63 protein-coding genes (2 of these 63 cut by a window edge) are annotated in these 57,671 nt (G+C 27.2%); 35 read left to right on the forward strand and 28 right to left on the reverse strand.

Annotated features, from left to right (window positions below):
• From ASUIS_RS01355 to pyrC, 4 genes are all read left to right on the forward strand, one after another.
• A protein-coding gene (locus ASUIS_RS01355; RefSeq protein WP_118885355.1) for an ammonium transporter family protein crosses the window boundary here: on the forward strand, positions 1-719 show its 3' portion. It extends 496 nt beyond the left edge of the window; only the last 719 of its 1,215 coding nucleotides appear in the window; its start codon lies beyond the left edge, outside the window; it ends in the stop codon at positions 717-719.
• A 145-nt stretch (positions 720-864) separates the two neighbouring features.
• On the forward strand, positions 865-2,052 hold the full coding sequence (locus ASUIS_RS01360) for an ammonium transporter (protein ID WP_118885356.1): 1,188 nt from the start codon (positions 865-867) through the stop codon (positions 2,050-2,052).
• Between the two features lie 53 nt (positions 2,053-2,105).
• Positions 2,106-2,444 carry a P-II family nitrogen regulator gene (locus tag ASUIS_RS01365; RefSeq protein WP_118885357.1) on the forward strand — a complete coding sequence of 113 codons (339 nt, stop codon included), beginning with the start codon at positions 2,106-2,108 and terminating at the stop codon, positions 2,442-2,444.
• Positions 2,444-3,475 carry a dihydroorotase gene (gene pyrC, locus ASUIS_RS01370; RefSeq protein WP_118885358.1) on the forward strand — a complete coding sequence of 344 codons (1,032 nt, stop codon included), beginning with the start codon at positions 2,444-2,446 and terminating at the stop codon, positions 3,473-3,475. The genes ASUIS_RS01365 and pyrC overlap by 1 nt, the downstream gene beginning before the upstream one ends.
• Positions 3,476-3,487: 12 nt before the next feature.
• Here pyrC and fliM read toward each other — a convergent pair whose 3' ends face one another.
• Both fliM and ASUIS_RS01380 read right to left on the reverse strand, forming a co-directional pair.
• Complete coding sequence (gene fliM / locus ASUIS_RS01375) at positions 3,488-4,579, reverse strand: flagellar motor switch protein FliM (protein WP_118885359.1); 1,092 nt, start codon at positions 4,577-4,579, stop codon at positions 3,488-3,490.
• 1 nt (position 4,580) lies between these two features.
• Positions 4,581-5,639, reverse strand: a complete 1,059-nt coding sequence (locus ASUIS_RS01380) for a flagellar basal body P-ring protein FlgI (protein ID WP_226799952.1) — start codon at positions 5,637-5,639, stop codon at positions 4,581-4,583.
• 89 nt (positions 5,640-5,728) lie between these two features.
• Between ASUIS_RS01380 and ASUIS_RS01385 the strand changes: the two genes are divergently transcribed.
• The 11 genes from ASUIS_RS01385 to ASUIS_RS01435 all read left to right on the forward strand — a co-directional run bounded on the left by ASUIS_RS01385 (position 5,729) and on the right by ASUIS_RS01435 (position 13,780).
• The gene (locus ASUIS_RS01385) at positions 5,729-6,946 is read left to right on the forward strand and encodes a hypothetical protein (RefSeq protein ID WP_118885361.1); all 1,218 of its coding nucleotides are present in this window, start codon (positions 5,729-5,731) and stop codon (positions 6,944-6,946) included.
• A gap of 2 nt (positions 6,947-6,948) precedes the next feature.
• Positions 6,949-7,215, forward strand: a complete 267-nt coding sequence (locus ASUIS_RS01390) for a flagellar biosynthetic protein FliQ (protein WP_118885362.1) — start codon at positions 6,949-6,951, stop codon at positions 7,213-7,215.
• The gene (locus tag ASUIS_RS01395; protein ID WP_118885363.1) at positions 7,212-7,631 is read left to right on the forward strand and encodes a hypothetical protein; all 420 of its coding nucleotides are present in this window, start codon (positions 7,212-7,214) and stop codon (positions 7,629-7,631) included. Before ASUIS_RS01390 ends, ASUIS_RS01395 begins: the two co-directional genes overlap by 4 nt.
• Positions 7,628-8,119, forward strand: coding sequence for a MotE family protein (locus ASUIS_RS01400; RefSeq protein ID WP_226799954.1), 492 nt, complete (start codon positions 7,628-7,630; stop codon positions 8,117-8,119). Before ASUIS_RS01395 ends, ASUIS_RS01400 begins: the two co-directional genes overlap by 4 nt.
• A 2-nt stretch (positions 8,120-8,121) precedes the next feature.
• Positions 8,122-8,655, forward strand: a complete 534-nt coding sequence (locus ASUIS_RS01405) for a flagellar basal body-associated FliL family protein (RefSeq protein ID WP_118885364.1) — start codon at positions 8,122-8,124, stop codon at positions 8,653-8,655.
• Entirely contained in the window at positions 8,655-9,083 is a 429-nt protein-coding gene (locus ASUIS_RS01410; protein ID WP_118885365.1) for a hypothetical protein, read from the forward strand. Before ASUIS_RS01405 ends, ASUIS_RS01410 begins: the two co-directional genes overlap by 1 nt.
• A complete protein-coding gene (locus ASUIS_RS01415; RefSeq protein ID WP_118885366.1) occupies positions 9,073-9,777 on the forward strand; it encodes a flagellar basal body L-ring protein FlgH in 705 nt (234 codons plus the stop codon). Before ASUIS_RS01410 ends, ASUIS_RS01415 begins: the two co-directional genes overlap by 11 nt.
• Before the next feature lie 57 nt (positions 9,778-9,834).
• Positions 9,835-11,715 (forward strand): flagellar hook-associated protein FlgK, encoded by a 1,881-nt coding sequence (locus ASUIS_RS01420; protein WP_118885367.1) that lies wholly within the window; start codon positions 9,835-9,837, stop codon positions 11,713-11,715.
• A gap of 11 nt (positions 11,716-11,726) precedes the next feature.
• Positions 11,727-13,073: a flagellar filament capping protein FliD gene (gene fliD, locus ASUIS_RS01425; RefSeq protein WP_118885368.1), complete on the forward strand. Its 1,347-nt coding sequence runs from the start codon at positions 11,727-11,729 to the stop codon at positions 13,071-13,073.
• A 105-nt stretch (positions 13,074-13,178) separates the two neighbouring features.
• Positions 13,179-13,535: a flagellar export chaperone FliS gene (gene fliS / locus ASUIS_RS01430; protein ID WP_118885369.1), complete on the forward strand. Its 357-nt coding sequence runs from the start codon at positions 13,179-13,181 to the stop codon at positions 13,533-13,535.
• The gene (locus ASUIS_RS01435; RefSeq protein WP_118885370.1) at positions 13,511-13,780 is read left to right on the forward strand and encodes a hypothetical protein; all 270 of its coding nucleotides are present in this window, start codon (positions 13,511-13,513) and stop codon (positions 13,778-13,780) included. The genes fliS and ASUIS_RS01435 overlap by 25 nt, the downstream gene beginning before the upstream one ends.
• Here ASUIS_RS01435 and tilS read toward each other — a convergent pair.
• From tilS to ASUIS_RS01455, 4 genes are read right to left on the reverse strand one after another with little or no spacing between them, the layout of a single operon-like run.
• On the reverse strand, positions 13,769-14,749 hold the full coding sequence (tilS, locus tag ASUIS_RS01440) for a tRNA lysidine(34) synthetase TilS (protein ID WP_118885371.1): 981 nt from the start codon (positions 14,747-14,749) through the stop codon (positions 13,769-13,771). The two genes, ASUIS_RS01435 and tilS, sit on opposite strands and share 12 nt — an antisense overlap.
• Before the next feature lies 1 nt (position 14,750).
• Positions 14,751-16,091, reverse strand: coding sequence for a 30S ribosomal protein S12 methylthiotransferase RimO (gene rimO / locus ASUIS_RS01445; RefSeq protein ID WP_118885372.1), 1,341 nt, complete (start codon positions 16,089-16,091; stop codon positions 14,751-14,753).
• Positions 16,092-16,142: 51 nt separating this feature from the next.
• Positions 16,143-16,961, reverse strand: a complete 819-nt coding sequence (gene panC / locus ASUIS_RS01450) for a pantoate--beta-alanine ligase (RefSeq protein ID WP_118885373.1) — start codon at positions 16,959-16,961, stop codon at positions 16,143-16,145.
• Between the two features lie 36 nt (positions 16,962-16,997).
• Positions 16,998-17,957 (reverse strand): ABC transporter permease, encoded by a 960-nt coding sequence (locus ASUIS_RS01455; protein ID WP_118885374.1) that lies wholly within the window; start codon positions 17,955-17,957, stop codon positions 16,998-17,000.
• Positions 17,958-17,985: 28 nt separating this feature from the next.
• On the opposite strand from ASUIS_RS01455, the gene acpS reads away from it, so the two are divergent.
• Positions 17,986-18,342 carry a holo-ACP synthase gene (gene acpS / locus ASUIS_RS01460; RefSeq protein WP_118885375.1) on the forward strand — a complete coding sequence of 119 codons (357 nt, stop codon included), beginning with the start codon at positions 17,986-17,988 and terminating at the stop codon, positions 18,340-18,342.
• Positions 18,343-18,374: 32 nt separating this feature from the next.
• Here acpS and gltS read toward each other — a convergent pair whose 3' ends face one another.
• Genes gltS through ASUIS_RS01475 form a run of 3 tightly spaced genes read right to left on the reverse strand, consistent with a single transcriptional unit; the run spans position 18,375 to position 20,912 of the window.
• On the reverse strand, positions 18,375-19,601 hold the full coding sequence (gene gltS, locus ASUIS_RS01465; RefSeq protein WP_118885376.1) for a sodium/glutamate symporter: 1,227 nt from the start codon (positions 19,599-19,601) through the stop codon (positions 18,375-18,377).
• A gap of 13 nt (positions 19,602-19,614) precedes the next feature.
• On the reverse strand, positions 19,615-20,004 hold the full coding sequence (gene ruvX / locus ASUIS_RS01470; protein ID WP_118885377.1) for a Holliday junction resolvase RuvX: 390 nt from the start codon (positions 20,002-20,004) through the stop codon (positions 19,615-19,617).
• Positions 20,001-20,912, reverse strand: a complete 912-nt coding sequence (locus tag ASUIS_RS01475; RefSeq protein WP_118885378.1) for a methylenetetrahydrofolate reductase — start codon at positions 20,910-20,912, stop codon at positions 20,001-20,003. The genes ruvX and ASUIS_RS01475 overlap by 4 nt, the downstream gene beginning before the upstream one ends.
• Before the next feature lie 79 nt (positions 20,913-20,991).
• Between ASUIS_RS01475 and serB the strand changes: the two genes are divergently transcribed.
• From serB to ASUIS_RS01495, 4 genes are all read left to right on the forward strand, one after another.
• Complete coding sequence (gene serB / locus ASUIS_RS01480) at positions 20,992-21,618, forward strand: phosphoserine phosphatase SerB (RefSeq protein WP_118885379.1); 627 nt, start codon at positions 20,992-20,994, stop codon at positions 21,616-21,618.
• A 2-nt stretch (positions 21,619-21,620) separates the two neighbouring features.
• Positions 21,621-22,613 (forward strand): transaldolase, encoded by a 993-nt coding sequence (locus ASUIS_RS01485; RefSeq protein WP_118885380.1) that lies wholly within the window; start codon positions 21,621-21,623, stop codon positions 22,611-22,613.
• Between the two features lie 156 nt (positions 22,614-22,769).
• Positions 22,770-24,131 carry a class II 3-deoxy-7-phosphoheptulonate synthase gene (locus tag ASUIS_RS01490; RefSeq protein ID WP_118885381.1) on the forward strand — a complete coding sequence of 454 codons (1,362 nt, stop codon included), beginning with the start codon at positions 22,770-22,772 and terminating at the stop codon, positions 24,129-24,131.
• A complete protein-coding gene (locus ASUIS_RS01495; RefSeq protein ID WP_118885382.1) occupies positions 24,132-24,974 on the forward strand; it encodes a nucleoside-specific channel-forming Tsx family protein in 843 nt (280 codons plus the stop codon).
• 21 nt (positions 24,975-24,995) lie between these two features.
• Here the strand turns inward: ASUIS_RS01495 and ASUIS_RS01500 are convergent, their stop codons facing one another.
• The 3 genes from ASUIS_RS01500 to tgt are packed head-to-tail and all read right to left on the reverse strand — an operon-like array spanning position 24,996 to position 26,801.
• Positions 24,996-25,337 (reverse strand): arsenate reductase family protein, encoded by a 342-nt coding sequence (locus ASUIS_RS01500; RefSeq protein ID WP_118885383.1) that lies wholly within the window; start codon positions 25,335-25,337, stop codon positions 24,996-24,998.
• 3 nt (positions 25,338-25,340) lie between these two features.
• Positions 25,341-25,631 carry an Asp-tRNA(Asn)/Glu-tRNA(Gln) amidotransferase subunit GatC gene (gene gatC / locus ASUIS_RS01505; protein WP_118885384.1) on the reverse strand — a complete coding sequence of 97 codons (291 nt, stop codon included), beginning with the start codon at positions 25,629-25,631 and terminating at the stop codon, positions 25,341-25,343.
• Between the two features lie 48 nt (positions 25,632-25,679).
• Entirely contained in the window at positions 25,680-26,801 is a 1,122-nt protein-coding gene (gene tgt / locus ASUIS_RS01510) for a tRNA guanosine(34) transglycosylase Tgt (RefSeq protein WP_118885385.1), read from the reverse strand.
• A 115-nt stretch (positions 26,802-26,916) separates the two neighbouring features.
• On the opposite strand from tgt, the gene ASUIS_RS01515 reads away from it, so the two are divergent.
• From ASUIS_RS01515 to murC, 4 genes are read left to right on the forward strand one after another with little or no spacing between them, the layout of a single operon-like run.
• Positions 26,917-28,344 (forward strand): COG3400 family protein, encoded by a 1,428-nt coding sequence (locus ASUIS_RS01515; protein ID WP_118885386.1) that lies wholly within the window; start codon positions 26,917-26,919, stop codon positions 28,342-28,344.
• 15 nt (positions 28,345-28,359) lie between these two features.
• Complete coding sequence (locus tag ASUIS_RS01520) at positions 28,360-29,490, forward strand: succinyldiaminopimelate transaminase (protein WP_118885387.1); 1,131 nt, start codon at positions 28,360-28,362, stop codon at positions 29,488-29,490.
• Entirely contained in the window at positions 29,483-30,064 is a 582-nt protein-coding gene (locus ASUIS_RS01525; RefSeq protein WP_118885388.1) for a hypothetical protein, read from the forward strand. Before ASUIS_RS01520 ends, ASUIS_RS01525 begins: the two co-directional genes overlap by 8 nt.
• On the forward strand, positions 30,065-31,372 hold the full coding sequence (murC, locus tag ASUIS_RS01530) for a UDP-N-acetylmuramate--L-alanine ligase (protein ID WP_118885389.1): 1,308 nt from the start codon (positions 30,065-30,067) through the stop codon (positions 31,370-31,372).
• 3 nt (positions 31,373-31,375) lie between these two features.
• Here murC and ASUIS_RS01535 read toward each other — a convergent pair whose 3' ends face one another.
• The 3 genes from ASUIS_RS01535 to ilvC are packed head-to-tail and all read right to left on the reverse strand — an operon-like array spanning position 31,376 to position 34,432.
• Positions 31,376-32,149 carry a DNA-processing protein DprA gene (locus ASUIS_RS01535; RefSeq protein WP_118885390.1) on the reverse strand — a complete coding sequence of 258 codons (774 nt, stop codon included), beginning with the start codon at positions 32,147-32,149 and terminating at the stop codon, positions 31,376-31,378.
• Between the two features lie 42 nt (positions 32,150-32,191).
• Entirely contained in the window at positions 32,192-33,367 is a 1,176-nt protein-coding gene (locus ASUIS_RS01540) for a divergent polysaccharide deacetylase family protein (protein WP_192894413.1), read from the reverse strand.
• Positions 33,368-33,409: 42 nt separating this feature from the next.
• Positions 33,410-34,432: a ketol-acid reductoisomerase gene (gene ilvC / locus ASUIS_RS01545; RefSeq protein ID WP_118885391.1), complete on the reverse strand. Its 1,023-nt coding sequence runs from the start codon at positions 34,430-34,432 to the stop codon at positions 33,410-33,412.
• Positions 34,433-34,564: 132 nt separating this feature from the next.
• On the opposite strand from ilvC, the gene ASUIS_RS01550 reads away from it, so the two are divergent.
• The 6 genes from ASUIS_RS01550 (at position 34,565) to ASUIS_RS01575 (ending at position 38,948) form a co-directional block, all read left to right on the forward strand.
• Complete coding sequence (locus ASUIS_RS01550) at positions 34,565-36,418, forward strand: RNB domain-containing ribonuclease (protein WP_118885392.1); 1,854 nt, start codon at positions 34,565-34,567, stop codon at positions 36,416-36,418.
• A 34-nt stretch (positions 36,419-36,452) separates the two neighbouring features.
• Positions 36,453-37,433 (forward strand): DNA polymerase III subunit delta, encoded by a 981-nt coding sequence (gene holA, locus ASUIS_RS01555; RefSeq protein ID WP_118885393.1) that lies wholly within the window; start codon positions 36,453-36,455, stop codon positions 37,431-37,433.
• An 82-nt stretch (positions 37,434-37,515) separates the two neighbouring features.
• A complete protein-coding gene (gene rpsF / locus ASUIS_RS01560; protein ID WP_118885394.1) occupies positions 37,516-37,872 on the forward strand; it encodes a 30S ribosomal protein S6 in 357 nt (118 codons plus the stop codon).
• 19 nt (positions 37,873-37,891) lie between these two features.
• Positions 37,892-38,398 carry a single-stranded DNA-binding protein gene (locus ASUIS_RS01565; protein ID WP_118885395.1) on the forward strand — a complete coding sequence of 169 codons (507 nt, stop codon included), beginning with the start codon at positions 37,892-37,894 and terminating at the stop codon, positions 38,396-38,398.
• 13 nt (positions 38,399-38,411) lie between these two features.
• Positions 38,412-38,678: a 30S ribosomal protein S18 gene (gene rpsR, locus ASUIS_RS01570; protein ID WP_118885396.1), complete on the forward strand. Its 267-nt coding sequence runs from the start codon at positions 38,412-38,414 to the stop codon at positions 38,676-38,678.
• A gap of 72 nt (positions 38,679-38,750) precedes the next feature.
• Positions 38,751-38,948, forward strand: coding sequence for a hypothetical protein (locus ASUIS_RS01575; RefSeq protein ID WP_118885397.1), 198 nt, complete (start codon positions 38,751-38,753; stop codon positions 38,946-38,948).
• On the opposite strand, the gene cysS is transcribed toward ASUIS_RS01575, so the two are convergent.
• Both cysS and nusA read right to left on the reverse strand, forming a co-directional pair.
• On the reverse strand, positions 38,943-40,358 hold the full coding sequence (cysS, locus tag ASUIS_RS01580) for a cysteine--tRNA ligase (protein WP_118885398.1): 1,416 nt from the start codon (positions 40,356-40,358) through the stop codon (positions 38,943-38,945). The two genes, ASUIS_RS01575 and cysS, sit on opposite strands and share 6 nt — an antisense overlap.
• Position 40,359: 1 nt before the next feature.
• Complete coding sequence (gene nusA, locus ASUIS_RS01585) at positions 40,360-41,535, reverse strand: transcription termination factor NusA (RefSeq protein WP_118885399.1); 1,176 nt, start codon at positions 41,533-41,535, stop codon at positions 40,360-40,362.
• A 150-nt stretch (positions 41,536-41,685) separates the two neighbouring features.
• Here nusA and ASUIS_RS01590 point away from each other — a divergent pair, with 150 nt between their 5' ends.
• Genes ASUIS_RS01590 through ASUIS_RS01605 form a run of 4 tightly spaced genes read left to right on the forward strand, consistent with a single transcriptional unit; the run spans position 41,686 to position 45,526 of the window.
• A complete protein-coding gene (locus ASUIS_RS01590; RefSeq protein WP_118885400.1) occupies positions 41,686-41,928 on the forward strand; it encodes an HP0268 family nuclease in 243 nt (80 codons plus the stop codon).
• Positions 41,929-41,954: 26 nt separating this feature from the next.
• Positions 41,955-43,265 carry a tRNA (N6-isopentenyl adenosine(37)-C2)-methylthiotransferase MiaB gene (gene miaB, locus ASUIS_RS01595; RefSeq protein ID WP_118885401.1) on the forward strand — a complete coding sequence of 437 codons (1,311 nt, stop codon included), beginning with the start codon at positions 41,955-41,957 and terminating at the stop codon, positions 43,263-43,265.
• A complete protein-coding gene (locus ASUIS_RS01600) occupies positions 43,265-43,879 on the forward strand; it encodes a lysophospholipid acyltransferase family protein (protein ID WP_118885402.1) in 615 nt (204 codons plus the stop codon). The genes miaB and ASUIS_RS01600 overlap by 1 nt, the downstream gene beginning before the upstream one ends.
• A gap of 21 nt (positions 43,880-43,900) precedes the next feature.
• Positions 43,901-45,526, forward strand: a complete 1,626-nt coding sequence (locus ASUIS_RS01605) for a hypothetical protein (RefSeq protein WP_118885403.1) — start codon at positions 43,901-43,903, stop codon at positions 45,524-45,526.
• Between the two features lie 12 nt (positions 45,527-45,538).
• On the opposite strand, the gene mqnE is transcribed toward ASUIS_RS01605, so the two are convergent.
• From mqnE to ASUIS_RS01645, 8 genes are all read right to left on the reverse strand, one after another.
• Positions 45,539-46,600: an aminofutalosine synthase MqnE gene (gene mqnE, locus ASUIS_RS01610; RefSeq protein WP_118885404.1), complete on the reverse strand. Its 1,062-nt coding sequence runs from the start codon at positions 46,598-46,600 to the stop codon at positions 45,539-45,541.
• 7 nt (positions 46,601-46,607) lie between these two features.
• Complete coding sequence (locus tag ASUIS_RS01615; protein ID WP_118885405.1) at positions 46,608-46,928, reverse strand: hypothetical protein; 321 nt, start codon at positions 46,926-46,928, stop codon at positions 46,608-46,610.
• 1 nt (position 46,929) lies between these two features.
• Positions 46,930-47,571 carry a carbonic anhydrase gene (locus ASUIS_RS01620; protein WP_118885406.1) on the reverse strand — a complete coding sequence of 214 codons (642 nt, stop codon included), beginning with the start codon at positions 47,569-47,571 and terminating at the stop codon, positions 46,930-46,932.
• Positions 47,558-48,661 (reverse strand): aminotransferase class I/II-fold pyridoxal phosphate-dependent enzyme, encoded by a 1,104-nt coding sequence (locus tag ASUIS_RS01625; protein WP_192894414.1) that lies wholly within the window; start codon positions 48,659-48,661, stop codon positions 47,558-47,560. The genes ASUIS_RS01620 and ASUIS_RS01625 overlap by 14 nt, the downstream gene beginning before the upstream one ends.
• Positions 48,662-48,847: 186 nt before the next feature.
• The gene (locus tag ASUIS_RS01630; RefSeq protein WP_118885408.1) at positions 48,848-49,180 is read right to left on the reverse strand and encodes a YraN family protein; all 333 of its coding nucleotides are present in this window, start codon (positions 49,178-49,180) and stop codon (positions 48,848-48,850) included.
• A 6-nt stretch (positions 49,181-49,186) separates the two neighbouring features.
• On the reverse strand, positions 49,187-49,387 hold the full coding sequence (thiS, locus tag ASUIS_RS01635) for a sulfur carrier protein ThiS (protein ID WP_118885409.1): 201 nt from the start codon (positions 49,385-49,387) through the stop codon (positions 49,187-49,189).
• Positions 49,388-49,438: 51 nt separating this feature from the next.
• A complete protein-coding gene (locus ASUIS_RS01640; protein WP_118885410.1) occupies positions 49,439-50,446 on the reverse strand; it encodes an SAM-dependent methyltransferase in 1,008 nt (335 codons plus the stop codon).
• 10 nt (positions 50,447-50,456) lie between these two features.
• Positions 50,457-51,182: an OmpA family protein gene (locus tag ASUIS_RS01645; protein ID WP_118885411.1), complete on the reverse strand. Its 726-nt coding sequence runs from the start codon at positions 51,180-51,182 to the stop codon at positions 50,457-50,459.
• Positions 51,183-51,317: 135 nt separating this feature from the next.
• On the opposite strand from ASUIS_RS01645, the gene pyk reads away from it, so the two are divergent.
• Positions 51,318-52,781: a pyruvate kinase gene (pyk, locus tag ASUIS_RS01650; protein WP_118885412.1), complete on the forward strand. Its 1,464-nt coding sequence runs from the start codon at positions 51,318-51,320 to the stop codon at positions 52,779-52,781.
• Positions 52,782-52,833: 52 nt separating this feature from the next.
• Here pyk and ASUIS_RS01655 read toward each other — a convergent pair whose 3' ends face one another.
• The 3 genes from ASUIS_RS01655 to ASUIS_RS01665 all read right to left on the reverse strand — a co-directional run.
• A complete protein-coding gene (locus tag ASUIS_RS01655) occupies positions 52,834-55,371 on the reverse strand; it encodes a sensor histidine kinase (protein ID WP_118885413.1) in 2,538 nt (845 codons plus the stop codon).
• Positions 55,372-55,502: 131 nt separating this feature from the next.
• Positions 55,503-56,702, reverse strand: coding sequence for an aspartate aminotransferase family protein (locus tag ASUIS_RS01660; protein WP_118885414.1), 1,200 nt, complete (start codon positions 56,700-56,702; stop codon positions 55,503-55,505).
• 72 nt (positions 56,703-56,774) lie between these two features.
• On the reverse strand, positions 56,775-57,671 hold the 3' end of the coding sequence (locus ASUIS_RS01665) for a fatty acid cis/trans isomerase (protein WP_118885415.1). The gene runs 1,437 nt beyond the window's last position; only the last 897 of its 2,334 coding nucleotides appear in the window; its start codon lies beyond the right edge, outside the window; it ends in the stop codon at positions 56,775-56,777.

Here is a 57,671-nt window from a genome sequence, read left to right on the forward strand (position 1 = left end):
TTGTTCATTCTGTTGGTGGATGGGCAGCACTCGCAGGAGTTTTAATTCTAGGAGCTAGAAAAGGTAAATATGGGAAAGATGGACAAGTAAGACCAATTCCTGGCTCAAATCTTCCAATGGCTACTCTTGGGACATTTATTTTATGGATGGGATGGTTTGGATTTAATGGTGGTTCTCAATTAGCCCTTGGTTCAAAAGAAGATATTGATGGAATAGCGTTAGTTGTTGCAAGTACAAATATGGCTGCTTGTGCAGGTGGATTAATGGCTGCTATTTTAACCCAACTTATTTATAAAAAAATTGATTTAACAATGGTTTTAAATGGAACATTAGCAGGACTTGTTTCTTGTACAGCAGGACCTGATTTAGGAATTAATGTTGCTTTAATTGAAGGTTTAATTGGTGGAGCATTAGTAGTTTTTGCTGTTCCATTTTTTGATAAATTAAGAATTGATGATCCAGTTGGTGCTTTATCTGTTCATTTGGTTGCAGGTATTTGGGGAACATTAGCTGTTGGTATTTTTAATCCTGAAATTGCTCTTTTAACACAAATAAAAGGTATAGTTGTGGTTGGTGCATTTGTTTTTGTATCATCATTTATTGTATGGAAAATCATAGATATCTTAGTTGGATTAAGAGTTGATGAGGAAACAGAAGTTAATGGTTTAGATATTCATGAAACAGGATTAGAAGCCTATCCTGAATTTAAAAGAGCATAGTTAGTTGTAAAAATATGTTGATAAAGGAGCTGTTTAATTTTTTATAAAAGGAATATTTTTCCTCTTTATGTATATAAATTATACAATATGTGATTTATATTATATTTTTTATACTGTTATAATATCTAAAAAATTAAGGAATATTATGAGTATAGAATCTATCTCTTACATCATTAACACTTTGTACGCAATTTTTGCGATGACATTAATCATCTTTATGGTTCCAGGTTTTGCTATGTTGGAAGCTGGAATAGTAAGAACAAAAAATGTTACAGCAGTGTTAACGATAAATACTCTTATTTATGCAGTTGCATCACTATCTTTTTTATTGTTTGGTTATTCTTTAGCTTTTGGAGAATTTGGAAGTGATATTATGAGCAAATGGGCTGTATTTTTATTTCAAATGGCATTTGTTGGTAAAGTTGTAAATATTATGAGTGGTGGGGTTAGTGAAAGAGCAAAAATTATACCATTAGCATTATTTACAATTATCATGGCATCAGTTTTTTATCCATTAGTAGTAAATATTACATGGGGAGCAAATTTTCTTGAAGGTACAATTTTAGAATTATCTATGTATGATTTAGCTGGTTCAACTGTAATTCACAGTACTGGTGGTTGGGCTTTATTAGCTGCAATTTTAATAATTGGTGCTAGAAAGGGAAGATATACAAAAGAAGGAGGAATTAGAGTAATTCCAGCTTCAAATATTCCTTTAGTAACATTAGGTGCATTTTTATTATGGATTGGATGGTTTGGATTTAATGGTGGAAGTGTAGGTTCAATTGCAAGTAAAGAGAATGCTGATTTAGTTGCTTTGACGATAATGAATACAAATACCGCAGGTTTAAGTGGAGCTATAATAGTTGCAATAATCATGCAATTAGTGTATAAAAAACTTGATTTAACTATGATTTTAAATGGTGCATTAGGTGGATTAGTATCAATTACAGCAGGTCCAGATTTATATGATATTTATACACCAATATTAATAGGTGCATTTGGTGGCTGTTTGGTAGTTATTGGAGTATCGTTTTTTGATAAGGTTAAAATTGATGATCCAGTTGGTGCTTTATCAGTACACCTTTTAAATGGTATTTGGGGAACATTAGCTGTAGGTATTTTTGCTTCAAATGCAGAAGAAATAACAATGTGGGGTCAAGTAAAAGGTATTTTAATTATTGGAGTATTTGCTTTTGTTAGCTCTTTTGTGACATTATATTTAATAAATAAAATAATACCATTAAGAGCTGGAAATGATGAAGAAATGCAAGGATTAGATGTTGAAGAGTGTGGTCTTGAAGCTTATCCTGAATTTAAAAGAGCATTCTAATATTAATTTAAAAAAATTTTGTTAAAATATAAGAACTAAAAAAAGGATTAATAGTGAAAAAAATTGAAGCTGTAATTAAACCATTTAAACTTGAAGATGTAAAAGATGCATTATCACAAGCAGGTGTTACTGGTATGACTGTATCTGATGTAAAAGGTTATGGAAGACAACAAGGACATAGTGAGCTTTATAGAGGAGCTGAATATGTAGTGGATTTCTTACCAAAGATAAAATTAGAATTAATTGTTGCTGATGAAAATGTTGATTCAATAATTTCAGTAATTATTGAAGCTGCAAAAACAGGAAAAATTGGAGATGGAAAAATCTTTGTTTCACCAGTAGAAAAAATTGTTAGAATCAGAACTGGTGAGCAAGATGAGGAAGCTATCTAATGACTAATATTTCTACTTTTGAAATAAATGAACCTTTAGACATGCACCTCCATTTAAGGGATGGTGACATGTTAGGTTTGGTGGGTCCGTTAACTTCTGAGACTTTTAGTGGTGCTTTAGTTATGCCAAATTTGATACCACCAATTACAACAAAAGAAGATTTATTATCGTATAAACAAAGAATAAATACTGTTTGTAAAGAAGATAAATTTGAACCATATTTAACATTATTTTTTAAAAATGATTATTCTTATGAATTTTTAGAAGATATAAAAAAAGATATTATTGGTATCAAACTTTATCCAGCAGGAATTACTACAAATTCTGAAACAGGTGTTTCTTCTATGGATGTCGAAGTTTTAAGACCAACATTGGAATCTATGAGTAAACTGGGAATTCCATTATGTATTCATGGTGAAACAAATGGTTTTGTAATGGACAGAGAAAAAGAATTTATGCCAATTTATGAATCATTGGCAAAAGCTTTTCCTAATCTTAAAATCATTATGGAACATATCACAACAAAAGAAGCTATTGAATTACTTGATAAATATGAAAATTTATATGCAACAGTTACTTTACATCATTTATTGATTACTCTTGATGATGTTGCTGGAGGTATGTTAAATCCACATTTGTTTTGTAAACCTATTGCAAAAAGACCTGAAGATAGAACAGCTTTATTAAATACAGCATTAGGAGCACATCCTAAATTAATGTTTGGAAGTGATTCTGCACCACATCCTAAACATAAAAAAGAGTCTTGTGGCTGTGCAGCTGGTGTATTTACTTCACCAATCGCTTTACAAGTTTTAACACAACTTTTTGAGAAACATGGATGCTTAGATAATCTAAATAAATTTGTATCTTTGAACGCACAAAAAATATATGGTTTAAAACCTGTAAAAAAAACAATAACATTAGTAAAAAAAGATTTTATAGTTCCCTCAGCTTATGAGTATAATTATGAAAGTGTTATTCCAATGTATGCAGGAGAAAGAATCTCTTGGAGCATAAAAAGTATTGATTAAAAAAGATAGTTTTTAACTATCTTTTTGTTCTAATAACTTTTTAATATTTTCAGACATTTCTTTAGCTTTTACTTCTCTTTCTTCTCTCATAGCTCTTAAATTATCTAAAGTCTCTTGTTTTTCTCTATCAAGATTTGCTTTTATTTGGATAGCTTTTCTATTATTTGAAATACCAGAAATTGCAGAAAATTTTTCTTTTTTATTTATATAAATTGTAGCAGATGAAGATGTTGCATTTTTATTAAATACAATAACATCATCAACTTTTAAATTAAGAATTTCATATGTAGTAAGTTCAGTTTCTGCCATAATTGATTCAATTTTCATTCTAGCACCAGAAATTAGTGTTTTAATATCTCTTTTTCTACTAGATTTTCTATTTTTCCCTTCACTAAATATTTTCTCAACTACTTTATTTAATAAAGGTTCATAATAAGAAATAGGATAACAAATAGATAAAAATCCAGATTCTTCATCAATAGTTATTTCTAAAACAACAAGTAAAACTATTTCATGGTCAGATACGATTTGAATAGCATTTGCATTTGTATCTCTTGATTCGATTTTATAATTTAACTTTGAAATATCACTCCAAGCTTTATAGAGATTTTTTATAAACATTTTATAAAAATGTTCAAGAATCTCAACTTCTATTTCTGTTAATTCTCTATCAATGTTATCACTCGTGTTAACAGCACCTGAACCTAATAATTCAGCAATAATTTTATGTGAAATAGCAGGGTTACACTCAATTACAATCCTTCCATCAAGTGGTTTAATAGATAAAGTATTTAATGAAGTAATTTGAGGAATAGATAAAATAAATTCCCCATAAGTCATTTGTTCAATCGAATATAACTTAACATCAACGATTTTTCTAAGCATTGAAGATAAATCATTGATAAAATCTCTAAGCATTTTGTCGTGCATTGCAGAAAAGGCTTTTAACTGCTCTGGTGATATTCTATTTGGTTTCTTAAAATCATAAATAGAGTAATTTTTTTCCTTTGAAACAATCCTTTCTATAGGTGTTTCAATATCTTCACCTTGTTCAGCAATATCTAAAAGAGCATCAATTTCATCTTGACTTAAGAATTCAGCCATTTTATCCTCTTACTTCGATGTCAACATCAATTGCACCCATTTCTTTAATCATTTTTAAAGTATCAATAATTTCAGTCATAGGTAATTTCATAACTTTCATTGCTCTTACTAAATCAGAAATTGTTGGTGTTCCTTTTGTATTTATCATTGCATTATCAATATTTATAATAGGCTTATCAGCAATTTTTACATTATCTCCAATATCAACACCAGGATTTTGAGAAGGATCTTTCCATCCAGCATCACTTAATCCAGATTTTGTAATTCTAATAGAGAAAGAATCTCTAGCAATTGTAACAGGATCAATTGGAATATCTCCACCAGTTATAACAGATTCTCTACCCATATCAACAATAACTTTCTTTTTAAATATTTCTGCGTCTAATTCAATATTTTCAATTATAGAAATAAATTTAACAACTGAAATATTGTCAGGTTTTTCAATATCTACCGTTCTTGTATCAATTGCACTTGCAAGTTTTTTTCCAAATTTGTCATTTATTTTTGTTTCAATTAAATCTGCATTTTTAGCAGAACTTTTAAAAAGACTTAATTGAATAGATTTTTCACCTTTTAAATCATACTGGATTTCATTCTCAACAGTTGCGCCTTCATAAATGAAACCCGTAGTTTTATTATTTTCATTTGCTACAATTGTTCCTTGTGCTAGGGCATAAACATTCCCATCAACACCTTTTAATTGAGTAATTAGAAGTTCTCCATGATCAACCGATTTGGCATCTCCAATAGTTGATACTTTTACTTTAATTTTGTCTCCTTGTCTTGAAAAAGCAGGTAATTCCGCTGTTACCATAACAGCAGCGATATTTTTTGAATTGATTGAACCAGCAGGAATTTTTATATAAGAATTTCGAAGAAGATTTTGTAAAGATTGCATTGTAAATTTAGATTTATCTCCTGTTCCAGCTAGTCCAACTATTAGTCCATAACCAATTAGTTGATTTTCTCTTATCCCAATTACATTGGAAATATCTTTGATAGTTTGTGAATACAAAGAAGATAATAAAAATGTTACTATTAAAAAATATCTCAATATCATCCTTCATTATTAATTGTTTATATTTTATCAAAAATTTAATAAAAAAAGGTATAATCGAAGATATTAAAATTATTTTATAGGGTTATAGATTGAAGATTTACATTTATGGTAATCAAAGTTTTAAAAAAGAGATTCACGAAACATTAGATCATTCGAATATTAAATTTAAACTTGATAATAATACTGTAATTGAAGAAATTGAGAGTCTTGAAAAATTAAAAACAACAATAGAAAATAATCCTAAAGATATTTATCTTATTGATGATGAAAAAATTATTAAAAAAAATTCTTTAAATAAAAAACTTAAATTTTTAGCTCCAAAAGATGGAATAGAAGAAGAATATTTACTTGATAGTGGAATAGCTGATTTAGCAATTGATTCTTTAAAAGAATTGCCTAAATATATAATCAAAAAATATGAAGAATTAAAATTACTTGAGCCTGAAATTGAAGAAGAAAATAAAATTGAAGAAATAAAAAGTTCTATTGAATTAGATGATGAATTATCTATGTTATTAGCAAAAGAAAATAGTATAAAAAAGTCAAAATCTGAAGATTTAACGCCAGTTGATGATTTAGATGAAATATTTGATTTAGACAATAATATTGATAATCTTGATGATTTAATAGGTAGTATAGATCGTGATGAAGAAATAAAAGATAGTGATGATTTTGCACAAATAACAAATTTTAATGATGATTTTGGATTGAATAATATATCATTTGATTATGATGATGACAATGTTTTATATAAAGAAATAGATGAAAATGTTGTCTCAACAAAAAACACAAATATTATTGAAGAATTAGATTTTTTAGGTGAAGAAGTAATTGAAGATGATGAAGATGATTTTTCAGATTTAGATAAAGTAAATAGTGAATTATTTGGCGGGTTTGATTTCTTGAATGAAGAAATACAAGAAGGTACAAAAAAAATTGAAAAAGAAGAAAATATTATAGATTCAGATAAAATAGATGAAGAATTAGTTGAAGAGTATGATTTTATGAAAGAATATATCAAAACTGAAGAAATAATACCAACTGAAGAAATAGACCAATCTTTGCAAGGAGATAAAATGAATGATGAGTTTTTTGAATTAGATTCTTTAAATGAAAAAGATTTATTGGAAGCATTAAATTATAAAGTTGAAGATAATAGTTCTAAAAGTGAATACAAACCACAAGTTTCATCAACAAAAAGTGAAACATTAAGTATAGATAGTTCAAATGTAAATGATTTATCTTTATTAATTTCTAAATTATTAAACAATAAAACTTTAGAGATAACTATAAAAATAAAAGATTAAGTATGGATTTAATAGCTATTGCTGAAAATACTGTAAAAATTATATTAATACTTGGTCTTCCTTCTTTGATTGTAAGCATGATTATTGGGCTTATAATATCAATTTTTCAAGCTGTAACACAAATTAGTGATGCTTCTTTATCTTTTGTTCCTAAAATGATTTTTGTTTCAGCTTTTATATTAATTTCTCTTCCTTGGATTGGTGATCATATAGAAACTTATACAAAAGATTTATGGAATTTAATACTTATTTTTGGTAATAACAATTGATCAAAAAATTATATAAATTAAAAAAAAATCAAACAGATCAAAAATTAATGCAAAAAGCTCAGCTTATGTCAAAAATCGAACAAATTAATATTGAAATTGTATTAACACAAAATAAAATTGATACTGCAAGTGTTGAAAAACATGGAGCAATTTCTGACTTTATGATTTTAACAATTCATAAAAATACAATGAAAATGCATATTCAAAAATTAAATAAAGAAAAAAATATTTTAAATATGGAAATAGAAAATTTGTTAAAAGATATAATTGAACTTCAAAAAGAAGCGGAACAATTTTCTTATATTTTGGAAGAAGAGAAAAAAGAGTTAATGAAAAGAATTTTACAAGCAGAAGAAGAAGCTTCAACGGAATATATACAAAGTAAATATATTAGTAGAAATAAGGATTTAAATTGATTAGAAATTTTTTATTTTTTATTTTATTAGGAACATTATTATTTGCGGTGGAAGAAACAAGTAGTTCTTTAACAAAACAAAGAATAGAGGTAATGGACTTAAAAAAAGAGCTAAACAACTTTTATAATGAAAAAGAAACAGAATATCAACAGAGAAAAAAAGAACTAGAGGGTATACTTGTTCAAATAGAAAAAGAGAAAACAGCAATACAAAAGTTGCATGATAAAAATTTAGAAATTTTAAAAGATATAAAGCTAGAAGTTGAAAGTAAAACATCAAAAATATATAATACAATGAAGCCAAAAAATGCCGCTGACATTTTTAATCAGATGATAGGTGAAGGTAAAATTGAAGATGTTTTTGATATAATGGTAAAATTAAAAGAAAATAATGTAACTCAAATTATGAAATTTCTAAGTATAGAAAATGCATCTATGATAACCCAAAAATTAGAAAATTATAGTGTAGAAAACGAGAAGAAGGAATAAATATGGCAGATGATCAAGAATCAAGAGGTTCAGGTAGTGGAAAAGGTTTAATGATTGTATTAATAGCCTTAGTAGTAATTCTAATTTTTGCTGTTATTGGGGGCGGTTATTTTCTCTATTCTCAAGGTGCAGTAGGAAATAATAATAATTCATCAGCTTCACATGAAGAAGTTAAAAAAGAAGAATCTTCAGATAAAGGTGAATCTTTTAAAGCAGATATTACTGATTTAGTTTTAAACTTAACAGATTCACGAGGAAAAGAAAAATTAATGAAATTATCTTTTTCTATTAAAAGTAATGAACCAACAATTGCTGCAATTGTAGAATCGTATAAAGCAGAAATTGTGGATGTAGTAATCTCTCAAATAAGTTCAAGAAGTTCAGAGGAATTATTAACTGTTGGAGGTAAAAATTTATTAAAAGATGAATTATTACAAGATATTAATAATGTAATAAATGAAGTTACTAAATCAAAACCTGAAATAGCAAAAAATAGTGTTAAACAAATATTGTTTACAACTTTTGTAATTAAATAATGATACTTGCAGTTAAAAGAAATAAAAAAAGAAATCTATTAAAGATTTTTATTTTATTATCTTTAGTTGGTATGTTTGGAGCTTATTATTTTTATGTAAATAAAAATTTTCAAGAACAACAACAAAAAGAGTTAGAAACAAAACAAGCTTTAAAACTGCAAGAAGAAAAAAAAGAAAAAGAAAAAAAAGATATTGAAAAAGCTATTTTAACGGAAATAGAAAAAGCAATAGATTTAGTTGGACAAGAAAATATTAAACACGTTAAAATCATTGAAGATAAAGTTATAATTATTTGTGAACCAACAACTAATCTTGATGCATTAATGGTAAGATACGGAGCTATGGCGCTCATTAAAAAAACGCTAAATGAAATAATAATAGCAGTTGACATAAATTTTATATTAAAAAGTAGATTAAATGCAAAATAGTTTTATGATTATATTTATTTTAGTGTTTTTTAGTGCTTGCACTGCTTCAAAAGAAGAGTTAGTTTTTGAAAAACCAGAAATCCAAATACCTAGAAAAAGTCCTGAACCATTAAAAAATAAAGGTTCTTTATATTCTATGCAAGGAACTTCTTTATTTGCAGATAAAAAAGATTTACAAGTTGGTGATATTATTCAAATAGTAATAAGTGAAGATTTAACATCAAAAAGTAATAATAAAAGAGAACTAACAAGTACAAGAGATAATAGTTTAGGTGGAGGATTACTAGCCGCAACTGGAACTAATACTTTAGGTGGAGCTGTTGGAAGTGCAGCGAATGATTTTAATTCAAATCTTGGTGTGAATTTTAAATCAAATAGTTCTGCTTCTGATAAAGGAAAAGTTAAAACTGAGTTGGATGAAACTTTTGCCACAACAATTTCTGCAATTATTGAAGAGACTTACCAAAATGGTAACTATTATATAAAAGGTAGAAAAGAGATGTTAATCGAAGGACAAAGACAAGAAATAATTGTAAGTGGAGTAATAAGACCTTATGATATTACTTCTGATAATTCTATAAATTCTTCTCAAATAGCAGATTTAAAATTACTATATGATAAAGATGGTACTGAATCAGATATTTTAGAAACACCTTGGGGATTGAAATTAATAAGATCAATATGGCCATTTTAATCTAATTTTAAGAAATGTAATGTAATAATTTGTAAAATTATACCTAAAGGAGGTTCTATGCTAAGTACATTGAGTGTTTCACAAACGGGACTGAATGCTGCTAAAATTGCAGTTGAAAATGTGTCTAACAATATAGCTAATGAGAATACTGCTGGGTATAAAAAAAGAGTTATTCAACTTAGTGAATTAGAACAAATGGATGCACAATTCGCAGGTCGAGGTGTTAGTGTTGATGGTACATTTAGGATTACGTCTCAATATATGTATGACAAACTTGTGTCAGAAAATAGTAAGTTAAACTATTATGATAAATTGTCAAGTATGCTAGGAAGTGTTGAATCAACATTTAAAGAGACATTAGATAGCGGTTTAACAGCAGATTTAAATAGATATTATCAATCTGTTGAAAATTTAAGATCTAATCCAAGTTCACAAATATATAAAACAGCTTTACAAAATCAGGGTAAAATTCTAGTTGAATCTCTACAAAATTTATATACAAGTGTAGAACAACAACAAGTGGGTGAAAAAAAAGAGTTATATAAAAATGTAGAAAATGTAAATAGTATCTTAAAAGAAATAGGTCAGTTAAATGAAAAAATACAAAAATATGGACAAAGTAATGACTTACTTGATAAAAGAGATCAACTAGAATTAGAGCTATCAGGTTACGTAGATATAAATGTAAATAGAGATACTGATTATTATGAACTAAAAATAGGTGGTGAAACAGCCATTAGCAGTAATACAAATGTTAGAACTATTGAAGTTAAAGAAGAAGATACTTTACAAAAAGATAAATATACTTTAATAGATTCAAGTGTAATACCTAATGTTGTACATGATGCACTAAAATATAATGAAGATTTTACACCAAAAGCAATTGATGCAAATGATGTAGTTACTTATAAATTGAATAATGAATTTGAAGTATCTGTTACTATGGGTGAATTAATATCAATGGACTGGGATGGCGATGGCACTGTTACAACAGAAGCGGTAACTACTTCAAATTTAACAAGAGCTTTAGTTCATAAAATAAATTCAAGTTCAGATATGAAAAATTCAATAACAGCATACAATGGAGATTATTCTATTGATGCTAATGGAAATAAAGTTACTAAGAATTTTCAAGATAATTTTTTAAGAATTGAATCAAAAGATGCTGGAATTGGAAATCAGTTTGATGGAAGAATTAGCATTGAAAAAAGAGATAATACAAATCCAGCAATAGTTGATAGTAGAGAATCTATTTATAGAAATGAATCTCAAAGTACAGATCCTGAATCAAGAGTTTATATATCAATATATGACAAAGAAATATCAGTTAAGAATGGTATTATAAAAGCCCAAACTGAAAATTTATCATCAGATTCACCTAATAATAAATTTCAAGGATATTTAGATAGATTAGATGCTTTTGCACAAACTTTAGGTGATATTTCAGATAAATATATTAAAACAGGAACAGACAAGTATATTTATGGAGAAGCGGCAAGTGATGAATCATTAGGAGTAATTAATTCTTTAGGTTTATTTAGTGGTTCAGGTGTAAAAACTCTAAAATTTAATGATAGTTTAGTAAATGAGTTAACACAAGATAAATTAGATTATTTAGCAACTATACAATGGAAAAGTGACTTGTCTTATGATGGAAAAGGACAAAATGTTGTTACAACAAAAAAAGCTTCTTTATCTGAGTTTTTTAGAGATTTAAGAGTAACTGTTTCAGCAGATAAAGAGAGTGTTAATTTTCTAAAAGAAACACAATCTGGTGTAAAGATGTCAATTCAATCTTCGTATGATCAATTAACAAAAGTTGATAAAGATGAAGAAATGTTAGATTTAATGAAGTTTCAAGCAGCTTATACTGCAAATGCTAAGATAATTACAGCAATAGATGAAATGTTGCAAACTTTACTTGGCTTAAAAAGATAAAAGGATAAATCATGGCTAATGGAGTTTTAGGATTAGGTTCAGGTCAAGCAGCATCTTTAAATAGTGAATTAATTGAAAAATTAAAAACGGCAGAAAGAAAATCAACAGTAGAACCAATTGAAACAAAAATAGGTAAAATGACTACTGAAAAAACAACTTTTTCAACAATTGAAGCAAAAGTAGCAGAATTTTTAGAAACTGTTAAACCTTTTGACTTATTTATTTCAGGTGGACTTAATGCATTTGAACAAAAAGGCGCAACAACTTCTGGAGATTCAGTTACTTTTGATGCTGCTGATGCAAAATCTTTAAGTAAAGGGTTTACAAGTGTTGATATAACTCAGCTGGCACAAAAAGATGTATATCAATCAAATAATGTAGATGAAACAACAAAAAATGCAAAAATAAATCAAGGTTCATTAGTTATTAATGGTCAAACTTTTGATACAACAAATAAAAGTTATCAAGAACTGGCTACTGAAATATCTAAAGAATCAGGAATGTCAGCATCTGTAGAACAAGTAGGAACAAATTCTTATCGACTGATTGTAAAAAGTCAAGAAACAGGACTTGATAATAAGTTGAATATTAGTGGAGCAGCAAGTCAAGCTTTAGGTTTTACTACTGATGGAACAACTACAAATGCAACTAATCATATATTAGAAGCTAAAAATATGATTGCAAAAGTTGATGGTGTAGAATATAACGTAGCAACTAATAATATAACAGTTGATGGACTTAAAATTATAGCAAATAAAGTTGGAGTATCTACTATAACAGTTACTGATGATACTTCAAAGCTTGAAACTCAGATGAAGAATTTTGTAGCAAAATATAATGAACTTTTAACACTTGTTGATACTGAAGTATACAAGTCAGATTCGTCTTTAGATGATAAATCATCTATTAAAAGTATAATGAGTCAAGTAAAAGATAAATTATTTAGCTCATATGGTCCAGATAGTGATAAATCATTATTTAATTTTGGTGTAGAACTTGATAAAAATGGTGGTTTATCGTTGAATACTACTAAATTTAATAAAGCAGTTCAAGATGATTTACCTGGCTTGAAAGATTTATTTATAGGTAGTGCAGAAAAAAAAGGTTTAGGAACAATATTAAAAGAAACAATAGATGAAATGAGATATGTTGGTGGAACACTAAATTCTTATGAATCTGCAATGACAAAAAGAGAAACTAAACTAAACGAAGAAAAAGATAAAGCAGAAAAATCATTAAATGCAAAATATGAACAATTAGCATTACAATTTAGTTCTTATGGTGCTCTTATAAATCAAATGGAATCATCATTTTCAGGATTAAAAATGATGATTAGCCAATCAACTTCAGGTAATTAATTTTTATAAAGAAAAAGGATTTTTCCCTTTTTCTTTTCTTCTTCATAATTAAGCAAATATATAATATACTGACAAACAAAAATGATTATTATGAGGAATAAAAGTATGGGAATAGAAGTATATAATCAACAAAATGCGATCTCGGATGATCCTTATGTTTTAGTATTAAAACTTTATGAGGGTGTAATAAAATACCTTTCATTTGTAAAAAGTGCTATGGAAGAAAAAAATGTTGAAGTAAAATTTACTTACATAAATAAATCAATAGCAATTTTTGACGAATTGAGAAATGTATTAGATTTTGATGGTGGAGAAGTTGCATATTATTTAGATGGTTTATACTTATACCAAATTGAAACTTTATTTAGTGCTGGAATTGATGATAATATCAATGCAGTTAATCAAGTTATGAAAGTTACTCAAGGATTAATTGACGCATGGAAAGAAGAAACAGGTCTTTAAAAGCATTGAGTGAATTGGTTTATATCGATTCACTTGATTCATTTGAAAAAGCAGATAGCTTAGTAAAATGGTATGATAATTATTTGGCTAATGATTCAATTTCAGATTTTGATTTAGAGTTAGAAGACTTAAAAAAACTTCAAGAACTTTTTTTTAAGAATATAAATTTCTTGAAAGCTCACAAAGAAGAGACAAGATTAGAACTTGTTAAAATGCAAAAAATGAAAAGGTTTTTAAAGAATTAATTCTTTTAAATCTATATTTTTCCAAAAAATATAAGCTCTTATATTTTTTGGTATTTTATTTGTTCTATAACTCTCTTTAGATTTTTTATCCATAATTTCATTACAGTTTGGAGCAATCCAAATATAATCTTCCAAAATTGAGATATTTATTTTATGTGAAATGGTAATCTCTTTTTGTTTTAAAATCTCATTTCTTTGGGCATTTGAGAGTAAAATTCCTCTTTTTTTTAAACTTAAATCAATAGTTCGAATATTTAAATTATCATCTTTTTGATTTAAAAATATTTCTAAGTCTTCTATTTTTTTTATTGGATTATTTTGAATACTCAAAGAGTTTAAATCATTTTGTAGATATTCAAAAGATTTTTTTACTCCACTATTAAATTCTTCTAAAAATTTATTTGAGAAATTATGTCTAAAATAGTTTCTTTTATATTTTTCATCAAAATTTGATTCATCAACAAAATATTTGTGATTATATTCTTTTAAATACATTTCTAATTCATCTTTTGTGATATTTAAAAGTGGTTTATAAATTTTGTAGTTTTCTTTTTGTTCAAACTCATTAAACCCAATGAGTTCAACTAAACCTGCACCTTTTGATAGTTGCATCATAAACCACTCTAATTTATCGTTTAATTGGTGTGCTGTGATTAGATTTTCATAAGAGTTTTCTAAAATAGTTTCTTCAAAAAATTTATATCTTATATCCCTTGCAGTTTTCTCAAAGTTTGAATTATTTTCAAGGGTAATATCTTTTATAAAAATAGATTTGTTATATTTTGAAGCAAGTTCTTTTGCATAAGAGATTTCATCTTTGCTTTGAATTCTTAAATTATAATCAACAATAGCAATATCAAAGGGAATATTTTGTTTTAAAAGTAAAAAAAATAGTGCAGTAGAATCAACTCCTGCTGAAAAAGCTAGCAGGTTTTTTTGATTTTTAACTACACTAAAATCTAAATTCATATTATTTAATTACAGTTGCTAGTAATTTATCTCCCGCAAGTTCTGTAACTCTTACTGTATATATTTGTCCAAATTTAATTTGTTCACCATCAGGTAATTCATTATCATTGATGTAAATTTCACCATCAATATCAGGTGCCCAAAGAGTTTTTCTAGCACTTAAAAGATATTCATGTTCTTCACTTTCCCCATCAACATAAACTTCAAAAGTTTTTCCAATTTCAGCTTCTAAAGATTCTTGAGTTGTTTGGGCAATAATTTCACCAATTTCTTCAGCTCTAGCATCAATTATTTCTTGCTCTACCATATCTTTTGAAAGTGCAGCAGTTGTTCCCTCTTCAGTTGAGTATGAAAATACATTTGCTCTATCAAATTTGAATTCTTCAATATATCTACAAAGTGCTTCGTGGTCTTCTAAAGTTTCACCAGGATGCCCTGCAATAAATGTAGTTCTTACAAAAGAGTTTGGTTTACTTCTCATGTGGTTCATAAGTTCATTTAGTTTTTCAACGCCTTTTCCTCTTTTCATGATTTTAAGCATTGATGGAGTTATATGTTGAAGTGGCATATCAAAATAGTTTACAAAAACTTTTGAGTCAGCAATTTTGTCTATTAAACTTAAAGTTGTAGTTGATGGATAAAGGTATAAAATTCTTGCTGTTTTAATTCCCTCAATTTTTTTAACTTCATCTATTAAAAGTTCAAGACCATTTTTTATATCTTGGTCTCGTAAAAAAGATGATGAATCTTGTGATACAAATGAAAAATCTACATAACCTTTTGAAACAAGTGATTTAACTTCTTTTACAAGTGACTCCAAAGTTCTTGAGTGAAGTTTCCCTTTAAAAGATGGAATTGCACAGAATGAACAAGTTTGATTACATCCTTCGCTTAGTTTTACGTAAGCATGATATGAAGAACCTGTGATTACTCTTTCATTTTCATCGCTAGCTAAAAATACTTCATTTGAAAATGCACTTCTTTTTTCATGTACAAGTAAATCAATTTTGTCATAATCTCCAACACCAGTGAAAACATCGATTTCTGGTAACTCTTTTTGAAGTTCACCTTGGTATCTTTCACTTAAACATCCAGCCATTACTAAAACTGACTCTTTTTTTCTTTCGTCATGAAGATTAAAAATTGTATTTAAACTCTCTTGTTTCGCACTATCTATAAATCCACATGTATTTACGATGATAACATCGGCATTTGCTGCATCATCTGTAATTGTATAATCTTTTAATTTACCTAACATAATCTCTGAATCTACAAGATTTTTAGTACAACCAAGGCTTACTAAATGTAGAGTTTTTTTAGGATTTTTTACTGAAAATTTCATATATTTATTCTTTTTATCTTAATTTTTTTGCAATTTTATCATAAACTATTGTTAAAGCCAAATATTATCTAAAAGCCTAGTATTCCCAAATCTAGCAACAACAAGAATGATTGTATTTTTAGGCTCAATAGTTTTTAATTCATTAAATTCTCTATCAACAATTGCCACATATTCCACATCTAAAGTTTTCATAATTTCATAAACTTTATTTTTTACAGCTTCAACGCTTCTTTCTCCACTTGCAATTAAAGAACCAGCCATATATAAAGATTTTGAGATTAATAAAGCATCAACTCTTTGTGTTGGGTCTAAATATACATTTCTTGAGCTAAGTGCTAAACCATCATCTTCTCTTATAATTTCACAAGGAACAATATTTATAGGCAAAAATAGATCTTTTACCATTTGAGTTATAAGTGAAAGTTGTTGAGCATCTTTTTTTCCAAAATATGCATTTGTTGGTTGTGTTAAATTAAATAGTTTTAACACAACTCTTAAAACCCCATCAAAATGTCCCGGTCTTGTTTTACCTTCTAAAATATAACTCTTATTTGGAGCTTTTATTAAAACTTCTTCTTTCCCATACATAGTTGAAATTTCAGGCATAAAAACATAATCAACTTTACACATTTCACAAATTCTTTTATCCGCTTCATCTTTTCTTGGATAAGCATCTAAATCTTCACCTGGTAAAAACTGAGTTGGATTTACAAATATTGAAACAATTACAACTTCATTTTCATTTCTTGCTTGTTTAATTAATGAAATGTGACCATTATGTAAAGCGCCCATTGTTGGTACAAATCCAACAGTTCCAGTTATATTTTTTCTAACTTCTTGCAACTCTTCTATTGTTTTTAAAACTTGCAACTCTTTTCCTTAATGATAAAATTTATATGTTAAAATCTATTTTTCTTCGTAATTTGGATTTAGTTTTAATAAAACTAAATCTGCAATCATATTACCAATTAGTGTCAAAAAGGCACCAATTATCAAAATTCCCATGATTACTGGATAATCATGTGATAAAGCACTTTGATAAAACAATAATCCCATTCCATCTATTGAAAAAATTGTTTCTAAAATTACAGAACCTCCTATGATTCCAGGAAGTGAAAGTCCAAGAAGTGTAATAACTGGTGGATATAAATTTGGCAAAATGTAGTATCTTAAAATCTGTTTTTGAGTTAATCCTCTTGCACGCGCGAAAAAGATGTAATCAGATTTTAAAATCTCAAGAGTTAAACTCCTAATATATAAAATTAAACTTCCAATTCCACCAAAAACAATAATAAAAATAGGAAGTATTAAATGCCAAGCATAATCTAAATAATAAGTTAAACTTCCATCATTTGGAACACTATGAAGTCCTGCAATTGGTAATATTTCAAAATTTATAGCAAAAATTAGAACAAATAAAAGTGCTAGATAAAAAGAAGGCATTGAAAAACTTAGAAGTGATAATTGACCTGTAAATTTATCAAAAAATGAGTTTTTATTAAGTGCTGATTTAATTCCAAAATACAAAGAGATTATAAATATCAAAACCATAGAGACAATATTTAAAATCAAAGTAATAGGCATTCTGCTTAAAATTTCATCTTTTACCATCTCTCCACTTGCAAATGAAATCCCAAAATCAAGTTGAATAATAGAATAAATCCAAGAAAAAAATTGAATATATAAAGGTTTATCTAATCCATAAATAGCTTTTAATTGCGCAATTGATTCAGGAGTAATATTTGGATTTAATTCACCACTTGCAAAAAAAGAGTTTGGAGCAGCGTTTATTGCTATAAAAGATATAAGGCTAATTATAAAAAGCATGGTGATAAGGTATAATAATTTTTTAAAAAATAGTTTCATGTTCGGATTATACAAAAGATAGGTTTAAATGATAGGTATAGATATAACTTCAATAGATAGAATAAAAAAAATGTATGAAAAGTTTGGAATAAAGGCTTATGAAAAGTTCTTAAATCCAAAAGAAATTGAGCTTATAAAAAAGCCCGAAACTGCTGCTGGATTTTGGGCTGCAAAAGAGGCTGCTTCAAAAGCTATTGGAACTGGAATTGGTGCATCTTGTGGTTTTCATGATATTAAAATATCAAAGGGAAAATTAGGAAATCCAAAAATTAAATATAAGAAAAAAGTTAGAAAGGCTTTTGGGATAAAAGATTCTCATCTTTCAATAACACATGATTCTGGTTTTGCTATGGCAGTTGTTATAAATGTTTTGAAAAAAAAGTAAAGATGCTATAAGAATTATTTCTTATAGCATTATTAAAAGAATTTTAAAATAACTTGAATTATTGTAGCATTTATTAAATCAACAAAAAATGCGCCACAAAGAGGAACAATTAAGAAAGCTTTATGAGAAACTCCATATACATTTGTTATTGCTTGCATATTTGCAACTGCTGTTGGAGTAGCACCTAATCCAAAACCACAATGACCAGCAGCTAAAACACTAGCATCATAATTTTTACCCATAACTCTAAATGTTACAAAATAAGCATATAAAATCATAACGACAACTTGAGTAACTAAAATTACAGACAATGCGCCAGCTAAATTTGATAATTGCCAAAGTTTAAGTGAAAGTAGTGCCATCGCAAGAAATAAAGATAAAGAAGCATTTCCAAATACGTCTATTGCTCTATCAAAAATTTCTACTTTTAGTATATTTTCTAAAACATTCCTTAAAATTACACCACCTGCTAATGCCCAAACAAAAGTAGGTAATTCAAACGATGTTCCTTTTGAAAAACCTGTCATAAAATCAGCAAAAGCCAAACATGCTGCAAAAAGTCCTAAAGTTGTAATTGCACTATTTGTAGTGATTAATCTTACTGCTTTTGGATACTCAAAAGGTACAAACTCATCAATTACTTTTTTATTCCCAGTGTCATTCTCATCTTTTTGTAGATGACCATTTTTAATTTTATATCTATTTATTAGAAGTTTCGCAAGCGGTCCACCAATAATTCCACCCATTACAAGACCAAAAGTAGCACCTGCCATACCAAGAGCAGTAGCATTTTCTATACCATATTTGGTTTCTAATATAGTTCCCCATGCACCAGCAGTTCCATGTCCTCCTGTGAGAGTTATTGAACCAGCGATTAATCCAATAAGCGGATCAATACCTAAAATTGTAGCAAGTGAAACACCAACAAAATTTTGAACTACAATAAAAAAAGCTATAACAAAAAGAAAGATTACAAGACTTTTCCCACCTTCTTTTAGTTTGTAAAAGTTTGCACTAAGTCCAATTGATGCAAAGAAAATGAGCATAAAACTTGTTTGAAGTTCTGTACTTGTTGTTATGCTATAACCAAAAAAGTAGTGTATAATCGTTGTACATAGTGCTGCAACAAGACCCCCTGCAACTGGTTCTGGAATATTATATCTTTTTAGAAAATCTATTTTATTTACTAAGAATTTTCCAATAAGTAAAACTATAACGGCTACAATTAGTGTGTAATATGAATTAAATGTAAAATTCATAAGTTTTTTTCCTTTATTTTAAATTATTATTTTTTAAATATCTTTCAAGTATTATTTTAGCAGCCAAAGAATCAACTCTTCCGTCTCTTTTGTATTTAATTTCACCTTTCATCATCTCTTCTGCTTCAATTGAACTCATATTTTCTTCTTGAAATTCAAAAGGAATTTCAAGTTTTAGTAAACCAACAAAATGTTTTATTCTATTTTGTGTATCTTCAGAAGAACTAGGAAATCCAACGATTAGTTTTTCGATTTCCCACTCTTTTAAAAAAGTATTTACATCACGAGCTGCTTGATCTCTATTTTTTCTTAAAATGGCATTTTGTGGAGTTACGATATTTGAAGCCAGACAAATAGCAACTCCGATTCTTTTAAGTCCCACATCAATAGAGGCTAATTTCAAGAGATAATCTCATCTGCAACATCAAATCTATTTGCTGTCATTAAATGGATTTTTGGATGAAGTTTATTTAACTCTTTGAATAAATCTTGACTTAGTTTCATTCCCACTTTATACTCTTCTTCTTCTGAAATACTATGAGCAGATTCAAGGGCATCTATCCAAAATTGAGGAACATGAATACCTGGAACTTGAGCCGATAAAAATAGGGCGGTTCTTAGTTTCGTAACTGGAAATAAACCAAAAATTAGTTGAGCTTTTTTCTTATCTCCCTCAACACCTTCTTTCGCAATGTTGAAAGATTCTAATAGTTTTTTTGCATTTTCAATATCAAAAACAGGTTGAGATATTATTCCTAATGCTCCATTTTGGATTTTATTATGCATCTTTTTTTCTAAACTTGAAAAGTTTTTTGCATAAGAATTTGTAACTGCAAATGGAAAAATCTCTTTTGGTTCAATTTTAAAAGGTCGACCTGCGAAATCCATTCCACAATTAAATGATTTTATGATTTTTAAAAGCATAATTGAGTTTGCCTCAAATACACCTTTTGAGTGTGGTTGGTCACTCATTTTTGCTGGGTCTCCGGTAAGAGCCAAAATAGCTCTAACATCAAAATCATTTGCTCCCATTAAATCAGATTGCAATGCAATTTTATTTCTATCTCTCATAGTCATTGTTGCAATTACTGGTTTTTTAAACTCCATTTGAAGTTTAAGTGATGCAAAAAGTGCATTGTATTTTAATTTTGCAAGTGGATTATCTGTGCATGAAAAACCATCAACTCTATCTTGTAGTTTAAATTTTTTAATTTTTTCAATAATATTGTGCATTGATGGTTCATGTTGAGGTGTTGTTTCAAGTGTTAAGAATTTATCTTCTTGAAGTTTTTGAATAAGTGTTTCAAACATTGGATAAACAATCCTTTAGTATATTTAGTTTTATTTGGCTAAAATTATACCCTTTAAAGAATAAAACTAGGGAAAATTAATGAAATTAGCTGTTTTTGATTTTGATTCAACACTTATGGATGGAGAGACAATTGACTTTCTAGCAGAAGAGTTGGGTATTGGTGAACAAGTTACAAAAATTACAGAAGAAGCGATGAGTGGAAGATTAGATTTTTTTGAATCTTTAACTACAAGAGTTGCTCTTTTAAAAGGAATGGATTACCAAAGAGTTGTAGATATTTGCGCAAATCTTCCTTTAATGCCAGGTGCTATGGAATTAGTTCCAGCACTTCAAAAAATGGGTTATAAAGTAGTTTGTTTTTCAGGTGGTTTTAGAATTGGTACAACTCCAGCCAAAGAAAAATTAGGTTTAGATGCTGATTTTTCAAATGTTTTACATGAAAAAGATGGAAAATTAACAGGTCTTATTGGTGGAGATATGATGTTTGGATATTCAAAAGGTGATATGCTTCAAAGAATTCAAGGTTTAATGGGAATTACAAGAGCTGATACTTTAGTTTGTGGAGATGGAGCAAATGATTTATCTATGTTCGCTCACGCTGATACAAGAGTTGCTTTTTGTGCAAGAGAAGTTTTGAAAAAAGAAGCAAATATTGTTATTGATACAAAAGATTTAACAAAAATTTTAGATTATATAAAGGCTTAATTATGAGTTTAAAAGAAGATATTAATTTCTCTTTATGGTGTGATTTTATTGAAAGAGATTTTTTAGAAACAAGATTTAAAGAGATTATCAAAAAAAATATTATTCAAGGTGCTACTTCAAATCCAGCGATTTTTGAATCATCAATTACAAATTCTCTTGCTTATAAACAACAACTTGATATGTTGCAAGCAAATAATGCTAAAACTATTTATGAAGAGTTAGCATTAACAGATATTAAAAGAGCAGCAGCTTTACTTTCTGATTTACATAAAAATGATGCTGATGACGGATTTATTTCTATTGAAGTTGACCCACTTTTATGTGATGATGCAGCAGGAACTATAGAAGAGGGAGTTAGACTTTATTCTATGATAAGTGCTGATAATGTAATGATTAAAATTCCTGCAACTGAAGCTGGATATATTGCAATGAGAGAATTAACATCAAAAGGAATAAATGTAAATGCTACACTTATTTTCTCTCCCCAACAAGCAATAAAATGTACACAAGCTTTAGATGAGGGAATCAAAGATTCAAATAAAGATATTAAAGCTGTTGTTTCTATTTTTGTTTCAAGATTTGATAGATTAGCTGATAATGAGTTAAAATTAAAAGGTTTAGAAACTTCTAAATTAGGGATTGTTAATGCAACAAAGTGTTATCATGAAATTAATAAATTTGGAAATTCAAACATTAGAACACTATTCGCAAGTACAGGCGTAAAAGGTGATGAATTAGCTCCAAGTTATTATGTGGACAATTTAATTTATCCAAATTCAATAAATACAGCACCTCTTGCTACAATCGAAGATTGGGTTAAAGATGGTTCAAAAGTGCAAACTTCTATTATGAGTGAAAATGAGTGTGATAAATATTTTGAAACTTTAAAAACAAAAGGTATCAAAATGGAAACTATTTATGAAAAACTTTTAAAAGATGGAGTTGAAGCTTTTAAAATTTCGTTCAAAGATTTACTTTCAAAATTAATTCACTAATTTTTTAAAATTTATAATGTGGCAAAACTTACTGCTACATTGTAAATTTATCTTCCTGTTTTATTACAAATCAATAACTTTTTAGCCTTAACTCCTTAAGAAACATTTAGCTAGAATTTGTATTAGTTAAATAAAATATGTAAAGGCAGATTAAAAATGAACAATTGGAATCCTAGTAGCTGGAGAGATTTTCCTATAAAGCAACAACCTACTTATAATGATTTAGAAAAACTAAAAAAAGTAGAAAGCGAACTAGCTTCTTATCCTCCTTTAATTTTTGCAGGGGAAGCCCTAAATTTAAAAAAACAATTAGCTGATGTAGTAAATGGAAAAGCATTTTTACTTCAAGGTGGAGATTGTGCTGAATCTTTTGCTTCATTCAATGCAACAAATATTAAAGATTTATTTAAAGTAATGATGCAAATGGCCGTAGTATTGACATTTTCTGGTGGTTGTCCTGTTGTAAAAGTTGGACGAGTTGCTGGTCAATTTGCGAAACCTAGAAGTACAGACTTTGAAGAAATAGATGGAATATCATTACCTTCATATAGAGGAGATATTATAAATGATATTGAATTTACAGAAAAAGCAAGAAACCCAAGAGCTAAGAAATTATTAAAAGCATACAATCAAAGTGCTGCAACTATGAATCTTTTAAGAGCATTTTCAAGGGGTGGAATGGCTGATTTAAATCAAGTTCATTTATGGAATTTAGACTTTGTAAAAGATAATTATTTAGGTGCAAAATATGAAGAACTTGCAAATAAAATCTCTGAGAGTTTAACATTTATGAAAGCTTGTGGAATTACAAGTGAAAATACTCCACAACTAAATCAAACAACGTTATTTACTTCACATGAAGCATTGTTATTAAACTACGAACAAGCACTAACAAGAAAAGATTCAATAACTGGTGATTGGTTCAACTGTGCTGCTCATATGTTGTGGATTGGAGATAGAACAAGAGATTTAAGAGATGCTCATATTGAGTATTTTAGAGGAATAAATAATCCAATTGGATGTAAAGTTGGTCCTTCTATGAAAGAAGATGAATTAATCCAATTAATTGATGCACTAAATCCAAATAATGAAGCAGGAAGATTAAACCTAATTGTAAGAATGGGTGCAAATAAAGTTGGTGATTTCTTCCCTAAATTATTACAAAAAGTAAAAGCAGAAGGTAAAAATGTATTATGGTCATGTGACCCAATGCACGGAAATACAATCAAAGCTGATAATGGATATAAAACAAGAGATTTTGAAGCAATTTTAAGTGAAGTGAAACAATTTTTCCAGATTCATAAAGCAGAAGGTACTTATGCTGGTGGAATTCATCTTGAAATGACAGGACAAAATGTAACAGAATGTACAGGAAGCGCATCTTCAGCAGTTACTCAAGAGAGTTTATCAAATAGATATCATACTCAATGTGATCCAAGATTAAATGCTGATCAAGCTTTAGAATTATCATTTATGATAGCAAATACTTTAAAAGAAGCTAGAAAGAATTTAGTTTAAGTGAAAAACTTAGGCTTAAAACTATTTATCCTAATCTTTTTATTATTTGGAATTAATATCTTTGCAAAAGATATTAATTCAATAAGCAATTCAAATTGGGAAACACTACATCTATATCATGGTGAAAATCAAAGAGGTGGACCATTTGCTTTTGATGATACTTATGTAGAGTTTGAGTTTGGTGGAAGATACGAATGGCTCGATTTATATGGATATGTAGATTTTATTGATGCACTAAATAGTTCAAGTAGTGATAAACATGGACAAAACAACTTCTTTGTAGATATTGAACCTAGAATTTCAATAGATTATTTATTAGATAAAGATTTATCTTATGGAGCTTTACAAGAGCTATTTTTTGCTTTTGATATATATTATGCTGATGAACCAAATGGTAATGGCTTAAAAATAGTTTGGATGGGTTTAGGAAGTGATATTGATATTCCTTGGTTGGGAAAAAGTGGAGTAAATATTTATACTAGATATGTTGAAGAAAACTATGGCGCAAGTAATGAAAATAGTTTTGATGGATATGTTGCCCATATAAATTGGTTTAAACCAATTTACAATTTTACACAAAGTAGATTTGTATCTTTTCAAGGTTATATAGATTACGAATTTGGAAGTGATTTAGATAATAATGCTTTTGAAAGAACTTATAGAACAAGTGATTCTTTACAATCATATTTAGGTTTGTGGTTACATGACAAAAAATGGGTTGTTGGATATGGGCTAAAAGCTTATAAAAATATGACACAATGGAAAGATGGCGAAGTTTTAAATAACAAAGAAACCGATACAACAGGTTTTGCACACTACTTTAATGTGGGTTATAAGTTTTAGAGTAGAAATTTCTCTACTCTATTATAAAAAAATATTTTTATAAAGCTCTTCATCCCAAGCAACTACTAACTTATCATCAAACTCAATAACAGGTCTTTTAAAAAGCATTGGGTCTTTACAAAGCCACTCATATTTACCATTTGAATTAAGATTTAACTCTTTTAAATTTAGAGTTTTGTATTTTGTACCTTTATTATTAAAAAGTACATTTATATCAGCTTTTGTAGTCCAATCTTTGATTTTATCACTTGATGGAGTCTCTTTTTTGAAATCAAAAAATTCAACTTCTATGTTATTATCTTTAAAAAATTTCAAAGCATTTCTCACACTTCCACAAGTTTTTATTCCGTAAACAGTTATCATTTTTTACTCAATAATTTTTGGAACTATAAAATAACCATCTTCACTTTTTGGAGCATGTTTTAAAATATGAGTTGAAAGTTCTAAATCTTGATTTGAAACATCTTCTCTTAATGGCGTTCCACCTTCAATCGTACTAAATGTAGCTTCAATTCCTGAAACATCGATTTCATTTAGATTTTCAACAAAGTTTATAATATCACCTAATTCTGATTTTAATTTTTCTTTTCTTGAATCATCAATTTCTAAACTTGAAAGTTTTGCTAATTTTGCTATTAAGTTATCATCAACAGTCATAATAAATAATCCTTATTTTTTGTATTTTTAATTCTAGCCAAAAAGAGTTTATTTGCTTCTTTTAGCGTAAAAGTCTTTTTTAAATTCAACCCAGTTATTTGAAAGTATCGCCTCTCTAGCTTGTTTCATTAAACTTAAATAGTAATGAATATTATGAATAGAACCAAGCCTAAAATAGGTAATTTCTTTTGCTCTATATAAGTGGTTTAAATATGCTTTTGAAAAGTTTTTGCAAGTATAACAATCACACGCTTCATCGATTGGAGTGATGTCATCTTTATATTCAGCTTTTTTGATATTTAATCTTCCAAAAGTAGTAAATAAAGTTCCATTTCTTGCATTTCTTGTTGGCATTACACAGTCAAACATATCAACACCACGCTCAATATTTTCTATTAAATCTTCCGGTGTTCCAACACCCATTAAATATCTTGGTTTATCTTTTGGCATAAATTGTGTAGTCCACTCAACAGTTTCATACATATCAGCATTTGGTTCACCAACACTTAATCCACCAATTGCAAAACCATCATAATCACTTAAAGCACAAAGTTGTTCTGCACTTTGTTTTCTAAACTCTTTATCTGTTCCACCTTGGATAATTGCAAAGATGTTTTGGTGTGTTCCAATACCTTTAGCTTTTTGTTCCATGTGATATTCAATAGCTTCTTTTGCCCATTTTGTAGTTCTTTCAATTGATTTTGCAATTCTCTCTTTTGTATTAGGAAGTGCAACTAAATCATCTAAAATCATCATAATGTCAGAATTTAAATCATATTGAGTATCAAGCACACTTTTTGGAGTAAAATAGTGTTTACTTCCATCAATATGAGATTTAAACATAATTCCATTTTCATCTGGTTTAGAATTTGAACTTAAAGAAAAAGCTTGAAATCCACCAGAATCTGTTAAAAATGAGTTTGGAAATTTTGAAAAGCCATGAAGTCCACCAAATTTTTTCACAAGTTTACTTCCTGGTCTTAAATACAAGTGATAAGTATTTCCAAGAATAATTTTTGCTCCAAGTTCTAACATGTCATTTGCATCAAGAGCTTTTACCGTTCCTTGAGTACCAACTGGCATAAATACAGGAGTTTGTATTGTACTATGAGCTGTAACTATTGTACAAGCACGAGCATTATTTGAAGTAGCATTTATTGTAAATTCCATAAATAATATAAACCTTTTTTTTTGATTATGCAATTGTATCTAAAGTAAGATTATAGCTTTTAATTGATAGTTCTTTAAAATCTACAATTAATTTTTTTAAGATATAATTACGCCCATGAAAAAAATATTAATTATACTAGATGGTATTGTTGCAAAAAAATTAATGCAAAGAATTATTGAAGCAAATACAGGTGACAATAGTTACGATGTAATCTATATGAGTGACTTAATTTTACCTGTTCAAAAACCTTCAAATTTTACATTTTATAAATTCGATCCAACTTCAAAATCAAAACTTGCTATGGTTTTAGATAAAAATATTCATACAGAAGTTCTAATAGCTCTAAATTCAAAAGACGAAATGTTAAATGTTATAAAAAACATTAGAGAGCATACAAAAAATCTTCAAATGACAGTTTTAGATTATTGGGGAATGAAAGTAAATGATCCTTTAGTTCGAATTTATAAAGGAATCGAAGTTCTAGCAAATGGAATGGTTGAAAAACTTCCAAATGTTCCCGTTTTAGCTCAAAATATTGGATTAAGACAAGGTGAAATTATGGAAATTAGAATTCCATTTGGAAGTTCTTATGCTTATAGATATATAGGTTCAATAGAACAAAAAGAGTGGAAAATTTTTGGACTTTATAGAAATCAAAAAATGATTACTATAAAACCATCTTTAGTTTTAAAACCAAATGATGTGATTTTAGTTATTGGAAAACCTGAAGTTTTAATGCAAGTTTATAATGCGATTGGAAAAACTCAAGGACAATTTCCTATGCCATTTGGAACAAATATTTATCTATATTTGGATCTTTATTTACAAAATGATGAAAGTGTAAAAAAAGTAATAGATGAAGCAAAATATTTAAATCAAAAACTAAAAAACAATCTTTTAATAGTAAGAATTACAAGACCAACAACTGTTCAAATTATGAATTTCATAAAAGAAGAGTTAAAAAATTTTCCTTCAATAGTTTTATTAATTGATTATGGAAATAGAGGCTTTAATCGAATCGTAAAAGAAGATTTTAGAAAAAATAATATTGGTATGATTATGTTAACTCCTGAAATGTTTAAAAATAAAGAAGATATTCAGAGTGTTTTAGATTTAAAAATTCCAATTTTTAAATTTGGAAAAGAGAATCTAAAAGCTATAAAAAGAACTGTAATTATTTTAAATGATACGAACTCTTACGAACAAATATCTCCTATTGTATTTGATATTTCAAGTCAATTAAAAATAAAAACAAAAATATTCGATTTAGATCCCGTTGGAGATAAAGAAGGAAAAACTAATCTTTTAGATCATTTTGAAAATTTAGCAAAAATTTTTAATGAAAAAATAGAAGTAGTAACGAGTGCTCAAAATCCAATAAGAGAACTAAAAAAACAAAAAGATATGCTTCAACTTTTACCACTAAAAGAAAAAATGTTTAAAAAGAAATTTTTATTTAAATTTTTATATACAAATAGCGATTTTATCGCATTCAATTCAGACAAATATAATCAACTGTTAATACCAATAGTTGAAGAATAAAAGGAAATAAATTTTATGAATTTTGAAAAATATCCATTTGAAAAATTAAATGAATTATTAGCTGATATTGTTCCAAATGAAAAATATGAATTATCAGCTTTAACTATTGGTGAACCAAAATTTGAAACGCCTTTATTTATCCAAGATAAATTAAAAGAAACAAGTTCAAGTTTACGAAAATATCCCTCAACAATTGGTGAGCCATTTTTGAGAGAATCAATGATAAATTTTGTGAAAACAAGATTTAATGTAACTTTACAAATGAATCAAATTGTTCCAACATTTGGAACAAGAGAAGTTTTATTTAACTTTCCACAATTTGCTTTATTTGACAAAACAAATCCAGTTATGGCATTTACAAATCCATTTTACCAAATTTATGAAGGAGCAGCGATTGCTTCAAGAGCAGAAGTTATTCATATTGATTTAACAAAAGAGAATAATTTTAAAGCAACACTTAGTGATGAAGATTTAAAAAGATGTGATTTAGTAATTTTAAATTTTCCAAATAATCCGACATCAGCTTCAATGGGTGTTGACGAGTTAGGAGAATGGGTAAAAAAAGCTTTAGAGTTTGATTTTATACTTGTAAATGATGAGTGTTATTCTGAAATCTATTTTGATGAAAACAGAAAACCAGCTTCACTTTTAGAAGCTTCTATTTTGGTTGGAAATAAAGATTTTAAAAATGTTTTAGTAATGAACTCTATTTCAAAAAGAAGTTCTGCTCCAGGGCTACGAAGTGGATTTATTGCAGGTGATGCAAATATTTTAAAAGAGTATTTACAATATAGAACTTATATTGGATGTGCATCTCCAGTTCCTCTTCAAGAAGCAGCAGCAGTTGCTTGGAATGACCAAAATCATGTGAATGAATTTAGAAAAATCTATAAAAAGAATTTTGAACTTGCCCATGAAATTTTAGGAACACCAATTCCAGAAGCAACTTTTTATATTTGGTTAGAGGTTGATGATGAAATAGAGTTTACAAAAAACTTATACAAAGAAAAAAATATCAAAGTACTACCAGGAAGTTTTTTAGGAAGAAATGGTTTAGGAAAAGGTTATATCAGAATAGCACTTGTTGAAAATGAAGAAAAAACAAGGGAAGTTCTTAAAAGATTAAAGGATTTTATAGATGGATAAAGAAGCGCTATTTCAAGCAAGAACAAATCCTGATTTTCTAAAGTATTTAGAAGAAGCAAGAATTAATTCTATGAAAGCTGAAGATATAGGTTTGATGTATGAAACTTTGGATTCTATGTTAGTTCTTGATTTAGATGAAGAAAATGTTAATAAACTGTATGAACAGATTTTAAAAACATCATTTTCAAATGTGGAAAAAATACTAGAAAATCATGGAAAATTAAATCTTGAGGGTGATAATTTACTTTATGTAAGAGCTTTATATGAACATGCAGTTGAGAAATGGTCTTATGATAATTTTGATGGGGCAAAAGATTTAATTTTTGTTTTAGCAAATATAATAAAAGATGAAAATTTAGAAAAAGCTTTGAATATTTTGATTATATTTTTAGCTTCAAAAATTCAATTAGATGATTTTTATGATACTAAAGTTGATTTAGAAGTTGAGCTTGATGATGAGAAATATGGATATTTTATTATGAATTTTAGATTTGATAATCAAAAGTTTTTAGAAGAGAATAAAAATATTTTAGAAAAAGAGTATAAGAATTTAAAACATTTATTAGGAAATTAATTGAAAGTACATTTTATAGGAATTGGCGGAATAGGTCTTTCTGCATTGGCTAGATTTTTGAATTTTGATGGTCATGAAATAAGTGGTTCGGATGTAAAAAGTTCTCCTATTACAAAAGAATTAGAAAAAGAAGGAATAAAAGTTTGTTGTCCTCAAGAAGCAAAAAATATTAAAGATGAGTTTGATTTAGTTATTTACTCTGCTGCTGTTACAGATGAAAATCCTGAATTAATGGAATCAAGACTTAAACAAATAAGAACTCTTTCAAGAAAAGAAGCCCTTCCTATAATTTTAGATGATAAAAAGAATTATTGTGTTGCGGGAGCTCATGGTAAATCTACAACAACTGCAATTTTAGCTTCGATTTTAAAAAGTTCTGCATTAATTGGAGCAATTTCAAAAGACTTTGGTTCAAATTTTAGATATGTTAGTGATTTAGTTGCTTTTGAAGCTGATGAATCAGATGCTAGTTTTTTATTATCAAATCCTTATTGTTCAATCGTTACAAATGCTGAACCAGAGCATATGGAATATTATAACTATGATTATGATAAATTTTTTCAAGCCTATGAAACTTTTATAAATTTAGGTAAAAAAATAGTTGTAAATGGCGAAGATGAATATATACAAAAATTAAATATAAATGAAAATGCTGTAAAACTTTATCCAAGCGTTGATATAAAAAATATAACGTATCTTTTAAAAGATAATCAGCCATATACAAAATTTGAGTTATTAGATTTAGGATATTTTGAGATTTGGGGATTTGGTTATCATATTGCAGTTGATGGTTCATTGGCTATATTAGCTGCTTTAAACGAGTTAGATATTGAAACAATTAGAAAAAATATTAGTTCATATAAAGGAATTAAAAAACGATTTGATGTTGTTCAATCAAATGAACAATTTGTTGTAATTGATGATTATGCTCATCATCCAACAGAAATAAAAGCAACAATGAATGCAGTTTTAGAATATGATAAACTTAAAAAAATGTCAAAAAAAGTTGTAATTTGGCAACCTCATAAATATTCAAGAACAATAGATAATCTTGAAGGATTTAAAAAATGTTTTGATGGTTGTGATGAATTAGTTATTCTTCCTATTTGGACAGTTGCTGGAGAAAAAAAAGTTGAAATTGATTTTGCAAAAGAGTTTGCAAAATATAATCCAATTTTTGCCCATAGTATTCAAACAACACAAGGTAGAATTCAACTCATAAGTGATAATAAAGTAGTAGAAGTTTACGAAGATGGATTAATTATTGGTGTTGGAGCAGGAGATATTACTTATCAATTAAGACATTAATTTTTAAATAACTCTAATTTTTCCATTTTCGATTTTTATTTTTCCTTCAAGTTCATATTCGAAAATTTTTTCTGGAAATTTTTGAATAGCACTTTCATAAGTAGGATTATTTTTACAAAAAAGTAGAACTTCATCTTCTGTTTTTTTGTTTTCTAATCCACACTTTTTGTAAATAAATTCATCAACATCGTAAATAACTTTTATTAAACCTTTTTTAATAAGTTCTTGTGTTCCTAAACTTTCATGTATTCTGTGAGGAATGGTATAGACTTCTTTTCCCATTTTCAATGCATAATTTACCGAAGTTAAAGAACCTGAATTTATATCGGCTTCTGTTACAATTAGAAATTCACTTAATGCAACAACAATTTCATTTCTTTGAACAAAGGTATAGTTTTTAGCCTTCTCTTTTTCTTTGTAAGCTGAAAGTATTAAACCATTTCTTTCAATATCAATAATAAGATTTTTATTTACACTTGGATACCTAATATCTAAACCATTTGCTACAATAGCAATTGTATTATTTGATTTCGCACCTTGATGTGCAATTGCATCAACACCCATTGCCACACCGCTTATTATGCAAACTCCAGCATCAGAAAATTTAGATGCTAATTTATATGTAAACTCTTTTGTATAACTATTTGGACGTCTAGATCCAATAATTGATATTTTTCTTTTTTTTAGTAAATCAATATTTCCCATATAAAAAAGTTCTTCTGGATATTTTTTCATTGATGTTAATTCATCAATTCCAAAATCAATTTTTGAAATCATAAATACTCTTTAATAATAAGTTAAATTATTATAACTTATTTTTTAAAGATATGGAAGTTGATTCATAAATATTGGCTCTACTTCTTTAAATAGATGTTTAGAGTCTTTTAGAACTTCAAGAGTTACATTATGTGGATGTCCAATTGCAATAGCATAACCTTGTCTTTTTGCTATTTCAATGGCTTTTTTTAATTGATTTTCTATTGATTTATAATCCCTATCATTATCAATAAAAGTATTTCTTACAATATATGGCATATCATATTTTTTTGCATATTTTTTAGCTACAGATTTAGCACTTGTTCTACTATCAACAAATATAAAATTATATTTTTTTAATGCTCTAAATAATTTATCAACAGCTTCATCATTTTCAGTAAATACTGAACCTGTGTGATTATTTGTATAAATAGCGTTAGGATACCATTCTCTTAATTGTTTAACTCTTTTTTCGATTGTCTCATAAGAATCAGTTATTTTAAGTGTATTAATCTCTTCGCCTTTAAAAGCACTTGAAGCTTGCATAGGAAAATGTATCATATGAAAAGATAAACTTTGTGCAATTTTTGCTGAATCAGGATGCGTTTTTGTTGGTGGTAAAAAAGCCATATTTATTTTATAACCCATACTTAAAATTTTATCTTTTTGAGCTTGGGTAGTTACATCATCGATTAATATAACAATTTTAGGTTTAGTTTTTTTATCATAAGTAAAAGTATCTTTATTTGTAATTATACTCTTTTCATCTATTTTGTCTTTTACTTTGATAGGTTCTTTTGAGTTATCAGTAGATTTATCTTTTTGTTTTTCTTTTAATTTTTCTTCTTTTATCTCTTCAACTTTTTTTTGGATAATTTCATTTTCTTTATTTATTGACTCTTCTAATTCCATTTTCTCGTCAATTACTTGTTCAAGTTCTTTTGTATATTCTTCGAACTTATGTTCTTCTTTTATATCAAACTTTTCTTCAAATAATTCTTGGCTTGCTTGATCTTTAAACTCTTTTAATTCAGCCATTTTAGGAATAAGAGATACTTTTTTTTTTAATTCTTGAACTTTTACTTCAGTTGGAATATCTTTAATTGAATCTTTATTTTTCATTGTAAAATAGCTTGCTACTGTTGCTAAAAATGCAATTAAAAATATTATTAAAAAAATATTTATTAATTTTTTATTAGGAGTGATATTAGTTCGTTTTCGTGATTTTTTTTTATTCATACGGAAAGTTTCATTTAAGGAAGAAAAACTTCCTTAAAATGATTAGTTTTTGTCTTTATTAACGATTTTGTTAGAAGAAATCCAAGGCATCATTTCTCTTAATTGATTTCCTGTTTGCTCAATTAATGAAGCTCTAGCATTTGCTCTTTCAGCGTTCATTCTTGGGTATCCAGCTTGACCTTCTAAGATGAAATCTTTTGCAAATCTACCATCTTGAATCTCTTTTAAGATTTCTTTCATAGCTGCTTTTGATTCAGCATTGATAACTCTTTTACCAGATACATAATCTCCATACTCAGCAGTATTAGAAATAGAATATCTCATATCAGCGATTCCACCTTCAAACATTAAGTCAACGATTAATTTTAATTCGTGTAAACATTCAAAGTAAGCCATTTCAGGAGCATATCCAGCTTCTGTTAATGTTTCAAATCCAGCTTGAACTAAAGATACAGCTCCACCACATAATACAGCTTGCTCTCCGAAAAGGTCAGTTTCTGTTTCATCTTTGAAAGTTGTTTCAATAATTGCAGTTCTTCCACCACCAATAGCTGATGCGTAAGATAATGCTAATTCTTTTGTTTTACCAGATGCATCTTGGTGAATTGCGATTAAATCTGGAATTCCTCCACCTTTAACAAACTCTGATCTTACTGTGTGACCTGGAGCTTTAGGTGCAACCATCATTACATTGATGTCTTTTTTAGGAGTAATTCTTCCATAATGAATGTTAAATCCATGTCCGAATGCAATAGTTGCACCAGCTTTTAAGTTAGGAGCAATTTCGTTTGCATAAATATCACCTTGATTTTCATCAGGTAATAAAATCATGATAACATCACATTCTTTTGTTGCTTCTGCAACAGTTTTAACAGCAAAACCTTTTGCTTCAGCTTTTGCCCATGAAGATCCATCTTTTCTTAATCCAACGATAACTTCAACACCTGAATCTCTTAAGTTTTCAGCGTGTGCGTGACCTTGTGAACCAAAACCAATCATTGCAACTTTTTTTGATTTAATTAAATCGATATTACAATCTTTATCATAGAATACATTTAAACCCATTAGTAAACCCTCTAAATATTAAATTTTCGAGATTATACAAAAAACTATCTAAATCTTAGATAACTTGAAAAATTAAAGGGAAGAATACTTTTGTTTAGCTACTATTAGATGATTATTTCAAAAGGATTTAACTTGTTAAAAGAACTATTTATAAAAATTCAAACTGATTGTAAAACTTATTCTGGGAATGAATTGAATGAAATAGAGAAGTTTTTAAAAGAAGAAATCATAATAAAAAAAGAAGATGAAACTTATGAATTAAACTCTAAATACAAAGTTGCTCTTGTAAAAGTAGGCAAAAATTTAGTAGTTTTAGAAGATTTAATAAGTGAACATAAAAACATAAAAATAGAATTCGATGATTTAAATGGTGCTTATGATGGAGATTTAGTTCTTGCAAAAAGAGTTTTTAATCCAAGAAGTAGAACTAAAGCAAAAATTGAAAGAATCCTTGATGGTAAAAAAAATGATGTTTTAGTTTATATAAAAGATAAAGCATTTTATACTGTAAAAGAAAATATAAAATTAGAAAATAAAAATGCTTTAAAATACCAAGATGGTCATGTTTTACTTGTTGAAAACAAATCATTAGAATTAATAAAAAATCTAGGAAATATAGAAAATCCAAAAATAGATGAACTTATTTCTTTATACCTTTATAATGAAACTTTTAGATTAGAAAAACATCTTGAAGTAAATGCTCTTATGGATGATACAAAACAAAGAGTTGATTTAAGAGATTTATATTTTTGTACAATTGACCCAAACAGTGCAAAAGACCATGATGATGCAATCTATTTTGATACAAAAGAAAATATTTTATATGTTGCAATTGCTGATGTTTCTTATTTTGTAAAAGAGGGCAGTGAACTTGATTTATTAGCATTTAAAAAATCAACTTCTGTTTATCTTCCAACAAAAGTTTTACCAATGTTACCACCAATTTTAAGTGAAGAGATGTGTTCACTAAAAGAGGGTGTTGATAGATACTCATATGTATTTAAACTACATTTAGATTTAGAAAATCTAAGTGTAAAAAAAGCTAAATTATTTGAAGCGATTATAAATTCCCACAAAAACTTTTCTTATGGAAGAATTGATAGAGTAATTGAGGGACATTTAGATCAATACTCAAAAACTGAAAAAGCAATATTTGATTATTTAATTCCTTTATATGAGATTTCAAAGAAATTTAGAAAAAGAAGATTAATCAAAGGTTATGATTTTAGAACAACTGAAAATAGATTAAAATTAAAAAATGATAATTTAGAATCAATAGAAGTTGAAACTTCAACAGCTTCACACCAACTTGTAGAAGAGTGTATGCTTTTAGCAAATATAGAAGCAAGTAAAAAAGTAAATACAGTTGGAATTTATAGAATTCACGAAGAACCTCCTTTTAAAGCTATTTCAAAACTTGTAGATGATGTTAATATTTTAGGAGTTAATGTAAAACTTCAAAGTGATGTTCACGATACAATTGTGCATATTCAAGAAAAAGCGAAAATTTCTATGATGGGAGCTGAAATTGATGAATTAATTATTCAAGCCCAAACTCAAGCAAAATACTCTTCAAAAAATTTGGGACATTTTGGTTTAGGTTTTAGTTCCTATTCACACTTTACAAGTCCAATTAGAAGATATTCAGATTTAGTTTTACACCGAATTTTAAAAACAAAACAAACACCTAAAAATATAGAAGATATTTGTGAGCACATCTCTTTAAATGAAAGAAAAATAGACCAACTTGTTTGGGATTTTGAAGATAGAAAGTATGCAAGATGGGCAAGTTTACACTTAGATGAAGAAATAAAAGTAAAAATTGTTGATACAGAAAAAGCAAGAGCCGTTTGTTATGAAAAAATGTTTGGAATGAAAGTAATTATTGAAAACTATAAAGGACAAAAACTTTTTACCAAACTAAGAGTAAAAATAAAATCAGCAGATGTTATAACAAAAGTAATTGTAGCAACTATAAAATATTAAAATTAACAAAGATAATTTAGGATAAAATTTTCACATGTATAAAAACGAATTTGATAACTATTTAAAACAAAATAAAAAATTTAAAGCTTATATGTTCTATGGACAATCTATTTTTTTAATAGAACAATATGCTTTAGTAATTGCTCAATCTTTAGGAAATGATGATGAAATAGAAAAATTATATTTTGAAGATTATGATTTCAAATATATAAAAGATAAACTCTTACAGTCTTCTTTATTTTCAAGTAATAATATAGTTTTAATAAAAATAGATAAAAAACTTCCAAAAAAAGAAGTTGACTCTTTAATTGAAGCTTGTAATTTGAATCCTGATAGTACACTTATATTTGCTTGTTTAGGCGATACAGATTTTAAAACAATGGAAAGTAGTTTTTCTCTAAAAACAAATTCAGCAGCGGTGAGATTTTTTTTACCAACAGATACAGAAGCTATAAAATTTTTAGAGTATGAAGCAAAAATGTTAAATATGAAAGTGGAATTAAGTGCGTTAAATCATTTATATTTTATGCATAAAAATGATTTAGCTTTATGTATAAATGATATGAAAAAATTAGCAATTTTTGATGAACTAATAACTACACATTTAGTAGATGCTCACTGTTTTGGAATAGGAGCTGTAAATTTTGAAGATTTCTTACATGATTTATTAAGTGGAAAAGATATAAGTTCAGATTTAAGCTTATTGCTTGAAGAAGGAATGAATGAGATTTTTTTATTAAATCAAGTAACCTCTTTTGTTCAACAGCTTTTTATGATTAGTTCATATGCAAGAACTATTGGGCAACCAAATCCTAAAGAGATTTTAGGATTTATTCCACCAAAAAATATCTGGGAAAAGAAATCAAAACTTGCAATTAATAAAAAACCTGAAGTTTTTCAAGAGATTTTAGAATACTTATTAAATATGGAATTAGATTTTAAAACTTCAAAAATTGATAATCAAAGTTTGTATCTCCAAGCAAGTCTAAGAAAGTTTACAGTTTTATTTAGATAAAATCTCGAACTTTACAAAAAAAGAAATCCTTGCTGATATTAGGAAATGTAAAGAATACCGGCACAATCTATAAGGAGAATTAATGTCAAAAATCAAACATTATGAAACAATGTTTATCTTAAAACCTACATTAACTGATGAAGAAACTGTAGCGCAAATTGATACTATTAGAGGTATCATTGAAAAAAATGGCGGAGTAATCGTATCTGCTGACAATGTTGGTCAAAGAGAATTAGCTTATGAAATCGAAAAATGTAAAAGAGGTTACTATTATGTAATCTATTTCCAAGGTAACCCAGCTGGAATTGCAGAAATCGAAAGAAATTACAGAATTAACGAAAACTTAATTAGATTTATCTTCATTAAATATGATAGCAAAAAAGAAGTTGCATCATGGACTAAAATGAGTGATGAGGCAGCTAAAAAAGCTAATAAATAATAATATTTAGGAATCTTACATGTATAACAAAGTAATAATGGTAGGAAATTTAACAAGAGATATTGAATTAAGATATTTACCATCAGGTTCTGCAATTGCAAAATCTGCTGTTGCAACATCTTATAAATACAAATCTTCAACTGGTGAACAAAAAGATGAAGTTTGTTTTTTAGATTTTAATATTTTTGGAAGATCTGCTGAAGTTGCTAATCAATACTTGAAAAAAGGTTCTAAAGTTTTATTAGAGGGAAGACTTGTATTTGAACAATGGACAGCCCAAGATGGATCTACAAGAAGTAGACACTCTTTACGAGTTGATACTATGAAAATGTTAGATGCTAAGGGTGATTCAATGAATGTTGGGGATAACCAAGGTTATAATCCGCAAGGATCTTATAATCAACCAACAGGTCAATATGATGAACCATCTTCTCCAGCAAGCTATGGTGGTATGAATCAAGCAAAACCAAGAGTTGAGCAAAGAATACCTGAAATTGATATAGACGAAGACGAAATACCGTTTTAGAAAAGGACATCAAATGGCAGAAAGAAGAAAGTACGGAAAAAAATATTGTAAATATACTGAAATGAAAGTTGATTTCATCGATTATAAAAATACAGAATTATTAAAATTATCTATGAGTGAAAGAGGTAAAATTATGCCTAGAAGACTTACTGGTAACTCTAAAAATTCACAAGAAATGGTAGAAAAAGCAATCAAAAGAGCTAGACATATGGCATTAGTTCCTTACATTGTTGATACTAAAAATATCACTGATTCTGCATACGCAAGATCATTTTACTAAGATTAATTTTAGTAAATAAAAGGGGAGAAGGTAAACTTCTCCCCTTTTTTTATTTTTAATAAAAAGAAGTTTATGAAAAATAAATTAAAAATAGCATTACGATTACGCTTTGAATATTATAATTCTTATGAAGGTAAAGAAAATATATGGCATGAAAAATATAAAGAACATAATCTTTATAGTGTTGTAGTTAAAAGTTTTGAATATGATTTTAAAAAAATAGCTGAAATGATGCCAAAACTTTTAGAACAGAGCGAGAAAAATTTATAATTTTTCCCAAACCGTTCCATTTACTGTATCCATTAATGAAATCCCAAGTGTAGCTAATTCATTTCTTACTGCGTCAGCAATTTCGAAATTCTTTTCTTTTTTGGCTTCATTTCTTTTTGCAATCAACTCTTCAATTTTTTGTTTTGTATTTTCATCAATTCCAAATTGAGAATATTCAAAATGTGTTTGAAATCCAATTCCTAAAATTTGATTAATAAATTCCAAACTTGATAATATATTTTTTTTCCATACATTTTGATTTACATCTTTTTGTGATTCAAGAAGATTATAGCAATCTGTGATATATTGATCAATTAATGCAAAAGCTTTTGAAGTATTTAAATCATCGTTTAATGCATCTAATATCTGAATTTTAAGTTGTTGGTCAGGTTTTTTATCTGGTATATAATTTGGAATATAAGCTTTTCTCTTAAGTCTATAAATCTTATCTAACCTTTTTTTAGAAGCGATTAAATCTTCTTCATTGAAATTAAAATTTGCTCTATAGTGGGCAGACATTAAATAAAATCTAATTACTTCCCCTGAATATGATTTTAAAACATCTTTTAGGAAAAAAGAGTTTCCTAAAGATTTACTCATTTTTTCCCCATCAATATTTACAAAACCATTATGCATCCAATATTTTGCTAAGTTTTGTCCACTTGAACATCTAGTTTGTGCAGCTTCATTTTCATGGTGAGGAAAAAGTAAGTCTGCACCTCCTCCATGAATATCTATTTGAAACTCTGAATCTTTATAAGCTAAATGTTTTTCAATCATAGCAGAACATTCAATATGCCAGCCAGGTCGTCCAAGACCAAATGAAGCTTCAAAACTTACATCATTTGTTTTAGCAAACTTCCAAAGTGCAAAATCAGATGGATTTCTTTTTTCAATATTTGTTTCGACTCTTGCAATTGAATTTTCATCGCTTGCTTTATGTGATAATGAACCATATAACGTGTCTTTTGATGTATCAAAATATACACTATCACCTGTTTTATATGCAATATCTTTTGAGATAAGATTTGAAATCATATCTTTCATACTTTCAAGATTTTCAGTTGCCTTTGGTTCGATTGTATTTGGAAGAATATTTAAAGCTTTCATATCAGCTTTATAAGTATTTATGTATGTTGTTGTAATCTCTTCAAGAGGTTTATTTGACTCATGCATTTTTTTGATAATTTTATCATCAATATCTGTGAAGTTTTTTGTCATAATAACTTCATAATCATTAGCTTTTAAAACTCTATGAAGTAAGTCAAAAGCTATTGCACTTCTAGCATGACCTAAGTGAGAATCATCATAAACAGTTGGCCCACAAACATAAATCTTAGCTACATTAGGAATAATAGAGTTAAACTCTACTTTTTCCTTTTTTACTGAGTCGTAAATATGTAGTAACATGTTATTTAAATAGCGCTTCTAAAGTTGCTGTATCTGTTGTTTTATCTTCAACAACAGCTTTTTCATTATTTGATGATGGACTATTAATAGAAGCTATTTCAATTAATTCAATATCATATTTTGTAAGCATAGATGCAAGTCTAATATTTAAACCAGCTTTTCCAATAGCTTTTGATTTTTGATCACTTGGAATTGTAACAACTGCTTTTCCTTTTTCTCCATAACTTGGAGCTTTTTCTATTTTAACACTACTCACAAGTGCAGGAGATAAAGCTCTTGAAATAAACATTTCTGGAATTGTAGAAAATTCAACACAATCAATATTTTCTCCACTTAATTGTTTTGAAACAGAACCAATTCTTACACCTTTTACTCCAACAACAGAACCAATTGGATCAATTTGTGGATCAATACTTGAAAGTGCAATTTTAGACCTAGTACCTGGAATTCTAGCACTTGCTTCAATAGTTACTTTTTTATCTTTTAGTTCAGGAACTTCAAGGATTAAAAGATTTTCTAAAAATTTTGGAGAAGTTCTTGATATATCAATTAGTAAACCATTTGCTTTATCAATATTTACACCTTTTACAACAGCTTTTACAACATCACCAACTTTAAAAGTTTCACCTTTAATTCTGCTTTTTCTTTGTAATATACCTTTTACTTCACCAATTTCAATATAAGTATTATCTGATTTATCTATTCTTGTCACTGTTCCTGAAACAGTTTTTCCTATTTTTTCTTTGTATTTGCTAACAATATTTTCTTCAATAAATCTTTGAAGCCTATATTCAAAATTACTATGTAAGATTGTGGCTGCATTTCTTCCCATATTTTCAAATTCTAAATCATAGTTCATAAAGTCACCGATTTCTAAATCAGGATCAATTTCTTTTGCTTCTTCAAGTGTTATAAAATTTTCGTAATTAATTGCATCACCATATTTATTAACCGCATTTGCATGTAATCTTTCATCATCTTCAGAAACAACTTCAATCTTTTGAAATAGTTCAAGTTTTTTATTTGCTCTATCAATATTCGCATCAAAAGTTAATGTTTCATCTACCATTTTTTGGGCTGTTTTAATTAACGCCTCTTTTAGTGCATTTTCAACATCATCAATTTTGAGACCTTTTTCATATGCAATTGAATCTAAAATATCTATTATTTTATCCATTAATAACCTTTTATTTGTTGACATTGAAATGATTGTTTTGATTTCCAATGTAGTATAGATTATTAGTATAGCTAAAAAAGCCTTTTATAGAAATTAAAGTAATTTTGGGATAGAATATATCATTAATTAAAAAAGAAAAAGGCTTAATAAATGGAATTATTATTTGCAAGAAATGAGTTAAATGAAAAACCAAAAAAAGTGCAATTAGATAAAATAAAAGAAGATTTGAAAAAAGATGGTCAAAAGATTTTCTATTTTGATAGAGATAATTCTCACAAAGATATGATGGCATTAGTTGATGCTTTAGAAGCAGATGGATGTAATGTTTATTTTAGAGAAGTTAAATATGGTTTAGCTGATGATGAGTATATGTATGAGGTTCATGCACTTTAATATTTAGGTATTTAAGTAAAAAAATTATGAGTTCAAACAAAAAATTATTTATACAAACAATAGGTTGTCAGATGAATGATACTGACAGCCAACATATACAAGCAGAACTTGAAAAACATAAAGGTTATGTAGCAACTGACAAAATGGAAGATGCTGATTTAATTATTATTAATACATGTTCTGTTAGAGAAAAACCTGTCTCAAAACTTTTTTCAGAAATTGGACAATTTAATAAAAAGAAAAAAGCTGGCGCAAAAATAGGTGTTTGTGGTTGTACTGCTTCTCACTTAGGTCATGACATTATTAAAAGAGCACCTTATGTGGATTTTGTTGTGGGTGCTAGAAATATTTCTAAAATCAAAGATGTAGTTGATATTAAAGGTTCAGTTGAAATTTCAATTGATAATGATGAATCAACTTACGAATTTGCAACTGCAAAAACAAATCAATATAGAGCAAGTGTTAATATCTCAGTTGGTTGTGATAAAAAATGTACCTATTGTATAGTTCCAAGTACTCGTGGTGAAGAGATTTCAATTCCACCTGAAATGATTATTGAACAAGTAAAAAAATCTGTTGATTTAGGTGCTGTTGAAGTTATGCTTTTAGGTCAAAATGTTAATTCTTACGGGAAAAACTTTTCTGATGGAAGAGGTAAATATTCATTTACAAATCTTTTACAAGATGTTTCAAAAGTAGAGGGTTTAGAACGAATCAGATTTACATCTCCACATCCTTTACATATGGATGATGATTTTATTGAAGAGTTTGCTAAAAATGACAAAATCTCAAAATGTATTCATATGCCTTTACAAAGTGGTTCTACAGAAATTTTAAGAGCCATGAAAAGAGGATATACAAAAGAATGGTTTTTAAATAGAGCGGCAAAATTAAGAGCATTAGTTCCAAATCTTAGAATTACAACAGATATTATTGTTGCATTTCCAGGAGAGACACAAAAAGATTTTGAAGATACTTTAGATGTTGTGAATCAAGTTAAATTTGATCAAATTTTCAATTTTAAATACTCTGCAAGACCTGGAACTGAAGCTTTAAATTTAAAAGATTTAGAAATTCCTGATGAAATTGGAAGTGCTAGATTAATTGAATTAATTGAACTTCATAAAAGACATCTTGAAGATACAATGCCTACTTATGTTGGAGAAACTTTAAATGTATTAGTTGAAAGTTTAAAACCAAATGGTGAAGTTTGTGGATTTACTGATAACTCTTTACAAGTATTTACAAAAGGAAGTGATGAACTTTTAGGTAAATTTGTAGATGTAAAAATTACTGAAGCTTCACGAACATCTTTAAAAGGTGAAGTTGTTCTTTAATGAAAAACTACTTTAAATTTAGTGTACTACCTTATATATTATATTTATTAATTAAATTGATATATTTAACAAATAGAAAAACTTTTCATCACCCAAAATTAAATGAAAATGAAGCTTTTATTTTTGTTGCATGGCATGGAGATTTAGTTTCTCAACCGATTAATTATTTTAATAAAAGACCAAATGGTAAAGTAAAAACGATGATTAGTCAAAGTAAAGATGGGGAAATTATTGCAAAAGTATATTCTTTATTTGGTATAGGTGCAATTAGAGGATCTTCTTCTAAAGGTGCAGCTAAAGCATTAATTAGTACAATAAGAGAAATTAAATCAGGTTACGATGTTGCAATATCACCTGATGGTCCAAGAGGCCCTAGATTTAGCGTTGCATCAGGTGTTGTGGCTATCGCTCAAAAAAGTGGTGCAAGAATTGTAGTTTTAAGTTCTAAACCAGAAAAATATTGGCAATTTAATTCTTGGGATAAATTTATATTACCAAAACCATTTGGGAAAGTAAATTTTTATATGTCAGAACCTTACGATATTGTTAATCTAGAGTTTGAAGAAGCGAGAGATTTTATTAAAAATAAGATGTTGTTAAATGTTATACTTTAAAAGAAGTTAGATAGGAAATATATGTTTACTAAAGAGTCTTTGTATATTAATGCTGTGAAATATGATACCCAACTAAAACTTGATTATAAAAAATTAAATAATGAAGAGATTATTGATACTGATAATTCTGTTTTTTTAGTTGATAATGACTTATTACCTTTGGATATAGCTCAAAAATTAAATTCTTCACAAGAAGAAATTGATAATACTTATATTTCTACATTATTGATAAATGACACAACAAAACTTGTTCCTAAAGCAATATCAGCAAAATTAAAAGATTGTGAAATAGCAAAATTTAATAATGAGTTTGATATTGCTGTACTTAAAACAACTCTCTTTGAAACAAAAAATTATTTTGTAAAAACAGGAATAGACTATGTTTATTCAGCTTTTCATTTAATAAATCTTCACATAGATAAAAATATATCAAGAAGTGAATTTATAGTATTTTTATTTAATAGCAAAGCTTTTATTGTTATTTTAGATGCTGCAGGAATTATTGTTCATAATACAATTTTAGATTTGGCTTGTTTTGATACTATTAAAAAAACTCATTTTTATGATGATGATATTGATGGGCAAAAACTTTTTGATGAAATTTATTATTTAGAATTAAATGAGATTATTCATAATACCTTAAATGCATTTTATGAGAAAAAGAATAATGTTTTTGTAGAAAAAGTGACTATTCTTTATGTTTTAAAACAGTTATCTCAAGAACAAATTGAACAATTAGGTGAAGATTTATTATTAAAAGTAGAATACCATCCAATAAATATTGATGAAGAAATCTTTGAGTTATCAAGGGATAAACATTTAAAGAAAAGTTTCATAAAACCTAGAAAAAAGAAAAAGAAAAGAAATTATACAAATTTATATATATTCTTATTTATTGTTTTAGTTGGATTTTTAGCTTATCAAGCATATTTAAAAGTTGATTTTAATGAATTATTTAAAAAAGAAACAGTTTCTGAAAAAACAATAGATATACAAAAAATTGAAGATATTCTTGAATTGCCAGATCATTTAGCTTTAAATGATCAAATAGAACAAAGAATAAAATCAATATTTGAAACAATTCCAAATGAAGTATATTTAAAAGAATTAAAAATAGAAAAAAATATTTTAGAATTAAAGGGTAACTTTTTAAATGAAGGAATTTTTGCAAGTGCTTTAAAACCTAATTTAAATAAATTATATAAAGAAGTTGTTTATTCTACATCATCAAGTGATAAAAAAGTTAATATTGATGGTGTAATTCTTGCAAGAAATGATATTGAACTAAATAAAACTTATAAAACATATGATAAACAATATCTAACAGATGAATTTATGGCTTTAGATAGAGTAACTGAACAATTAAAAATTTTAATGCCAATTGATTCAATAATAAAGTTTAATACAACAGCTAGTAATAGTACTATCACAAGATTTGTTTATTCAGTAAATATTTTAGTAAAAGACCCTAGAGAATTTTTTGATATGATTGAAGTGTTAAATAATGAATTATATTCAATTCATATTGCTTATCCAATTAGTATGTTAAAAACAGAAGCTGGAATAGAAATAGAATTTGTTTTAGTATTTAATCAACAAAATGAATCAAAAGAAGAAATTAAAGAAGAAAAAGAAGAAACAAAATAAAAACTTGGAAATTTACCAAGTTTTTATTTCATTATAAATTGAATCTCTCTCAACGGGTATAAATCCAGAATTTCTAATCAAATCAACAAATTCCATTTGAGCTATTCCATTTGCACTAGAAGCTCCCGCTGCACTTTGAATTGCTTCTTTTTCAATTGTTCCATCCACATCATTTGCCCCAAATTCTTGAGCAATTAATGCAAGTTTTACAGTTGAAGTTGCCCAATAAGCTTTTATATTTGGAATATTATCAAGTAAAATTCTAGCTATTGCATAAGTTTTTAATATTTCTTGACCTGTTAAAGGTTCTTTAACTTTTAAGTAATTATTTTCAGTTTGATAAACAAGTGGAATAAAGGCATTAAACCCACCTGTAATGTCTTGTAAGTCCCTTAATCTTAATATATGGTCAATTCTATGGTTTCTATCTTCAACATGTCCAAAAAGCATTGTAGCATTACTTTTTCTGCCTTTTAGATGCCAAAGTTTGTGAATCTCTAACCATTGATCAGAAGTAACTTTTCCACCACAGATTCTTTTTCTCACTGTTTCATCAAAAATTTCAGCACCACCACCTGGCATTGAATCAATTCCATGTGCTATCATCATATTAATAATCTCTTCGTATGAAAGCTTATATTCAGTACTTAAAAAATGAATTTCAGCAGCTGTTAGAGCTTTTACATGAATATTGGGAAAATTATCTTTGATTTTTTTAAAAACATCCATATACCATTGTAATCCAGTATGTGGATTATGAGCTGAAACAATATGAACCTCTTTGATATTGTTTTTTGAAGAATTTTTTACAATTTCAAGAATTTCTTCATGGCTCATTGTATATTGTTCAGGATTTTTTCTGCTTGCACTATATGCACAAAATTGGCAAACATCTTTACAAATATTTGTTGGATTTATATGTCTATTTATATTAAAATAGGTTTTTTTACCATGTTTATTTGTTCTGATTTTATTTGCAAAAGAAGCAAGAGTGAATAAATCTAAATCGTATAATTTTATTGCATCTTCATAATTTAATCGTTCATTTTTTTCTAATTTTTCTATAATACTCATAATTTTCCTATTTACAATTAAAGTCTTTTGTATATTGCTGATTTCTGTCTTGATGAATGAAACCTATACAACTTTGATTTAAATCATTATCATAAAAGATAATTTTATAAACACTACTTTTATATCTAGTTTCACTATCTTCTACTTCTAATTTATTTATAACTTTTAATTGTTTTATATTTGTATGTCCAATAGTTGCAAGGACTTCTGTTAGTTTTTTTTCTTTTAAATCTTTTATTACATAAAAAATTGCAAAAGCAATAACAATAATAACACTAATAATAACAACAGTCTTTTTAGGAAGTTTTCTTACTTGATGCGTATTCATTTTAATTCTCCTTTAGTGGTTTAAATGAACATTCTTCTCCATCATAATACTCAATAGTTCCATCTTCTATTCTATAATACCAACCATGTATTTGAAGTTCACCAGCTTTTACTTTTCTTTCAACTTCTGGAAATGTTAATAAATTTTCCATTTGATGAACAATAGAAATTCTTTCAGTTGCTCTATATAATTTTTCTTTATCAGTTTTATCTTGAATTGCAAGAAGTGTATACTCTTTTGCTCTTTTTCCTAGTTCTAACCATTTTCTTACATGGATTAAATCAGGTGAATTATCCAAGTTTTGGTATAAACTTTTACATGCTCCACAATGAGAATGTCCACAAATAATGATATGTTTAACACCTAAAACAGAAACAGCATATTCAATAGCAGCTGAACTTCCATGGTAATCATCATCTGGATTATATGGTGGAACAAAATTCCCAACATTTCTTAAAATAAACATATCACCAGGTTTTGTATCAAGCATTAAGTCAGGAGTAACTCTACTATCACTACATCCAACAAAAAGAATTTCAGGCTTTTGACCTTTTTCAACTAACTCTTTTAAATCACCTTCATATTTAGGAAAACTAGCTTCTCTAAATTTTTTATTACCTTTAATTAAATCATTTATTAACATTTGAATCCTTTAATAAGTTACATACTTTTGTTAAGTCATCTTTATTTATATCAATTTTTGCAATTAACCGAATAATTGCTTCTTTTACAGTTGGTTGCCTGATTGCACCAACCAAAAAACCATTTTTCTTCAAATTTTCTTGTATCATTTTTACTTTTTTATTATCACCTATTAATATAGGAATAATTAAGCTTTGGGAATTTAAACCCAAGATATTTTTAATTATAGTTAAATTGTTTTTTATTTGTTCTTTTAAAATTTTTTTATTTTTTATAATAAAATCCAAAGATTCATTTGCAAGTGCTGTATCAAATAAAGAAGGAGCAGTTGAGTAGATAATAGGTTTTGCTCTATTTGTTAAAAAATCAATGATTTGTTTTGAAGCTAAAATATAAGCTCCATAAGATCCATAAGCTTTTCCTAAAGTTCCCATTTTAACATGATATTTGTTTGGTTTTATTTTGTAATAATCAAAAATACCCAAAAGATTATTTCCAATAACTCCAAAACTATGGGCTTCATCAACTATTAAAATTGCTTTTTTCTTATTAGCAATTTCAAATATTTCTAAAGGAGCTAAATCTCCACCCATTGAATAAACACCTTCAATAGCTATAATATTTCTTCCAGTTCTTTGGTTTGTTGAAATCTTTTTTTCTAAATCTTTAAAATCATTATGATTAAAAACAACTACTTGTTCAGATTTTAAAAGTTTTGTTGCAAGAATTCCGCTTGCATGGTACTCTTCATCTATAAATAAAGTGTCATTTTTTCTCACAAGTGCTTCAATCATAGAGATATTTGCTAAAAATCCTGACCCTACAATAACTCCAGCTTCAAAACCATTTACTTCACACAATCTATCTTCAAATTTTTTGTGAATTTTACTATATCCATTTACTAACATTGAAGCTTTTGGTGAGTGATAGTTTTCTTTTAGAACATTTTCATAGGCATTTTGGAAAAGAATTTTGTTTGTAGAAAGACCCAAATAATCATTTGAGGCTAGATCAACTAAATTATCATCAAATAGTTCTCTGGTTCTAAAACGATTCGACTTTTTAATTGATTCTAATTCTTTTGAGTACAAATATTTCTCCATGAGTATTTGTGTATGATAACTAAAAACTGCTAATAAAAAATTAAATTTTATAATTTCTCTCTCTTGCTAGATTATTGCTACTATGAGTTGTTATAATTCTTCATACTAATTTTTATATAAGTCAATAAAAGTAAGAGGTGTTTTTGCGACCTTCACCTCTTACTTTCATTTTTGTTAAATAGTAATATTCTCAATAAAATCTATAGTTTCTTCTGTAATTATAATTGCATCAATACAAAAAGCAACATCTAATTTTTTTGTTTGTAGATAATAATCCACACTTCTTTTTATTTTAGAGAGTTTCGAAGCTGTAAGATTGTTTATGGCAGTTTCATAATCAGGTGCAGATTTTACTTCACAAAAGTGATAAATCTCATTTTTTTTAGCGATAATGTCTATTTCGCCTAGTTTTTTTGCGTAGAAGTTTTGTTCAATTATTTGAAAATTCAAATCTTGCAAAAAAGATATTGCTCTTTTTTCTGCAAAATTTCCTTTTTCTCTACTCATAAAAAATCATCCACCACCAACAAATTGAAGAAGCTCGATTTTGTCATCATTTTTTGGAATAAAACTACTCCATTCATCTTTTTTTACGATATTCATATTAACAGCTGCTGCCATTACTTTATTTTCAATTTGTAAATCTGTAATAATATTTTGAAGTGAAGATGAGTCATTAAACTCTTTTGTTTCGCCATTTATTATAAGTGTCATTTTTATACCTTATTATATTTTTTATAAAGTTAGATTATACAAATAGTTTACTTATTTTCTTACATTCAAAGTTTTGAATCTATCGCCCATTCCTGTTGGTTCAAGTAGAATTTTTACTTTTTGAGTTTCTTTCAAATATGTTTTTTCATCAACATTTGCTTTTAAAATTTCAAGTAAATCTAAAATGCCGAACTCTACTAAAGATTTTAATTGAGTATTAAATTTTATATCCAAAATATCATTATTTAAAAAACAATCTTTTAAATAATTAAAATGAACATCATAGGTAATATCAGAGTTTTTAAAGAGATCTTCTAAAGGTAAATTTTCTTCAAAAATAGGGTAAACAGAGTGTTTTTCATAAACTCTTGCTGAAAAATCATTTCTTGGAAATCTATCTCCATAATCAAAAGTTAAAAATTCAAAATGAGTTATATTTTCACAAATAATATTTACAAAATCTTTGTAAGAAAGGGCAACTTCACCTTTTGTAATAGAGTATTTTTTACAATGATTTATAATATTTTCATCAATACAATCAAAAAATTCTATTTTATGATTTGAAACAAAGCCTTCTTGTAAAGTTCCTTCTTTATTTGTATAAACTAAATTACAAGCAAAAGCATCAAATATTTCATTTGCTATTATGTATGCATTTTCTAGTTTTACATTATTTATATCATCATAATGTTGCAATTTTATAAAATCTCCAAAAGAGTTAAATAGATAGTTTTTTTGTTGTTCTTGCAGATTTTCAAATCGCTCAACTATGGCAAAATTTAATGTGTCAAGAAGTTTAGGTTTTAAAGTATAAATAAACTGAATAATATCAGCTAATAAATATCCATGGTGCGCGCCAATTTCTAAAATAGTTGTATTAGACGGCAAAAATCCCTCTTCAATTGAAGCTATAATTTTTTTAGCAATTGAACCACCAAAAAAAGATGAGGTTGAAACAGAAGTAAAAAAATCCCCATCTTTTCCTATTTGTTTGTAATTTGAGTAGTAGCCATCTTGACCATAAAGCCAATCACTAAAATAGTCGCTAAATTTTATCATAGATTATTTTTTATCTACAAACATCAATTACAGATTGTTGATTTGGATATAAATATACTTCAACTCTTCTATTTAATCCCATATTCGCATCACTTGTATTTGGTGCGATTGGTTTATCAAATGAACAACCTTTTGAGAAGATTTGATTTTGAACACCTGTATTATTTATAATATTCCCCACATTTGTAGCTCTTTTTTCTGAAAGTGTTAAATTATAAGCATGAGTTCCTCGGCTATCAGTATGACCTACAACTTGAACTAAAGTATTTGGATATTTTTGTAAAACAGTTGTGATTTTTGCTATTTTAGTTCCCGCAGCATAAGTTGGATTTTCTGAGTTTGTTTCAAACATCATATTATCTCGAAACATGATTTTTACATAGTTATCTGTATTTGAAACTATTAAATCTTGGTTTGGGTCAAGTGCTGCGGTTGGATTATTATTTACATTCGTATTTAAACTTTGCGCAACTTCTTTAGCTTGATTATCCATACTATAACCAACTGCCCCTCCAATTGCAGCACCAGCAACTGCTCCAATAACTTTGTTTCTACCTTTATTTCCACCACCAATATTATTTCCAAGAACAATACCTGCTATTGCTCCTATTGTTGTACCTATAATTGCATTTTGATTTTCATCATAAGTTTGATTTCCTGTTCTTTGAGCACAACCACTAATCATTGTAATAATTGCAAAAGATGAAATAAGTGTTTTAAAATTTAATGATTTCATATAAAACCTTTGTATAAATATAGTTTATTTTTGGTGATTTTACCATCTTATTTGTGAAATAATTGTTGTAAAGAAAAGTTACTTGATTTGTAATAATTGTATGTTATAATTAATATAACTCAAAAAGGAGAAACTATGGAAAAAAGAACAAAAATATTAGCAACTTTAGGCCCAGCAAGCCATAGCGTGGAGATGATTGAAGGACTTATAAAAGCCGGTGCAAATATGTTTAGATTAAACTTTTCACACGGAAGTCATGAGTATCATTTAGAGACATTAAATAATATTAGAACAGCCATGAAAAACTTAAATAAAACGGTTGGAATTTTACAAGATATTTCAGGACCAAAAGTAAGAATTGGTGATTTAAAAGAACCTTTTGAACTATATAGAGAAGATGTAATTACATTTTTAAAAGATGATATGGTTGGATATAAAAAAGCAGATAAAGAGTATGTTGTATCAATTAATTATCCAGATATTTTAGACAAAGTTAAAATTGATGAATATATATATTTATATGATGGAACTATTAGAGCAAAAGTTATTGCAATTGGAAAAGAAGTAAAAGCAAAAATCGAAAATCATGGAATCTTATCTTCAAGAAAAGGTGTAAATTTCCCAAATACTGTAATTGATATTGATGTAATTACAAAAAAAGATGAAATAGATATTGCTTGGGGAGTTGAAAACGAGGTTGATTATTTTGCTATTTCATTTGTACAAAATGCAAAAGATATGAGAAAAGCTAGAAATCTTTTAAATGGCTACAAAGGTAAATTAATAGCAAAAATTGAAAAATTTGATGCTGTTGCAAATATTGATGAAATTATAGAAGCTAGTGATGGAATTATGGTTGCTAGGGGAGATTTAGGAATTGAAGTTCCTTATTATGATGTTCCTACAATTCAAAAAATGCTAATTAAAAAAGCAAATTTAAAAGGTATTCCAGTAATTACAGCAACTCAAATGCTTTTATCAATGACTCAAAATGAAAGAGCTACTCGTGCTGAAATTTCAGACGTTGCAAATGCAGTTTTAGATGGAACTGATGTTGTAATGCTTTCTGAAGAGAGTGCTGTTGGAGAAGACCCAATAAATGTAGTTGATACAATGCACAATATTATTGCAAAAACAGAAGATATTTATAACTTTGATAAACAATACAAATTTCCTTATTTAGATGAGTTTGATGTTATTCAAGCAACGGTTACAAAACTTGCTGATGATTTAAAAGCAAATGGAATTTTAGCAATCACAAGTTCAGGGAAATCAGCTTTAAAAATGTCAAGATATAGACCAAGAACTCCAATTTTTACATTTACACATAAGAAAAAAGTATTAAATTCTTTAACAGCTATTTGGGGAGTTGAGCCAATAGGAACAATTAAAGAAGCACAAGCATCTAAAATGTTCCAAAAAATGCTTAAATCTTTAGATGAAATCGGTAAATTGAAAAAAGATGGACTTTATGTAGCAACAGTTGGTTATCCAGTTGGAATGCCAGGAAGTACAAATACTATTAAAATTTTAACTCCATCTGAAATTGAGTATTACTTAAATTTCAAAGATAAAGAGAAAGAAAAAAAATCTAAATAAAAGATAAAGAGAAATAAATGAAAAATTTATTTCTCTTCAATAAAATATCTTATTACAAATTAAATAAAACATCATGGTTTAGAGGTTTTTGATAAATTTTTAAAGCTTTATTTTCTAAGCTTTCACTAATGTGATTTTCATAAAAAAGAATTAGATTAGTTGTTGATAATTTTTCAATATCTTGTTTATCTTCATTTCTTAACTTCGATATATCAATAATAATTTTTGGATTTTTATCTTCTGTTTCAATTAAAAATAGTTGTTCAACTTTTGAAAGTTGTTTTACATGATATTTTTTATTTAATTCTATTATTAGGTTAAAAAAAGATATAGGGTCATTATTTAAAACATAAATAGACTCTTTTTCTATACTTTTAGTAGGTGAAATAAAGTTTGTATTTTCATCTAATACAATATTTTTATTATTATTTTCTTCAAATTCATCTTGAAAATTTTCTAGATTTTGGCTTGTAGCTAAGTTCATATTTTTTGGAATTATTACTTCAAAAGTTGAACCTTTATTTTGTTCACTTGTTACTTTTATTTCTCCATTTAAAAGAGTGATTATTTCTTTACAAATAGAAAGACCTAAACCTGTTCCACCATATTTTCTTGTAGTACTTCCATCTAATTGTTTGAATCTATCAAAAATATATTCTATTTTATCTTGTGGAATTCCTATTCCTTCATCTTGAATTATGATTTTTATATTGTTTTTATCATCTTTTACTATAAAATAAATTTTGCCTTTTTCTGTGAATTTAAGGGCATTACTTAGAAGATTTCTTATTATTTGTTTTATTTTATTTTGGTCATTATATATATAATCTAAATTATCATCTATTTTGAAAATTAATTCAATATTTTTTGCTTTTATTTGAGCTAAAAACATTTCATAAATTGAAGTCATAAAGTTCTTTAGATTAATTTTCGTATTATGTATATGATTTTGTTTGGCATCAAGTTTTGATAAATCAAGTACATCATTTATCAAATATAATAAATCTTTTCCACATTTATGAACTATTTCTAAATTTTTTATTTGTTTTTCATCAAGATTTCCCGATTTATTTTTTATCATTACATCACTAATTATATTGATTGAATTTAATGGAGTTTTGAGTTCATGGCTCATATTTGCTAAAAAATCATCTTTTGATTTATTGGCTTCTTCTGCAAAAATTTTAGCATCATAAAGTTTTTTTGTTCTTTCATTTAGTTCATTTATCATTGAAACAAAATTTACATTTAATTGGTATATTTCTGAAATATTGCTTTCTAAAAGAGTAACTTTTTTATTATCTTGAGAAATTTGTGAAGTTTGATTTGATAAATCAATTATAGGTTTAGTAATTGAATCTGAAAAAATAGTTATTCTTTTTAATAAAAGATAAAAGAAAATAACATAAAAAAATAGTAAAAAAATAATAGCAGCATAACCGATTTTATTTGATAAATTTTTTAGATGTTCAATGGATGCAAAAATATTTTCTTTGTCAATCAAAATCATTAATTTCCAATGGGTTTCATCAATATTTTGTTGTAAAGTCAAATACTCTTTATCTGCTATTTTTAATGTTGCATAAGGTGTTTTATTTTCAATCAAATCTTTAAAATGAGATGCAAATGGACTTTTATTTGTAAGAATATTAAACTCTTCTGGTTTGGAAATAGTTTTTAAAATAGAGTCCGTATAAAGATGCTCTTTTAACTCTTTTAATTCAAGTAAAGTTTCAATTTTTTCAGGCATGGCAATAATCATACCTTCTTTATCTACCATAAATAAATTTGCATTATAAGGTAATTTTCTATTTAAAATATTTTTTACTAAATTATTGATTGTAATATCAAGTCCAGTAACTCCTTCTAAAAAGTCTTTATTATAAATAGGAACAACACAAGATAACATCCAACCATTTCCCGCAGGATCTAAATAAGCACTTGTCCAAACAGGTTTTTTTTCTGGATTATGTTTTAAATCTGCTAAATAATAGAAATTATAATCTTCCATTTGTATGTGAGTTCCATATTGTTCATAAACCTTATCAATAAAAGGATAAAGTCTATTCATATTATCCCAAGTATTAAAATATGCTGCGATTATATTTGGATTTATATCAACAATACTTTTTAGGGACATATCCATAGCTTCTGTAAAAATAGCTTTATTTTTTTCTGTTTCAGTAATTTGTGTTTTTGCAGAATAATAAAGACTAGAACCAATTTTATTTGTTTTATAAAATACTCCATTTTGTGCAACATCAAATTGTGGTTTACCATTTGGTAATCCAAATTGTTTAGGATTTGCCATAATATTTTGATGGGTATATTGTAAAATTGATGCCATTCTTGAAACTTCAGCTAATTTATCACTTATAATAGTTGCTTCATTTTCAAGTATAGCTTGTGAGTGTGACTGTGCTTCTTGTAATAAAAGAGTAATATTTTTTGATGAAATATACGAGTTTATAGAAAAATATAAAATAATAAGAGCCACTTCAACTACAAGTATTGGAATAAGGGAAAATTTTACAAAATGTGTAGAGAGTATTTTCCCTAATTGTTTATTTTTTTTTAGAGTTTTTTCCATATTTTCCTATAAATAATAATATTTTTTTTATTATATAGTATTTTGTATAGATTGAATATGGAAATCAGTTTTTTATGAAAGCTTTTGTTTATGTATTTGAATTTGGAAAAGTTAAACTACAAAATTGTAGTTTAACCTTGTTTGATTTTATCAAGGGCTTTTTCTAATCTTTTAAATCCTTCATTCATCTCTTCTTTTGAAATAGTAAGAGCAGGAAGAAGTCTTAGGGTATTTTTACCAGCTTTTAAAACTAAAACACCTTCTTCAAAAGCAGTTTTAATCACAAGAGCTAATGTATCAGCATCTTTTACTCTTAATCCTCTCATGAGTCCCAGACCCACATTGTCTGTGAAAATTTCTCTATTTTTTTCATAAACATCATTTAATTTTTTATTAAAATAAATAATAGTTTCATCTAATGCTCCACTATCTTTTATCTCTTCTAAAATATCTAAAACTTCTAAAGCAGCAGTTGTTACAAGGTAGTTTCCACCAAAAGTAGAACCATGATCACCAGGGCTAAAAATGTCTTTTAGTTTAGTCATGATTGCTCCAATAGGAACTCCACCACCTAAACCTTTTGCAAGAGTTACAATATCTGGTTCGATTTCATAAAGATTTGCAGCTAAAAATTCACCAGTTCTAAATACACCTGTTTGAACTTCATCAACAATTAATAAAATATCTTTTTCTTTTAAAAATTTTGCTAAATCTTGAATCTCTTTTTTATCAAAAGGTTGAACTCCACCTTCCCCTTGAACAAGTTCAATCATAACTGCAACTGTTTGTTCATCAATAGAATCATAAACATCAGCAACTGAACTTTTATATGAGAAACCATCAGGATATGGAGCAAAATTTGGTGTATGCATTGATTCTTGACCAGTTGCTTTTACTGTTGTTATTGTTCTTCCATGAAAAGAGTGTTCAAGTGTGATTACTTTATATTTTTTATTTTCAAACTTTGTTTCACCATATTTTCTAGCTATTTTAATAGCTCCTTCATTTGCTTCTGCTCCACTATTTGAAAAAAATGTTCTAATATCATAACCACTTAATTCTTTTAATCTTTTTGCTAATTTTGCTTGTGGTTCAATCCCGTATAAATTTGAAATATGAGTTATATTTAAAACTTGTTCATAGATTTTATCAGCAACTCTTTTATTTCCATGACCCACGCTACAAACAGCAATTCCAGATGTAAAATCTATATAATCTTTATTTTTATCATCAAAAAGCGTAGCATTTATACCTTTTGTGAAATTTACATAATTTCTAGCATATGTATGAAGTACATACTCTTTATCTAATTGTTCTAATTGTTCATTCATTTATTTATTTTCCTAAAAAAATTTAGATGTAATTTTAAGAGAAAATTATATCTAAAATATTTAAGCCATATATTAATTCTGATTTATGGCTTGACTTATATATTTATTTAAATCAAACAATCCATATTCTAAAGAATCTTGTTTTTTAAATTCTGTATCAAACCAATCAAAAATTTCCCAGAAGTTTGGGTTTGCACGATTTATTACATATTCAAGTAATTTTTTATTATTGATTTCATTGTCTTCATAATTTTGAAGAAGATTAAAAAAGTCATCCAATTTATCTTGTTTTATTATTATAAAAGCATTTGGATATGAGCCAATTAAACCTTTTACAATATTTATTCTATCTTTTTTTGAATCTAATCTTGAATCTTCATCAAAAAGTAGGGCAACATTTTTGTGCCATCTATTTATGACTAAAGTATAAACAAGATTTTCTCCTGAATTTAATTCAATTTTTATGAAAGCAAGATTTGATTCTTTATTATTAAAACTTTTTATAAACTCTGAGCTATTAGGTAAAGTAAAAGATTTAAAACTTTCTTCTATTTCTTGTTTTGTTTGATAAACTTTTTTTATTGAAGTTTTTTTGTAACCATCTTCTATAAAATTTATTGGATCTTTTTTTGTATTTGTATGCACAAAAAGTTTTTCAACAAACTCTTTTTTATAGTCATTTGTTTTATATTGAATATCTACATTATTATTAGAAGGAATATAAACACTTAAATATTGTGCTAACCAACCTTCATACCATGAGTTAAAATAATCTACCCTAGATTTTTTTGGTAAGAACTCCAAAAAGTTACTTTCCCCTTCAATTCTTAATCTATCCATATGAGTTCGAACTAATAGTTGATGTGCTGTATTCCCAAATATATCAAATCCCGCAACTAAAGAGTAATAAACTCGCTCAAGTAAAGGAAAATCGATAACCCATAAATTTTTAGGAATATCTCCTAATGC

Origin of the sequence: Arcobacter suis CECT 7833, assembly GCF_003544815.1 — a bacterium.
GTDB classification, from domain to species: Bacteria; Campylobacterota; Campylobacteria; order Campylobacterales; family Arcobacteraceae; genus Aliarcobacter; species Aliarcobacter suis.

Coding starts and splice junctions, on each gene's coding strand:
- ASUIS_RS01360 (WP_118885356.1), top strand. CDS start 865: ATGAGTATAGAATCTATCTCTTACATCATTAACACTTTGTACGCAATT.
- pyrC (WP_118885358.1), top strand. CDS start 2,444: ATGACTAATATTTCTACTTTTGAAATAAATGAACCTTTAGACATGCAC.
- fliM (WP_118885359.1), bottom strand. CDS start 4,579: ATGGCTGAATTCTTAAGTCAAGATGAAATTGATGCTCTTTTAGATATT.
- ASUIS_RS01380 (WP_226799952.1), bottom strand. CDS start 5,639: ATGATATTGAGATATTTTTTAATAGTAACATTTTTATTATCTTCTTTG.
- ASUIS_RS01390 (WP_118885362.1), top strand. CDS start 6,949: ATGGATTTAATAGCTATTGCTGAAAATACTGTAAAAATTATATTAATA.
- ASUIS_RS01405 (WP_118885364.1), top strand. CDS start 8,122: ATGGCAGATGATCAAGAATCAAGAGGTTCAGGTAGTGGAAAAGGTTTA.
- ASUIS_RS01410 (WP_118885365.1), top strand. CDS start 8,655: ATGATACTTGCAGTTAAAAGAAATAAAAAAAGAAATCTATTAAAGATT.
- ASUIS_RS01415 (WP_118885366.1), top strand. CDS start 9,073: ATGCAAAATAGTTTTATGATTATATTTATTTTAGTGTTTTTTAGTGCT.
- ASUIS_RS01420 (WP_118885367.1), top strand. CDS start 9,835: ATGCTAAGTACATTGAGTGTTTCACAAACGGGACTGAATGCTGCTAAA.
- fliD (WP_118885368.1), top strand. CDS start 11,727: ATGGCTAATGGAGTTTTAGGATTAGGTTCAGGTCAAGCAGCATCTTTA.
- fliS (WP_118885369.1), top strand. CDS start 13,179: ATGGGAATAGAAGTATATAATCAACAAAATGCGATCTCGGATGATCCT.
- ASUIS_RS01435 (WP_118885370.1), top strand. CDS start 13,511: ATGGAAAGAAGAAACAGGTCTTTAAAAGCATTGAGTGAATTGGTTTAT.
- tilS (WP_118885371.1), bottom strand. CDS start 14,749: ATGAATTTAGATTTTAGTGTAGTTAAAAATCAAAAAAACCTGCTAGCT.
- rimO (WP_118885372.1), bottom strand. CDS start 16,091: ATGAAATTTTCAGTAAAAAATCCTAAAAAAACTCTACATTTAGTAAGC.
- ASUIS_RS01455 (WP_118885374.1), bottom strand. CDS start 17,957: ATGAAACTATTTTTTAAAAAATTATTATACCTTATCACCATGCTTTTT.
- acpS (WP_118885375.1), top strand. CDS start 17,986: ATGATAGGTATAGATATAACTTCAATAGATAGAATAAAAAAAATGTAT.
- gltS (WP_118885376.1), bottom strand. CDS start 19,601: ATGAATTTTACATTTAATTCATATTACACACTAATTGTAGCCGTTATA.
- ASUIS_RS01475 (WP_118885378.1), bottom strand. CDS start 20,912: ATGTTTGAAACACTTATTCAAAAACTTCAAGAAGATAAATTCTTAACA.
- serB (WP_118885379.1), top strand. CDS start 20,992: ATGAAATTAGCTGTTTTTGATTTTGATTCAACACTTATGGATGGAGAG.
- ASUIS_RS01485 (WP_118885380.1), top strand. CDS start 21,621: ATGAGTTTAAAAGAAGATATTAATTTCTCTTTATGGTGTGATTTTATT.
- ASUIS_RS01490 (WP_118885381.1), top strand. CDS start 22,770: ATGAACAATTGGAATCCTAGTAGCTGGAGAGATTTTCCTATAAAGCAA.
- ASUIS_RS01500 (WP_118885383.1), bottom strand. CDS start 25,337: ATGATAACTGTTTACGGAATAAAAACTTGTGGAAGTGTGAGAAATGCT.
- gatC (WP_118885384.1), bottom strand. CDS start 25,631: ATGACTGTTGATGATAACTTAATAGCAAAATTAGCAAAACTTTCAAGT.
- tgt (WP_118885385.1), bottom strand. CDS start 26,801: ATGGAATTTACAATAAATGCTACTTCAAATAATGCTCGTGCTTGTACA.
- ASUIS_RS01515 (WP_118885386.1), top strand. CDS start 26,917: ATGAAAAAAATATTAATTATACTAGATGGTATTGTTGCAAAAAAATTA.
- ASUIS_RS01520 (WP_118885387.1), top strand. CDS start 28,360: ATGAATTTTGAAAAATATCCATTTGAAAAATTAAATGAATTATTAGCT.
- ASUIS_RS01525 (WP_118885388.1), top strand. CDS start 29,483: ATGGATAAAGAAGCGCTATTTCAAGCAAGAACAAATCCTGATTTTCTA.
- ASUIS_RS01535 (WP_118885390.1), bottom strand. CDS start 32,149: ATGATTTCAAAAATTGATTTTGGAATTGATGAATTAACATCAATGAAA.
- ASUIS_RS01540 (WP_192894413.1), bottom strand. CDS start 33,367: ATGAATAAAAAAAAATCACGAAAACGAACTAATATCACTCCTAATAAA.
- ilvC (WP_118885391.1), bottom strand. CDS start 34,432: ATGGGTTTAAATGTATTCTATGATAAAGATTGTAATATCGATTTAATT.
- holA (WP_118885393.1), top strand. CDS start 36,453: ATGTATAAAAACGAATTTGATAACTATTTAAAACAAAATAAAAAATTT.
- rpsF (WP_118885394.1), top strand. CDS start 37,516: ATGTCAAAAATCAAACATTATGAAACAATGTTTATCTTAAAACCTACA.
- ASUIS_RS01565 (WP_118885395.1), top strand. CDS start 37,892: ATGTATAACAAAGTAATAATGGTAGGAAATTTAACAAGAGATATTGAA.
- rpsR (WP_118885396.1), top strand. CDS start 38,412: ATGGCAGAAAGAAGAAAGTACGGAAAAAAATATTGTAAATATACTGAA.
- ASUIS_RS01575 (WP_118885397.1), top strand. CDS start 38,751: ATGAAAAATAAATTAAAAATAGCATTACGATTACGCTTTGAATATTAT.
- cysS (WP_118885398.1), bottom strand. CDS start 40,358: ATGTTACTACATATTTACGACTCAGTAAAAAAGGAAAAAGTAGAGTTT.
- nusA (WP_118885399.1), bottom strand. CDS start 41,535: ATGGATAAAATAATAGATATTTTAGATTCAATTGCATATGAAAAAGGT.
- ASUIS_RS01590 (WP_118885400.1), top strand. CDS start 41,686: ATGGAATTATTATTTGCAAGAAATGAGTTAAATGAAAAACCAAAAAAA.
- miaB (WP_118885401.1), top strand. CDS start 41,955: ATGAGTTCAAACAAAAAATTATTTATACAAACAATAGGTTGTCAGATG.
- ASUIS_RS01600 (WP_118885402.1), top strand. CDS start 43,265: ATGAAAAACTACTTTAAATTTAGTGTACTACCTTATATATTATATTTA.
- ASUIS_RS01605 (WP_118885403.1), top strand. CDS start 43,901: ATGTTTACTAAAGAGTCTTTGTATATTAATGCTGTGAAATATGATACC.
- mqnE (WP_118885404.1), bottom strand. CDS start 46,600: ATGAGTATTATAGAAAAATTAGAAAAAAATGAACGATTAAATTATGAA.
- ASUIS_RS01615 (WP_118885405.1), bottom strand. CDS start 46,928: ATGAATACGCATCAAGTAAGAAAACTTCCTAAAAAGACTGTTGTTATT.
- ASUIS_RS01620 (WP_118885406.1), bottom strand. CDS start 47,571: ATGTTAATAAATGATTTAATTAAAGGTAATAAAAAATTTAGAGAAGCT.
- ASUIS_RS01630 (WP_118885408.1), bottom strand. CDS start 49,180: ATGAGTAGAGAAAAAGGAAATTTTGCAGAAAAAAGAGCAATATCTTTT.
- thiS (WP_118885409.1), bottom strand. CDS start 49,387: ATGACACTTATAATAAATGGCGAAACAAAAGAGTTTAATGACTCATCT.
- ASUIS_RS01640 (WP_118885410.1), bottom strand. CDS start 50,446: ATGATAAAATTTAGCGACTATTTTAGTGATTGGCTTTATGGTCAAGAT.
- ASUIS_RS01645 (WP_118885411.1), bottom strand. CDS start 51,182: ATGAAATCATTAAATTTTAAAACACTTATTTCATCTTTTGCAATTATT.
- pyk (WP_118885412.1), top strand. CDS start 51,318: ATGGAAAAAAGAACAAAAATATTAGCAACTTTAGGCCCAGCAAGCCAT.
- ASUIS_RS01655 (WP_118885413.1), bottom strand. CDS start 55,371: ATGGAAAAAACTCTAAAAAAAAATAAACAATTAGGGAAAATACTCTCT.
- ASUIS_RS01660 (WP_118885414.1), bottom strand. CDS start 56,702: ATGAATGAACAATTAGAACAATTAGATAAAGAGTATGTACTTCATACA.